The 44917-nt window shown below is 70.1% G+C and carries 30 protein-coding genes and 1 pseudogene; 14 read left to right on the top strand and 17 right to left on the bottom strand.

The window, feature by feature from the left end:
• Window positions 1-75: 75 nt before the first annotated feature.
• Both AVW11_RS25035 and AVW11_RS25030 read right to left on the bottom strand, forming a co-directional pair.
• Entirely contained in the window at window positions 76-663 is a 588-nt protein-coding gene (locus tag AVW11_RS25035; protein WP_030852052.1) for a 3'-5' exonuclease, read from the bottom strand.
• Between the two features lie 50 nt (window positions 664-713).
• Window positions 714-1904, bottom strand: coding sequence for a GDSL-type esterase/lipase family protein (locus AVW11_RS25030; RefSeq protein WP_234362189.1), 1191 nt, complete (start codon window positions 1902-1904; stop codon window positions 714-716).
• A 316-nt stretch (window positions 1905-2220) separates the two neighbouring features.
• Between AVW11_RS25030 and AVW11_RS25025 the strand changes: the two genes are divergently transcribed.
• From AVW11_RS25025 to AVW11_RS25015, 3 genes are read left to right on the top strand one after another with little or no spacing between them, the layout of a single operon-like run.
• Window positions 2221-3963, top strand: coding sequence for an Hsp70 family protein (locus tag AVW11_RS25025; RefSeq protein ID WP_158076164.1), 1743 nt, complete (start codon window positions 2221-2223; stop codon window positions 3961-3963).
• A 31-nt stretch (window positions 3964-3994) separates the two neighbouring features.
• Complete coding sequence (locus AVW11_RS25020) at window positions 3995-4732, top strand: hypothetical protein (protein WP_030852063.1); 738 nt, start codon at window positions 3995-3997, stop codon at window positions 4730-4732.
• Complete coding sequence (locus AVW11_RS25015) at window positions 4729-6321, top strand: serine/threonine-protein kinase (protein WP_206281922.1); 1593 nt, start codon at window positions 4729-4731, stop codon at window positions 6319-6321. Before AVW11_RS25020 ends, AVW11_RS25015 begins: the two co-directional genes overlap by 4 nt.
• A gap of 116 nt (window positions 6322-6437) precedes the next feature.
• Here AVW11_RS25015 and aceB read toward each other — a convergent pair whose 3' ends face one another.
• Window positions 6438-8057, bottom strand: a complete 1620-nt coding sequence (gene aceB / locus AVW11_RS25010; RefSeq protein ID WP_076046041.1) for a malate synthase A — start codon at window positions 8055-8057, stop codon at window positions 6438-6440.
• A gap of 212 nt (window positions 8058-8269) precedes the next feature.
• Window positions 8270-8920 (bottom strand): nucleotidyltransferase family protein, encoded by a 651-nt coding sequence (locus tag AVW11_RS25005; RefSeq protein ID WP_051700594.1) that lies wholly within the window; start codon window positions 8918-8920, stop codon window positions 8270-8272.
• A gap of 237 nt (window positions 8921-9157) precedes the next feature.
• Here AVW11_RS25005 and yczR point away from each other — a divergent pair, with 237 nt between their 5' ends.
• Window positions 9158-10645 (top strand): MocR-like transcription factor YczR, encoded by a 1488-nt coding sequence (yczR, locus tag AVW11_RS25000; protein ID WP_076046039.1) that lies wholly within the window; start codon window positions 9158-9160, stop codon window positions 10643-10645.
• Window positions 10646-10840: 195 nt separating this feature from the next.
• Window positions 10841-14356 carry an nSTAND1 domain-containing NTPase gene (locus AVW11_RS24995; RefSeq protein WP_240528257.1) on the top strand — a complete coding sequence of 1172 codons (3516 nt, stop codon included), beginning with the start codon at window positions 10841-10843 and terminating at the stop codon, window positions 14354-14356.
• Here the strand turns inward: AVW11_RS24995 and AVW11_RS24990 are convergent, their stop codons facing one another.
• The 3 genes from AVW11_RS24990 to AVW11_RS24980 form a co-directional block, all read right to left on the bottom strand.
• Entirely contained in the window at window positions 14357-14656 is a 300-nt protein-coding gene (locus AVW11_RS24990; protein ID WP_076046035.1) for an NIPSNAP family protein, read from the bottom strand. It lies immediately after the preceding gene.
• A gap of 89 nt (window positions 14657-14745) precedes the next feature.
• Complete coding sequence (locus AVW11_RS24985; RefSeq protein ID WP_037915682.1) at window positions 14746-15375, bottom strand: response regulator; 630 nt, start codon at window positions 15373-15375, stop codon at window positions 14746-14748.
• Window positions 15372-16655 carry a sensor histidine kinase gene (locus AVW11_RS24980; RefSeq protein WP_079070484.1) on the bottom strand — a complete coding sequence of 428 codons (1284 nt, stop codon included), beginning with the start codon at window positions 16653-16655 and terminating at the stop codon, window positions 15372-15374. Before AVW11_RS24980 ends, AVW11_RS24985 begins: the two co-directional genes overlap by 4 nt.
• A gap of 134 nt (window positions 16656-16789) precedes the next feature.
• Here AVW11_RS24980 and AVW11_RS24975 point away from each other — a divergent pair, with 134 nt between their 5' ends.
• Window positions 16790-17875 carry an ABC transporter permease gene (locus tag AVW11_RS24975; RefSeq protein WP_030852085.1) on the top strand — a complete coding sequence of 362 codons (1086 nt, stop codon included), beginning with the start codon at window positions 16790-16792 and terminating at the stop codon, window positions 17873-17875.
• Window positions 17872-18567: an ABC transporter ATP-binding protein gene (locus tag AVW11_RS24970; RefSeq protein ID WP_060177681.1), complete on the top strand. Its 696-nt coding sequence runs from the start codon at window positions 17872-17874 to the stop codon at window positions 18565-18567. Before AVW11_RS24975 ends, AVW11_RS24970 begins: the two co-directional genes overlap by 4 nt.
• A 139-nt stretch (window positions 18568-18706) precedes the next feature.
• Here the strand turns inward: AVW11_RS24970 and AVW11_RS24965 are convergent, their stop codons facing one another.
• The gene (locus AVW11_RS24965; protein WP_060177682.1) at window positions 18707-19510 is read right to left on the bottom strand and encodes an IclR family transcriptional regulator; all 804 of its coding nucleotides are present in this window, start codon (window positions 19508-19510) and stop codon (window positions 18707-18709) included.
• A 336-nt stretch (window positions 19511-19846) separates the two neighbouring features.
• Here AVW11_RS24965 and allB point away from each other — a divergent pair, with 336 nt between their 5' ends.
• Entirely contained in the window at window positions 19847-21181 is a 1335-nt protein-coding gene (allB, locus tag AVW11_RS24960; RefSeq protein ID WP_381788511.1) for an allantoinase AllB, read from the top strand.
• Window positions 21182-21183: 2 nt separating this feature from the next.
• A complete protein-coding gene (gene alc, locus AVW11_RS24955; RefSeq protein WP_030852094.1) occupies window positions 21184-22317 on the top strand; it encodes an allantoicase in 1134 nt (377 codons plus the stop codon).
• Between the two features lie 92 nt (window positions 22318-22409).
• Here alc and AVW11_RS24950 read toward each other — a convergent pair whose 3' ends face one another.
• From AVW11_RS24950 to AVW11_RS24940, 3 genes are all read right to left on the bottom strand, one after another.
• A complete protein-coding gene (locus tag AVW11_RS24950; protein WP_240528256.1) occupies window positions 22410-22874 on the bottom strand; it encodes a GNAT family N-acetyltransferase in 465 nt (154 codons plus the stop codon).
• Window positions 22875-23288: 414 nt separating this feature from the next.
• Window positions 23289-24023, bottom strand: coding sequence for an SDR family oxidoreductase (locus AVW11_RS24945; protein ID WP_079250776.1), 735 nt, complete (start codon window positions 24021-24023; stop codon window positions 23289-23291).
• Window positions 24024-24188: 165 nt separating this feature from the next.
• Window positions 24189-27158, bottom strand: a complete 2970-nt coding sequence (locus tag AVW11_RS24940; protein ID WP_143568897.1) for a DNRLRE domain-containing protein — start codon at window positions 27156-27158, stop codon at window positions 24189-24191.
• Between the two features lie 718 nt (window positions 27159-27876).
• Between AVW11_RS24940 and AVW11_RS24935 the strand changes: the two genes are divergently transcribed.
• Entirely contained in the window at window positions 27877-35175 is a 7299-nt protein-coding gene (locus AVW11_RS24935; RefSeq protein WP_143568896.1) for a polymorphic toxin type 43 domain-containing protein, read from the top strand.
• A gap of 626 nt (window positions 35176-35801) precedes the next feature.
• Here AVW11_RS24935 and AVW11_RS24930 read toward each other — a convergent pair.
• The 5 genes and pseudogenes from AVW11_RS24930 to AVW11_RS24910 form a co-directional block, all read right to left on the bottom strand.
• A pseudogene (locus tag AVW11_RS24930) lies at window positions 35802-37069 on the bottom strand (tyrosine-type recombinase/integrase).
• Window positions 37066-37251 carry a helix-turn-helix domain-containing protein gene (locus AVW11_RS24925; RefSeq protein ID WP_076046027.1) on the bottom strand — a complete coding sequence of 62 codons (186 nt, stop codon included), beginning with the start codon at window positions 37249-37251 and terminating at the stop codon, window positions 37066-37068. The pseudogene AVW11_RS24930 and the gene AVW11_RS24925 overlap by 4 nt, the downstream one beginning before the upstream one ends.
• Entirely contained in the window at window positions 37244-38590 is a 1347-nt protein-coding gene (locus tag AVW11_RS24920) for a replication initiator (RefSeq protein WP_079250774.1), read from the bottom strand. The genes AVW11_RS24925 and AVW11_RS24920 overlap by 8 nt, the downstream gene beginning before the upstream one ends.
• 170 nt (window positions 38591-38760) lie before the next feature.
• A complete protein-coding gene (locus tag AVW11_RS24915) occupies window positions 38761-40089 on the bottom strand; it encodes an FtsK/SpoIIIE domain-containing protein (RefSeq protein ID WP_076046026.1) in 1329 nt (442 codons plus the stop codon).
• The gene (locus AVW11_RS24910) at window positions 40089-40415 is read right to left on the bottom strand and encodes an SCO3933 family regulatory protein (RefSeq protein ID WP_240528258.1); all 327 of its coding nucleotides are present in this window, start codon (window positions 40413-40415) and stop codon (window positions 40089-40091) included. The genes AVW11_RS24915 and AVW11_RS24910 overlap by 1 nt, the downstream gene beginning before the upstream one ends.
• 235 nt (window positions 40416-40650) lie before the next feature.
• Here AVW11_RS24910 and AVW11_RS24905 point away from each other — a divergent pair, with 235 nt between their 5' ends.
• The gene (locus AVW11_RS24905; RefSeq protein ID WP_079250775.1) at window positions 40651-41523 is read left to right on the top strand and encodes a GntR family transcriptional regulator; all 873 of its coding nucleotides are present in this window, start codon (window positions 40651-40653) and stop codon (window positions 41521-41523) included.
• A gap of 70 nt (window positions 41524-41593) precedes the next feature.
• Here the strand turns inward: AVW11_RS24905 and AVW11_RS24900 are convergent, their stop codons facing one another.
• On the bottom strand, window positions 41594-42316 hold the full coding sequence (locus AVW11_RS24900) for a GntR family transcriptional regulator (RefSeq protein WP_076046023.1): 723 nt from the start codon (window positions 42314-42316) through the stop codon (window positions 41594-41596).
• A gap of 156 nt (window positions 42317-42472) precedes the next feature.
• On the opposite strand from AVW11_RS24900, the gene AVW11_RS24895 reads away from it, so the two are divergent.
• From AVW11_RS24895 to AVW11_RS37200, 3 genes are all read left to right on the top strand, one after another.
• Entirely contained in the window at window positions 42473-42670 is a 198-nt protein-coding gene (locus AVW11_RS24895; RefSeq protein WP_076046022.1) for a hypothetical protein, read from the top strand.
• Window positions 42667-42897: a DUF7848 domain-containing protein gene (locus AVW11_RS24890; RefSeq protein ID WP_076046021.1), complete on the top strand. Its 231-nt coding sequence runs from the start codon at window positions 42667-42669 to the stop codon at window positions 42895-42897. The genes AVW11_RS24895 and AVW11_RS24890 overlap by 4 nt, the downstream gene beginning before the upstream one ends.
• Before the next feature lie 1112 nt (window positions 42898-44009).
• Window positions 44010-44498, top strand: coding sequence for a hypothetical protein (locus tag AVW11_RS37200; RefSeq protein ID WP_143568895.1), 489 nt, complete (start codon window positions 44010-44012; stop codon window positions 44496-44498).
• The last annotated feature ends 419 nt before the right edge of the window (window positions 44499-44917 follow it).

Genomic DNA, 44917 nt, shown 5'->3' with positions numbered 1-44917 from the left:
GGTGTGGCGGGCGCACCGCCGCGTCCGGTACGGGCGAACCGCCGTGCGCCCGTACGTGCGGTGACGGTGCGTCGGTCAGGGCCGCCAGAGCATCAGGTTGCTCATCAGCTCGGCCTGCTCGATCGCGTCGTCGAGTGCGTGGTGGGTGTGGCGCCGCCGGGACAGCAGTTCGCGGGGCATCCGCCCCTTGACCGCGGCCCGCAGCGGCACCCGCGCCTTCGTCGCGTAGAGGGTCTTCATGTCGAGGCACCCGGAGTGGCCGAAGGGGCTGTCCCCGCCGAACCGCATCAGGTACCAGTACAGGAACGTCCAGTCGAAGGACGCCGGGTAGCCGCACATCACCGGCTGGGCGTCCACGGACACCTTGCGCACCCAGGCGCGGAACTCGGCCATCGCCGCCCGCGGGTCGGCGCCCTCGCGGACCAGCCGGTCGCGGTCCAGCCCGCTGACGGCCAGCGCCTCCGGCACGTACGCGTCACTGATCGGCCGCAGCTCCCGGTAGAAGGTGCGCCGTTCGGGATCTGCGGCCGTATACACCTCCCCCTCCTGCCGGCCGGCGACCGCGGCCCCGAAGCTGATCATCGAATACGGTCCTGGAATGGGTCCGTCGGCCTCGATGTCGACGGAGATGTAGAGACTGGGACGTGCGGTGCGGACTGCCATGCGCGAGAGCATGCCAGCCTGCACCGCCGCCGATCATCCGGTTTTCGCCGCTATGGCGCCGGCGTCAGGAACATCCCGGTGTGGTCGCTCCCCGCCGTGTTCTTGCAGCCGGAGGCGGAGCCGGCGGGCTGCGCCACCGCCAGGGCCAGGCACCGGCCGGCGGCGAGCTGGCCGTAGTGGTTGGGGTGCATGGACTCCTGGATCAGGCCCTGGGACTCGTTGTTGTCGATCCAGCGCGCCCACTCGCTCGTCTTCGCCGAGGCCGGGACGGTGGAGCTCACCTGCTTGCTCGCCTTCGCGCACACCTCACGCCCCTGGAGCATGTCCCGCAGGTCCAGGAACTGCACGCCCTTGGCCGCGGCGACGCCCTTGATGCGGTTCGCGATCTGCGGCACGAGCGAGTCGCGCGCCCAGTCGGAGTCCCGGTTCCAGAAGGGGCAGCCGCCCGTGTTGAGCCGGCTCCAGTCGCTCTGGGTGTACCGGTTCTCCGCTCCGCGCGGGATCGGCGACGGGTAGGACTGCAGCACGATCCGGTAGGAGGAGTCGGCGTACCCGGCCGTGCGCATGACGGCCCGGATCTCGTCGACGGACTTGCCGACCTTGCCCATGACCGCGTCGATCTTCTGGTCGACCGCGTACTGCTGGTCGTCGTGGCAGTACGAGTTCCAGATGATGAAGTCGTACGCGCAGCTCTTGATGATGTCGGCGAAGCCCAGGTCGTTGCCGCCGATGGACAGGGCGATCACCTTGACGTCGTGGCTCGCGGCCACCGCGGCCAGCTGGTCGGCCTGGGGGGCCTCGCCCCTGTAGGAGACGCCGCCGTTGGAGGCGCGGAAGACGTTCTGCGAGACGGCACCGGAACAGGCGAGGTTCACGGCGACGTCGGCGATCGCCCCGGCGCTGTGCACCTCGGCCGAGTCGGAGCGGTGGCAGCCGCCGGCCGTGGCCCCGTACACCTTGGCCGGGTCGTAGGTGCTGCCGCTGATCCAGCCCCGGTCGGTGCCGTTGCGGCTGCCGGTGTTGGTCAGGCTGTTGCCCTTCCAGCGCCCCGCCTCGCCCGAGATGTAGCTGTCGCCCATGGACACCACGGCCGTGGGCCCGGTCCCGGGGGCGGCCCCGGCGGTCCCGGCACCACCGGCCAGCAGCGCGCCGGCGGCGAGCGGCACGGTCACGGCGGCACAGGCCAGTCGTCGCACCCGACTGGGGTCCCGGTCCTTGCTGACGTTGCGGAATCCGATCACTGCGGAACTCCTGCGCTCGGCCACGCCGAAGCAGGGCAACGAAGGCGTTGCCCGTGACGTGGCTGGGAAGTGGGGGTCACCGCCGGCCGGTGGCATCGGAAAGGTGACACGGCCCCGCTTGTTACCGCTAGGTACAGTCACGTTACGAACCAGTAACAACCGATCGGTCGTTCGGGCCGGGATCTTTCGGGGAGCGCCAACACCCCTTCTGTGGCGAACAACTGACGGGCAGTCCGCAGATCGTGCACCCTGTGTAACAATGACCACCCTTCCGGGCGAGGCGCAGGCACCGGGGAGGACGAGGGGGACGGCACGCATGAAGTACAGGGTTGTGGCGGCCATCGACTTCGGGACGCACGGCTCGGGGTTCGCCTGGGCGGTGCTCCCGGCCGGCGCGGAAGGCCCCGACCAGCGCCAGATCGACTATCCCGACCAGTGGGACGACGCGCCCCTCACCTATCCCAAGAACCTCTCCGCCCTCTTCCTGGACCCCGACGGCAACGACCGGGACTGGGGGTACGCCGCCCGCCGCGCCGGCGCCGCCGGCGAGCCCGGCCGGCTGGAGCACGGCTTCAAGATGTGGCTGAGCCCCGAGGGCCGGGACGGCGGCCCGGGTCCCGGAGCCGGGCTCGTCGGCACACCGGAACAGGCCGTCCCGCTGATCGCGGCCTATCTGCGCCGCCTGCGCGGCGCGGCCCTCGACCGCATCGTCGGCGGCGGATTCATGGAGTCGGACATCCGCTGGTGCCTGACCGTCCCCGCCATCTGGGAGCCCGAGCAGCGCAACCTCATGCGTGATGCCGCCCGCCTGGCCGGATTTCCCGCCGACGACCGCGACCGGCTGATCCTCGTGACGGAACCGGAGGCCGCGACCGTCTACTGCGCCCAGGACAGCGCCGCCGGAATCGGCGGCCTCGGCTCCACGGCCACGCTCGTCGTCGACTGCGGGGGCGGCACGGTCGACATCGCCGCCTACCGGTGCACGGCCGACGGGTCCCTGGAACAGCTGCGCCGGCCCTCCGGCGGAAAACTCGGGTCGAACTACATCAACCGCCGCTTCCAGGTCCAGGTGCTGGCCCCGCGCCTGGGGCAGGCCGCGTTCAAGGCCCTGGAGGCGGCCCCGGCCCAGCTCCTGGAGCTGATGGACGACTTCGAACGGATGAAGACCCACTTCCGCGCGGACAGCGAAAGCCCGGTCAGCATCCCGATCTCGCTGAAGGCCAGCCGGATCATCGACCCCCACGGCGGCACCGACCGCCTCGCGGCGGAGCAGCAGGGCGTCGACGACCACATCGTCATCGAACCCGACGTGATGCGGGGCCTCTTCCACGGCACGACCGAACCCCTGGTGAAGCTGGTGGACACCCAGATCCGCGAGCTGCTCGCCGACCCCGCCGTCGCCGCCGACGGCCTGCGCGTGATCCTCGTCGGCGGATTCGCCCAGTCCCACTACGTGCAGACCCGGCTCGGTCTTCACCTCGACCGGGAGTTCCCGGCCGGGGTCCGGCTGATGATCCCGCCCAACCCCTCCCGCGCGGTGCTCGGCGGCGCCGTGCACTACGCCTGCCGCCCCGAGGTCGTGCACTCCCGGCGCGCGGCCAACACGTACGCGGTCGAGATCTCCGAGCGGCGCAGGTTCGGCGCCGTGTTCCGGGAGTCGGAAGCCGTACGCGCGCTCACCATCACCAAGGTCAAGGGGCGGGGCGCCTTCCGCGACGGCGTCCTCGACCCGCTCGTCTTCATGGGGGAGCCCGTACAGGTCGGCAGCGAACGGACCTACACCCTCGTCCCGCTCACCACCGACCAGCCGGAGGTGGAGGTCTCGCTGTACGCGGTACCCGAGGTGAAGGACCTCACGGTCAACACGCCCGGCGCCCGGCGCCTCGGCACGGTCCTGGTCGACATCTCCGAGTCGGTCGGCGAGGAGAAGGTCGACGACCGCCGCGTGGACCTGTACTTCACCTTCGGCGGGACCGAGATCGGTGTGGCCGCGGTCAACCCCCGCACCGGAGCGCGCCGCGAGACGGTCGTCGAGTTCGCCGGAATCCCCGAGCAGTAGGCAGCAGGAAGCAGGAGAAGAGGTACGCGAGATGGAGAGCTCAGGACCGGACCGGGGTCTGCCCGCGTCACCGGGCCCGTGGCCCGGCGGAACGCCGCCCCTGCCGTCCGCCGCGCCCGCACCGGCCGCCCCCGCGTCCGACGGCGCGCGCATGCCGTGGCGGGTGTTCCAGGAGGTCAGGGCCCTGCGGGCGGAAGTAGGCTCCCTGCGCGCCGAACGGGAGGAGGCGAAGGGCCGGCTCGACAAGCTCTACGAGGTGGTGCACGGCCTGCGCGCCGACCGGACCACGGAACTGGAGAGCGCCCACCACGAGACCTCGCAGGCCTACAGCGCCCTGCGCGACCGGATCATCGGCCACTGCCGGTCCGCCGCGGAAGCCGCCGCGGAGCAGCCCCACCACCGGGCGGACGCCCACGTACGGCTCTGCGCGGCCCTGTTCCGCACCGTACTGGGCGAGCATCCGGCCGCCGAGGAGGACTGGCACCGGGCGGCGGCCGGGGTACTGGGCCCACAGGTGCCCCTGGGCCCGGTGACGGAGCTGCACCGGCACACCGCCGAACTGCGCGCACGCATCGCGGAACTGGGCGGCGTCCACCGCTGGAACTTCGAGCTGCGTCTGGGCCAGGCCCCCGACCCGCGCCTTCACGAGGTGTGGCCGCGGTCGGACGAACACCGGCCGCTCAGCCTCTGCGTCGCCCCCGCCTACCAGGTGGTCGGCCGCCCCCCGCACGTCCGGCCCCTCGTCCACACCGTGATCGGCCGGGTGTGACGGTGCCGCGCCGCCCCTTGGACGGGAAGGTGCTCGACGGCCGCTACCGGCTGGACCGGCCGCTCGGGCGCGGCGGCATGGGCGAGGTCTGGCAGGCCACCGACCTCAGGGACGGCAGCGGCCTCGCCGTGAAGACGATCCTCGCGCAGTCCCTGGACTCGCCCGAGGCGCGGGCCCGCTTCCGGCACGAGGCGCAGGCCCTGGAGCGCGTCGTGAGCCCCTACACCGTGCGGCTACTCGGATCCGGCTCGGACGGCGACGTCGACTACCTGGCGATGGAGTACGTCGCGGGCCACGGCCTGGACCGTGAGCTCGCCGCCCGTTTCATCGCCGACCGCACCTGGCGCTGGGCGGCGCCCGTTCTGCGCGGGATCGTCCAGGGCATCGCCGACGTGCACGGTGCCGAGATCGTGCACCGGGACATCAAACCGTCCAACGTCCTGCTCACCGGGGACGGTTCCGTCAAGGTCTGCGACTTCGGCATCGCCAAGCTCCTGGGATCCGAGCCCTTCACCCAGCTCACGGCCCCCGGCCAGGCCATCGGCAGCGCCCCCTACATGCCCCCGGAGCAGTGGAACGGCGGACCGGTCACCTACCTGGGGGACCTGTACTCCTTCGGCTGCCTGGCGTATGAACTGCTCACCGGAGTGCGCCCGTTCGGCCCGTGCGTCGACCGGGAGGACTACCGCAGGGCCCACCTGGAGCAGCGGCCCGAACGGCTCTGCGCCCTGCGCCCCGACCTGCCGGCGACGCTGGACCTGCTGGTGTCCGCACTGCTGGAGAAGCGGCCGGGGGACCGGCCGGCCTCCGCCGAGCTGGCCGCCGTGGTCCTGGACGTGTTCCCGCTGGAGGCCCGCGGGACCCGCTGGGCCAGGCAGCGGCTCGCCACCCACGACGCCGAGACCGACCGGATGCTGCGGGACGCCGAGAGCAACTGGCTGTCGAACCGGCCCGAGGCGGGCCTCGCCTCCAGCCGGGAGGTCGTACGCCGCAGGGTGCTGGTCAACGGCCCGAACGCCGATGCGACCCTGCGGGCCCGCCGGGTGGAGGCGGACTGCCTGTGGGCGCTGGGCGATGTGGGCGAGGCGCTGCAGCTGAGCGAGGAACTCGCCGAGCAGCGGGTCGCGGTGCTCGGCCCGTACAACGACGAGGCGATCATGTCGCTGCGGGCGTGGGCCAGCCGGCTGTGGCACCTGGGACGCCTCACCGAGGCGCTGGTGCCGCTGCGGCGGATAGCGGAGGCGCGCGCGGACACCCACGGGGACTACTCCCCGGAGTACCACCGGGCCAGTTACGACCTCGCGCTCTGCCTCTTCTCCTGCGGCCGCGGCGAGGAGGCGGCCCCGCTGCTGCGCGGAGTGGTGGCCGGACGCACGGACCTGCTCGGCGCGGAGGCGCCGGAGACGCTGGAGGCGTGCCTTCTGCTGGGAGCCGTACTGCTGGAGCACGACGGGGCGGGGGAGGCCCTGGAGCAGCTGGAGCCCCTCGAAGCCGCCCTCGACCGGGGCTGGATCCCGAACCAGCGGCCGCCGGACCACGCCCGGGCGCTCATCGAGAGCGCCCGGCTGCGCGCGAAGCGCAAGCGCTGACCGGGGGCGGCAAGGCGGCGAGGGCGGCGGGCACGGCTCTGCCCCCGCGGCCGTGGGCTGCGGGGGCAAAGCCGGCCGGCTCGGGCGGCCGGTGCGTTTCGGTCGGAGCCGGGGTCTCAGCCGACCAGCTGGTCGTACGCGGGGAGCGTGAGGAAGTCCGCGTAGTCCGCGTCCAGGGAGACCGTGAGGAAGAGGTCGTGGGCCTGCTGCCACTTCCCGGCCGCGAAGGCCTCCTCGCCGATCTCGGCGCGCAGGGCGGCCAGTTCCTCGGCCGCCAGCTTGCGGGTCAGCTCGGCGGTGGCCCTCTCGCCGTTCTCGAAGACGACGCCGGCGTTGATCCACTGCCAGATCTGCGAGCGGGAGATCTCGGCGGTGGCCGCGTCCTCCATCAGGCCGAAGATGCCGACGGCGCCGAGGCCGCGCAGCCAGGCCTCGATGTAGCGGATGCCGACCTGGACCGCGTTGCGCAGGCCCTCGTACGTCGGCTTCGCGTCGAGCGAGTCGATGGCGATGAGCTCGCCCGGGGCCACCGAGACGTCCTCGCGCAGCCGGTCCTTCTGGTTGGGCTTGTCACCCAGGACGGCGTCGAAGGAGGCCATCGCGATCGGCACCAGGTCGGGGTGGGCGACCCAGGAGCCGTCGAAGCCGTCGCCCGCCTCGCGGTCCTTGTCGGCCTTGACCTTCGCGAAGGCGATCTTGTTGGCCTCGGCGTCCTTGCGGGACGGGATGAAGGCGGCCATGCCGCCGATGGCGTGCGCGCCGCGCTTGTGGCAGGTGCGGACGAGCAGTTCGGTGTAGGCCCGCATGAACGGGGCGGTCATCGTCACCGCGTTGCGGTCCGGCAGGACGAACTTCTCGCCGCCGTCGCGGAAGTTCTTCACGATGGAGAAGAGGTAGTCCCAGCGGCCCGCGTTCAGCCCGGCGGCGTGGTCGCGCAGCTCGTAGAGGATCTCGTCCATCTCGTACGCGGCGGTGATCGTCTCGATCAGGACGGTCGCGCGGACGGTGCCCTGCGGGATGCCGACGTAGTCCTGGGAGAAGACGAAGATGTCGTTCCAGAGGCGCGCCTCCAGGTGCGACTCCGTCTTCGGCAGGTAGAAGTACGGGCCCTTGCCGAGGTCGATCAGGCGCTTGGCGTTGTGGAAGAAGTACAGGCCGAAGTCGACGAGCGAGCCGGAGGCCGGGCCGCCCTCGAACTGCAGGTGGCGCTCCTGAAGGTGCCAGCCGCGGGGCCGCATGACGACGGTCGCCAGCTCCTCGGCGGGCCTCAGGGCATAGGCCTTGCCCGTGCGGGCGTCGGTGAAGTCGATGCGGCGCTCGTAGGCGTCGATCAGGTTGAGCTGGCCGAGGACGACGTTCTCCCAGGTGGGGGCCGAGGCGTCCTCGAAGTCGGCGAGCCAGACCTTGGCGCCCGAGTTCAGGGCGTTGATGGTCATCTTGCGGTCGGTGGGACCGGTGATCTCCACACGGCGGTCGTTCAGCGCGGCCGGGGCCGGCGCCACCTTCCAGTCGCCCTCGCGGACCTGTGCGGTGTCCGGGAGGAAGTCGAGGGTGGAGGTCCGGGCGATCTCGGCGCGGCGCTCGCCGCGGCGGGCGAGGAGCTCGGCGCGGCGCGGGGCGAACCGCCGGTGGAGCTCGGCCACGAACGCGAGAGCCGCTTCGGTGAGGACTTCGTCCTGCCGCGGCAGGGGCTCGGCGTCGACGATGGCCAGCGGGGACGGCGCTGGTGCGGACATAACTGTCACTCCTTCAGCGGCGGTGCCTGGCGGCCGCGGGGAATGCTCGCGCGAGACGGCACGCAGTGCCGTCGGGTGTGGAGAGCTCCGAAATACGGTCGCGGGCGCCGTCTGTGGGTTCAGGGCGCTTCTGACCAGTGGATAGTAATTTCCTTATGGTGGAAGTTCAATGGTTTGTTGATGTCGAGATTCTCTGAGTCGACAGATTCCGCTCACCGGTGGCCCTCAGTGCCACTGTCGTCACACGGTGCTCGGAGGAGTCGGGCCAGGTCGGGCGGCGTGTCGATGTCGAAGGCCTCCGCGACGTCGGAACACTCCACCAGCAGCAGCTCCCCGGCGTGGCGCGCCAGATGCCCCCGGGCGCCCTGGTCGCCCGTCGCCGTCGCCGCGATGTCCGCCCAGCGGTCCGCTCCGAACAGCACCGGGTGCCCGCGCTCCCCGCCGTACGCCGCCGCCGCCAGGCTGGCGGGGGAGCGGTAGGCCTCCCGCACCCGCGCCACGGCCGCCGGGCCGATGCCCGGCTGGTCGACCAGCGAGACCAGGGCCGCGCGGGCACCCGTACCGGCCAGGGAGGCCAGGCCCACCCGCAGCGAGGAGCCCATCCCCTCCGTCCACCGCGGGTTGTCCACGACCACGCAGCCGGACAGGTCGGCGCGCTCGCGGACCTCGGCCGCCGAGGCGCCGAGGACCACGTGCACCGGGCCGCAGCCCGCCTCCCGCAGCACCCGTACGGCGTTCTCCACCAGCGGGCGGCCGCGGTACGGCAACAGGGCCTTGGGGCGGCCGCCGAGCCGGCGCCCGCCGCCGGCGGCCAGCAGGAGTCCGGCGATCACGGGTGGATCGGAGTGCGTGTGGGATGACATGCCACCGATTCTCGCTCCTGCGGGCGATCCCGCGGCCGCCGTGCGAAGGCGCGCCGGACCGGGCCGGCGCGACCCCGATCCGCGGCGGACGCGAGCCCCGGTTCTCGGCGGCGGACAGCGGGGCACTTGCGTCACGGTCGGTCGGCATCTCGGCGCCTCCTTGCCAATCAGGGGCCAATACGGCGAGTCTGGACCCTCGATTGGCCTGGCCGTCAGCGCCGATCGGGGGAGGTTGGCATGGCGAACGGGCGAGTGGTCCGGACAGCGGACAGGACCATCGGCAGCCGCCAGCTCGCGGCCCTGCTCCCCGCAGACGTACGCGCCCGCCCCGGCTACCGGTCGCTCGCCGAAGCCGTCCGCACCCTGATCCTCGACGGCCGCATCGCCCTGCACGTGCGCCTGCCCGCCGAACGCGAGCTCGCCGAAGCCGTCGGCGCCAGCCGGGCCACCGTCACCGGCGCCTACGACCTGCTGCGCGAGAGCGGCTACCTGCGCAGCCGGCGCGGCTCCGGCACCTGGACCGAGCTCCCCGACGGCCACCGCCCCGTCGGGGCCCACGCCCTCGTCGGCGCCGGCGCCCGCAGCGCCGACGGCGAGCCCGGCATCGACCTGGCCATCGCCGCCATGGGCGCTCCCGAGGACGCCCTCGCCGATGCCCTCGCCCGGGCCGCGCTCCGACTGCCCGACGCCGCGCGGACCCCCGGCTACCACCCCTTCGGCCTGCCCGAGCTGCGCACGGCCGTCGCCGATCGCTTCACCCGCCGCGGCCTGCCCACCCGCCCCGAGCAGATCCTCGTCACCTCCGGCGCCCAGCAGGCCTTCACCCTGGTCGTCAGCCTGCTCTGCCGCGCCGGGGACCGGGTCGTCACCGAGAACCCCACCTACGCCAACGCCCTGGACGCCCTGCGCCACGCCCGGCTGCGCACCGCGTCCATCGCCGTCTCCGGCACCGGCTGGGACATGGAGATCGCCGAGTCCACCCTGCGCCAGACCGTGCCGAGGCTGGCGTACGCGATCCCCGACTTCCACAACCCGACGGGCGCGCTCATGCCCGAGGAGCAGCGGCTGCGGCTGCTCGCGGCGACCCGGCGCACCGGCACCTGGCTGGTGGTCGACGAGACCATCGCCGACATCGCCCTCGACGTGCCGGCCCCCGCGCCCCTGGCCTCGCTGGCCCCGCGCGGCGGCGCGGACCACGTGGTGACCATCGGCTCGCTCAGCAAGACCCACTGGGGCGGACTGCGCGTCGGCTGGGTCCGGGCCGGCGCGAAGATGATCACCGAGCTGACGGCCCTGCGGGTCTGCGCCGACATGGCCGGCTCGGTCCTCGACCAGCTCGTCGCGCTCCCGCTGCTGGACGGCATGGACCGCACCCTGCCCGCACGGCTCGCCGAGCTGCGCAGCCGGCGCGCGGCCCTGGTGGACTCGCTCCGGCGGCACACCCCGCAATGGTCCTGGCACATACCGCCGGGCGGCCTCTCGCTCTGGGTCGACCTCGGCGAGCCGGTCAGCTCGGCCCTGGCCGAACGGGCCGCGGCCGCCGGCGTGCACATCGCCCGCGGCGCCCGCTTCGGCGTCGACCCGGGCACCTTCGAACACCGCCTGCGCATTCCGTACACCCTCCCCGCCGACCGCCTGGACGAGGGGGTACGCCGCCTCGCGGCCGCCTTCCACGACGGCGTCCCCCTCCCCCCGTCCGTGGACCGCCCGCACTGGGTGGCGTAGCGCAGGCCCGGACGGAGTCCTCGCCCCGATCCGGCTTCACCTGGGGGTGGCCGCGCGGCGCGGTTGTGATCGATTGCCCACCGCTCCATGATGGTTCTGCCACAAGGGAGTTGGGGGGGCGGGCGTGACACATGCCGAGGTCGTCGTGGTGATGGCCGCTTCATGAGGCAGCGGTTGCAGATCGTCCTGCAGAGCATGCTGGTGCTCGTCGCCAGCCTGCTCGGCATCGTCACCAACTACGCGACCAACGTCGATGACGCTCCCTGGCTGCTGCAGCTCATCCAGCGGGCCTCCGTACCGGCCATCGGGCTCCTTGTCGTCGCAATGGTCATCGGCCAGGTCATCGTGTACCGCCTGGAGAATCCGGGCCCGCCCCGAGTGGCGTGGCCCCGCGACCGCGTGCCATACCCCGGACTGGATGCGTTCGCCGAGGACGAGGCAGCGGTGTTCTTCGGCAGAGAGGCGCAGGCGGCCGAACTCACCCGGCGGCTACATGCGACCTCGACGCGACCGAGCGACCGCTTCCTCGTCCTGGTCGGTGCCTCCGGCAGCGGCAAGTCCTCGCTCGTGCGAGCCGGAGTGATGCCGCGTCTGCGTGAGCGCCGATGGACGGTGCTGCCGGCCCTCGTCCCCGGTGCCAACCCGCTCGGAGCGCTTGCGGCCGTCCTCTCGTCCATCGGCACGGGACAGGACCCCGGGACGCTCCTGAGAAGACTGCAGGAGGACCCCATGGCGCTGCGGTCGGAACTCGAACGGATACGCGGAGGGCGCTTCCGGCGGGTCCTGCTGGTGATCGACCAGTTCGAGGAGGCTGTGACCCTGGCGGGCGACGAGGAACGGCGGCAGTTCCTCGATGCGCTCCTGTCCTGTGTGCACCAGGACCTTGGCATCCGCTTGCTGGCCACCCTCAGGGTCGACTTCCTGGGCCGGATCCTGGAGGGAGGCCATGCGGAGATCGTGCAACACCCCACGGTGATCGGGGCCCTCGGCCGAGGCCAACTGGGTCAGGTCATCGAGCGTCCCGGCGCACTCGTCGACCTTGCTTTCGATCCCGGTGTGGTCGAAATGATCGTGGACGACGCGGGCACGAACGACGCGCTGCCCCTCCTCGCTTATCTCCTCCAGGAGCTGTACTTCGCCTCGGGCCCCGGCAGGAGTGTCACTCAGGACCTGTACCGCCGCCTCGGCGGCGTCGCCGGTGCGCTGTCCCGCCAGGCCGATCTCACGGTGGCCGCACTGGGCCCTGTGTACGAGATCGGCTTTGTGCTCCGCGTGCTCCTGCGGTTCGTCACCGTCCAGGGACAGGAAGTGGCCCGCAGGCACGTCCCCCTGTCGGAACTCGGCGATCAGGAGCGCCACGTCGTAGACGCCTTCGTGGACGCCCGGCTGCTGGTGTCGGACGTCGCGGGTGGCGGAGCGCCCTTCGGATCCGAGCCGCACGCGCACGTGGCGCACGAGGCGTTGTTCCGGCAGTGGGCTCCCTTGCGGCAGGAAGTGGAAGCGCAAGTGGAGCAGCTGCGCGAGCGGGCCGAGCTGGAACGTTGGGCGGCGGACTGGGACCATTCGGGCCGCAGCGACGACTACCTGCTCACCGGCGAGCGTCTTCGTCTCGCGCAGCGCTGGCTCTCGTCTCTCGATGAGACCGGCCAGGCTCCGGAAGCGGCCCGCGCGCTGGTCACCTCCTCACAGCGCCGGGACCTCACCTTCCTGCGGCGGCTCTCCGACAGCATCGGTCAGTACGTGCTCGGGAGTGTGGAGAGCCATCCGGAGCGGGCGATCCTTCTGTCGCTGGCGGCGCTCGACGAGTGTGCTCCGACTCCAGCGGCCCGGCGTGGCCTGTTCACGGCACTGGCTTCGAGCCATCTCGGTCTGCGGCTCGACGGGCATACGGACACGGTCCGCCACGTCGCGTGGTCGCCGGACGGCCGCATGCTCGCCACCGCGGCGCGGGACGGCACCGCCCGGGTCTACGACGCGGCATCCGGCCGATGCCTTCACGTGCTCAGGTCAGAGGCGACCATGATCGAATCAGTGTCGTGGGCGCCGGATTCGACCCGTCTTGCCACAGCCGGGCGCGAACAGGTGGTACGGCTGTGGGACTCCCGTACGGGAACCTTGGTGGACGAACTGACCGCTGCGGGGTTCGTCGGGCGTCAGGTTGCCTGGTCGCCTCTCGGAACACACGTGGCCGCAAGTTCACGGGACAAGGCGGTGCGCGTCTGGAACGTCGGCACCGGAGCCGTCGACCACGAGCTGCGAGGCCATCTGGATGATGTCTGGGGTCTGTCCTGGTCCCCGGACGGTACTCGACTGGCAAGCGCCTCGCACGACCTCACGGCGATCGTGTGGGACGTCGCGGCGGGCAGGCCCACAGCCGTTCTCAGGGGCCACACCGACTTCGTCGAGGGCATTGCCTGGTGCCCGGACGGCACCCGCCTCGCCACCGGTTCCGGTGACCACACCACTCGCATCTGGAACGCGGACACCGGCGAGCAGAGGATGCTCCTGCGGGGACAGGACGACTACGTCTGGAACGTCGCATGGTCGCCTGACGGGCGCATGCTCGCCTCGGCGTCCTCGGACCGGACGGTCCGGATCGTCGACGCCGAGGATGCGAAGGTCCTGGCCGTCCTACGGGGACACTCCGACACTGTGTGGGGCGTGGCCTGGTCGCCTACGGGTGACCGCATAGCCACGAGTTCGACGGACGGCACGGCCAAGGTCTGGAACCTCCGGCCGCGCGGAGCCGAGCGATTGCTGCTCGACGGGCACACGGGCCCGGTCAACCAGGCGAACTGGTCGCGAGACGAGAGCCACATCGCCACGGCCTCCGACGACGGCACCGTACGCCTCTGGGACGCGGTCTCCGGCGCCCCGGTGGGCGCCCCGGTGAGCCTTGACGACAGGGCGTGGAGCGTCGCCTGGTCACCGGGGGCGGACCGATTCGCACTCGGCACGAACAGTGGTCTGTTCCGGATCCAGGATCTCTCGGGGCAGGTGGTGTTCGAGGACCGTGCGGACGTTCTCGAAGGGTGTGCCTGGTCACCGGACGGCGCTCTGCTGGCCACGGGCGGACATGACGCCCTGGTACGGATCCGTGCTGCGACCGGCGTCGAGGTGACGGTCCTCACGGGTCATCAGGACTGGGTCGGACGCGTCGCGTGGTCCCCGGGCGGAGGGATGCTGGCCAGCGTGTCCGACGACCGTACGTGCAGGCTGTGGGACATCGCCGAGGCACGTCAGCGAACGGTCCTGCGCGGGCACGAAAACTATGTCGACGACGTCGCCTGGGCACCCGACGAGGAGCGTGTCGTGACGGGATCGGGGGACTGGACGGCCGCGGTGTGGGACGTTGCCACAGGCCGGCGGCTCCGCGTACTGGCCGGACACGAGGGTCGGGTGCGCGCGGTTGCCTGGTCCCCGGACGGTGCGCTGATCGCCACGGGATCCGACGACGGAACCCTGAGGGTCTGGTCGGCGGAATCGTACGAGGAAACGGGCATCGTCGGAGTACACCAGGACAAGGTGACGTCGGTGGCTTGGTCGCGGGACGGGACGCGGATCCTCACCGGCTCCGTCGACGGCACAGCCCGGGTCTGGCCTGCGGTCCCGGACTACGACCGCATCGAAGCACACGCGCGCAGCCGGGTGTTCCGGACGCTCACCGATCAGGAGCGCCGCCGGCATCTGCTGCCGCTCGCATCCGGCTGATCAGTACTTCTCCTCGACCGTCCGTTCCTCCGTACACAGGAGGTAGTCGTCAGGGTCGAGGTTCATCGCCTCACGAACGGGGGATGCCCAGTACACCGCGTTGCGGTCGGCGAAGCTCCCGGGCCCTTCGTAGGAGATGAACCACAGGAACTGGTTTCTGTCCCGATCGACCCACGCTCCACCGATTTCGAACCCCATCGCGAGTCGCAGAGGCACGATCTCCCGTGTCCAACGGTCGACCCACTCGTCGAGTAGCCCGTCGCGGACGGTGTACGTGCGGAACTGAGTGGTCTTTCCCATGGCCCCTCTCCCCGATACGCGGAACGCCTTTCCGTCTGCTGCAGCCTAGGCGCCCCCAGGTGGGCACCGCCCGGCCATCCGGTTCCGGGCTACGGGGTGCGGATCAGGCGGCGGGTGGCGGCCGCCGCGACGGCCGCCGTGCGGGATTCGACGCCCAGCTTCGCGTAGACGTGCACCAGGTGGGACTTGACCGTGGCCTGGCTGAGGAAGAGCTGCTTGGAGATCTGCTGGTTCGACAAACCGTCCGCCACCAGCTGGAGCACCTCCAGCTCCCGCTTCGTCAGCGCCTCCGCCGGCGTCCGCATCCGGTCCATGAGGCGCAGCGCCACCGCCGGGGCCAGCGCCGACTGGCCCGCCGCGGCGGTGCGCACGGCCGCCGCCAGCTCTTCCGGCGGGGCGTCCTTGAGCAGGTAGCCCGAGGCGCCCGCCTCCACCGCCGCCAGGATGTCCGCGTCCGTGTCGTACGTGGTGAGCACCAGCACCCGGGGGGCGCCCGGGCGGGCGGTGATCAGGGCCGTCGCCTCGGAGCCGTGCATGCCCGGCCCGAACTGCAGGTCCATGAGGACGACGTCGACCGGTTCGCGGGCGGCCAGCTCCACCGCCCGCTCGGCGGTCGCCGCCTCGGCCACCACCGCGAAGTCCGCCTCGGTGTCCAGCACCGCGCGCAGGCCCGCCCGGACCACGGGGTGGTCGTCGGCGAGCAGGAGACGGATGGTCACAGGGCCTCCACGGGATCCGTGCGTTCCAGATGTTCCAGGGGCAGCGGCAGGGTGACGGCCACGGCGGTGCCCTGCCCGGGGGCGGACTCCACCGTGAACAGCCCGCCCAGGCTCTCGGCCCGCGAGCGCATGGCGGGCAGTCCGAAGCCGCCGTCGCCCGAGCCGGAGCCCTGGCCCGTCGCCGCCGAGGACGGGTCGAAGCCGTGCCCGTCGTCGACGATGTCCAACGTCACCGAGGCGTCCATGAAGGTCAGGGTGATCTCCGCGCGCCCGGCCCGGGCGTGCCGCACCACGTTCGCCAGCGCCGACTGGGCGATCCGCAGCAGCGCCACCTCGTACGGGGTCGGCAGCACCCGCGGCCGGCCGCTCAGCGAGAACCGCACCCGCGGCCCCGGCACCCCCGCGCACAGCCGCTCCAGCGCCGCGGCGAGCGAGCCGTGTTCGAGGTCCGGCGGCGTGAGGGCGCGTACGAAGCGGCGCGCCTCGGCCAGGTTGTCCTGGGCGGCCTCCCGGGCCTGCGCGATGTGCGGCAGGGCCGGCGCCCCCTCCGGCAGCGCCCGCTCGGCCGCCCGCAGAAGCAGCTGGATGGAGGACAGGCCCTGTGCGAGGGTGTCGTGGATCTCCCGGGCCAGACGCTCCCGCTCGGCGAGGATCCCGGCGCTGCGTTCGGCCGCCGCCAGCTCGGCCCGGGTCGTGATGAGCTCCTCGATCAGCTCCCGGCGCCGTTCGCTCTCGCGGTACAGCGCCTGGTAGCCCAGTACGGTCGCCACCGCGACGGCGCCGCCCAGCAGCGGCCCCAGGAACGCCCCGGGCGTCGCCGCGCTGCTGTGCGCGAGGAAGCCGCCGATGGCGGCGCACGCGGTCACCGCGACCGCCGCGACCCCCCAGCGCAGCCGCAGCAGGTGCAGCTCCAGGAAGTACAGCGGGAAGGCGATCCACAGCCCGTCGGGGGAGACCAGCAGCAGGGCCGCCCAGGCCGCCCCGAGCCCGGCCAGCCACACCGCGCCCGCCCGCGGCGAGCTGTGCACGGCGGGTGCCCGCACGCCGGCCGCGTACACGGCGGCGAGCAGCGCACAGACGGCGACCACCCAGCCGGCCCGGGGTGCGGAGTCGGCGACGGCCCGCCCGGCGGCCAGTGCGAGCAGCCCGAGGAACAGGGCGTGCAGGCACAGCTTCAGCACCTTCGAGACGGGGGTCAGGGTGCGGGCGGCGGGTGCGGTCGCGGGCTCGGGCGGGGGCGCACAGGCGGCGGGCGCGGCGGGGGGAGCGGCAGCAGTCATGTCCGAACCAGCGTAAGTCGGTCGCGGCCGGCCGCGGTCAACCGAAAGTTCGATGTCCGGGTGCGCCCTTCGATACGAGGATCCCTACTGTGGCGCGATGCCTTGTGTCCACACGGAAGACCAAGGTGGGGGACATGTTCGTCGCATGGAGAGATCTAAGGTTCGCCAAGGGCCGCTTCGCCCTCATGGGCTCGGTCGTGCTGCTGATCACGCTGCTGGTCGGCCTGCTGTCCGGGCTCACCGCCGGCCTGGCCCGGGAGAACATCTCGGCCATCACCGGCCTGCCCGCCTCGCACCTGGCCTTCGCGAAGCCCGCCGGGGACCAGAAGGTGTCCTTCACCAACTCCCAGGTGCCCGAGTCGGCCTGGCTGGCCTGGCGGAAGCAGCCGGGCGTGAAGGCCGCCGAGCCCCTCGGCATCCGCACCGCCAACGCCGTCTCGGGTGAGCGCACCGCCGCGGTCTCGGTCTTCGGTGTGGACCCCGCGGGCGGGCTCGCGCCGCGGGACGCGGGCCTCACGCAGGGCAGGGTGGTGCTGGCCGAGAAGGCGGCCGGCGAACTCGGCGGCCTCACCGCCGGGGCCAAGCTCAAGATCGGCCCGCTCGAACTGACCGTGGCCGCCGTCGCCGGCACCGCCGCCTACAGCCACACCCCGGTCGTCTGGATGGACCTGGGCGACTGGCAGCGCATCGGCAACCCCGGCACCTCCGTCGACACCCTCGCCACCGTCGTCGCCGTCTCCGGCGGCGGCCTGGACCTCGCCGCCGCCGACCGGGCGGCGGACACCCGGGCGCAGACCGTGGACGAGGCCCTGGGCGCCATAGGCTCCTACCAGGCGGAGAACGGCTCGCTCCAGCTGATGCGCGGCTTCCTGTTCGCCATCTCGGCCCTGGTCATAGGCGCCTTCTTCACGGTGTGGACCATCCAGCGCAGCGGCGACATCGCCGTCCTGAAGGCCCTGGGCGCCTCCACCCCCTACCTCCTGCGGGACGCCCTCGGCCAGGCCGTGGTGATGCTCGCCCTCGGCACCGGGCTGGGCACGGCGCTCGCCGCCGGATTCGGCGCGCTGATCAGCGGCGGCGACGTGCCCTTCGTCCTCGACGCCGCCACGGTGCTTCTCCCCGCCGCCATCATGATCGCGCTCGGGGCGCTGGGCGCGGCCCTGTCCATCCGGCGGATCACCTCCGTCGACCCGCTGACCGCCCTCGGGAGCGCCCGATGACCCTCCTCGTCCACGACGTCACGCTCACCTACCCGGACGGCGAGAGCCGGCTCACCGCCCTCGACGGGGTCGGCCTGGAGGTGCCCGCCGGCACCCTCACGGCGGTGATCGGACCCTCCGGATCCGGCAAGTCCTCCCTCCTCGCCGTCGCCGCCACCCTCGTCACCCCGGACCGCGGCCGCGTCGTCGTGGCCGGCGAGGACACCACGCGCCTGGGCCCCGCCGAGAAGTCGGCCCTGCGCCGGGAGAAGATCGGCATCGTCTTCCAGCAGCCGAACCTGCTGGCCTCGCTGACCGCCGCCGAGCAGCTCCAGGTCATGGCGCACGTGGCGGGACGGCCCGCGAAGGCCCTGCGCCGGCGGGCGCTGGACCTGCTGGACGCGGTGGGCCTCGCCGACAAGGCCGACAAGCGCCCCCACCAGCTCTCCGGCGGCCAGCGCCAGCGGATCAACATCGCCCGCGCGCTGATGAACGAGCCCGCCGTGCTGCTGGTCGACGAGCCGACCAGCGCCCTGGACCACGAGCGCGGCGCCGCCGTGCTGGACCTGCTGGTCACCCTGACGCGCGAGCGCTCCACCGCGACCGTGCTGGTCACCCACGACCACGCCCACCTGGAGCGGATGGACCGTACGGCGACCATGGCCGACGGCCGGCTGACGGCCGGGCACCAGGACCCTGTCGCCGCGCCCTGAACCGCCGTACGGGGCCCGGGCCCGCGCCCGGGACCCCGTACCGGAAACCGGGCCCGCGCCCGGGAACCGTACGGAAAGGCCCCGGCCGCCCTCTTCGAAGAGGGCGGCCGGGGCCTTTCCGTACGGCCGGGCGGCGGGCTTACGCCGGGCTCTGGTTGGCCAGCGCCACCGACAGCTCGGCGGCGACGTTCTGGAGGATCGGGACGAAGGACTCGGTCACCGCCTCGGTGACGCGGCCGGCCGGGCCGGAGATGGAGATCGCGGCGGCGGTCGGGGAGTTCGGCACCGACACGGCCAGGCAGCGGACTCCTATCTCCTGCTCGTTGTCGTCGACCGCGTAGCCGGCCCGGCGGACCTGCTCCAGCGCCTCCAGGAAGCCCTCGGGGGTGGTGATGGTCCTCTCGGTCGCCGCGGGCATCCCGGTGCGGGCCAGCAGGGCCCGTACCTCGTCGGCGGGGGTGTGGGCGAGCAGCGCCTTGCCCACGCCGGTGGAGTGCGGCAGCACGCGGCGGCCGACCTCGGTGAACATGCGCATCGAGTGCTTGGACGGCACCTGGGCGACGTAGACGATCTCGTCGCCGTCGAGCAGGGCCATGTTCGCGGTCTCGCCGGTCTCCTCGACCAGGCGGGCGAGGTAGGGGCGGGCCCAGGTCCCCAGCAGGCGCGACGCGGACTCGCCGAGGCGGATCAGGCGGGGGCCGAGGGAGTACCGTCGGTTGGGCTGCTGGCGTACGTACCCGCAGGCCACCAGCGTGCGCATCAGGCGGTGGATCGTGGGCAGGGGCAGACCGCTGGCGGCCGAGAGCTCGCTGAGGCCGACCTCACCCCCGGCGTCGGCCATGCGTTCGAGCAGATCGAAGGCGCGCTCAAGGGACTGGACGCCACCGCTTGCGGCAGGGGTCTTTGAGGAAGCGTCGGTGGTGCTGGCGCTGGACGTCGGCACGGCGCGGTCCTTTCGGTGCTGGCAGGCAAGGGAGCAGCCTACCCGGCGGCCGGCGTCGGCCCCAGCGCTGGGGTGGGGGCGTAGCCGCCGGTCAGAGGTGTTTTGTCCTGGTGGCGGACATCCTCGGGAAGTTGTCCGCCCGACTCCCGGTGGCGGTAGCTACATTCTGTATCGCGAAATCTTAATTCCATCTTGTGGAAACCTCCAATTGCGGTCCCGGTGTGTCAGTGGTCCGTCCGGGCGCTCTTGACTGCTCCCGGATCGCCGGGAAGACTCCGTCAACAGAACGTTGAATTTCGCTCTGTGGAAGTAGATGGGGAGGTTCCGGTGGCCGACGTGGCTGTGGAACTGGTACTGCGCTCGACGCGCGTCATCACCCCCGAGGGGACGCGCGCCGCCTCGGTCGCCGTCGCCGGCGGGAAGATCACGGCCGTGCTGGCACACGACGCCGAGGTACCGGCCGGAGCCCGGCTGGAGGACTTCGGCGACGACGTCCTGCTCCCCGGCCTGGTCGACACCCACGTCCACGTGAACGACCCCGGCCGCACCGAGTGGGAGGGCTTCTGGACGGCCACCCGCGCCGCCGCGGCCGGCGGCATCACCACGATCCTCGACATGCCGCTCAACTCCCTCCCGCCCACCACCACGGTCGACAACCTGCGTGTCAAGCAGGAGGTCGCCCGCGCCAAGGCGCACGTGGACGTCGGCTTCTGGGGCGGCGCCCTCCCGGACAACGTCAAGGACCTGGCCCCGCTGCACGACGCCGGCGTCTACGGCTTCAAGTGCTTCCTGTCGCCGTCCGGCGTGGAGGAGTTCCCCCAGCTCGACCAGGAGCAGCTCGCCACCTCCCTCGCCGAGATCACCGGCTTCGGCGGCCTGCTCATCGTGCACGCCGAGGACCCCCACCACCTCGACGCCGCCCCCGTCGTCCCCGGCCCCAAGTACGCCGACTTCCTCGCCTCCCGGCCGCGCGACGCCGAGAACACCGCCATCGGCAACCTGATCGCCCAGGCCAAGCGGCTGAACGCGCGCGTCCACGTCCTGCACCTGTCGTCCTCGGACGCGCTGCCGCTGATCGCCGCCGCCAAGGCCGAGGGCGTCCGGATCACCGTCGAGTCCTGCCCGCACTACCTCACCCTGACCGCCGAGGAAGTGCCGGACGGAGCCAGCGAGTTCAAGTGCTGCCCGCCCATCCGCGAGGCCGCCAACCAGGACCTCCTGTGGGACGCGCTCGCCGACGGCACCATCGACTGCATCGTCTCCGACCACTCGCCCTCCACCGCGGACCTGAAGACCAGCGACTTCTCCACCGCGTGGGGCGGCATCTCCTCCCTCCAGCTCGGCCTGCCCGCCATCTGGACCGAGGCGCGCCGCCGCGGCCGGACCCTGGAGGACGTCGCCCGCTGGATGTCCGAGGCCCCGGCGCGGCTCGCAGGCCTCTCCGCGAAGGGCGCGATCGAGGCCGGCCGCGACGCCGACTTCGCCGTCCTCGCCCCCGAAGAAACGTTCACCGTGGACCCGGCCGCACTCCACCACCGCAACCAGGTCACGGCGTACGCGGGCAAGACCCTGCACGGAGTCGTGAAGTCCACCTGGCTGCGCGGCACGCAGATCGCCGACCACGGCACCCCGACCGAGCCCACGGGCCTCCTCCTCGAAAGGCAGAACTGACAGTGGCACAGCGTTCGACTGGCCTGGCCTCCTTCACCGGCAACGCGAACCCGTACGGAGGCGGCGACCCGTACGCGGACTACCGCACCGCGGACTTCCCCTTCACCCAGTACGCGAACCTCGCAGCCCGTGAGCTGGGCGCCGGTGTCATCGCCGCCAACGACGAGTTCTTCGCCCAGCGCGAGAACCTCCTCATCTCCGAGGCCGCGCACTTCGACCCCGAGGACTTCGGCCACAAGGGCAAGGTCATGGACGGCTGGGAGACCCGCCGCCGCCGCGGCGTCAGCGCCACCCAGCCCTGGCCTACCCCCGAGGACCACGACTGGGCGCTGGTGCGCCTGGGCGCCCCCGGCGTCATCCGCGGCATCGTCGTCGACACCGCCCACTTCCGCGGCAACATGCCGCAGGCCGTCTCCATCGAGGCCACCCACTGGCGGGGCGCCCTCGCGCCGACCCCGGAGGAACTCCAGGGCGACGACGTGAAGTGGACGACCATCGTGCCCCGCACGGCGGTCGGCGGCCACGCCGCCAACGGCTTCGAGGTCGACGCCGAGCAGCGCTTCACGCACCTGCGCGTCAACCAGCATCCCGACGGCGGCATCGCCCGCCTGCGCGTCTACGGCGAGGTCCTGCCCGACCCGGAGTGGCTCGCGGCGCTCGGCTCCTTCGACGTGGTGGCGCTGGAGAACGGCGGCTCCGTGCAGGACGCCTCCAACCGCTTCTACTCCCCGCCGACCAACACCATCAACCCGGGCCGCTCCCGCAAGATGGACGACGGCTGGGAGACCGCCCGCCGCCGCGACAACGGCAACGACTGGATCCGCTACCAGCTCGTCACCGAGTCCGAAATCCGCGCCGTCGAGATCGACACCGCCTACCTCAAGGGCAACTCGGCCGGCTGGGCCTCCCTGTCGGTCAAGACCGGCGAGGAGGGCGAATGGACGGAGTTCCTGCCGCGCACCCGCCTGCAGCCCGACACCAACCACCGCTTCGTGCTGGACACCCCGGCGGTGGGCACCCACGTACGGATCGACATCTACCCGGACGGCGGCTTCTCCCGCCTGCGCCTCTTCGGCTCCCTGACGGAGGCCGGCGCGGCGGCGCTGACCGCCCGCCACCAGGAACTGGGCGGCTGACCCCGCACCCGTGAACCGTCCCGGGGGCCGACACCCCCGGGGCCTGCCCACCCGTGGGGGCGCACCGGATCCTGGTGCGCCCCCGCGGCGGTTCACACCGCCAGCGCGGCCACGGCCTCGTCGCCCTCGAACTCGCCGGTGGGCACGAAGCCGAGCTCGGCGTAGAGGCGCGCGGCGGGCGCGTTGTCCGGGTGGTACGAGAGCCGGATCTCCCGGCAGGCCGGGAGCGCCGCCAGACGCCGGATCAGGACCCGCATCGCGGCGCGGCCCACGCCCCGGCCCTGCTCGGCCGCGTCGACGATCATGCCGCCGATCCAGTGGGCGCCGCCCTCCTCGTCGTACGCCCACATCACATGGCCCACGACGGCGTCGCCGGCGCGGATGGCCAGGGAGTTCCACACCCCGCCGCGCAGGGAGAGCAGCAGGTACCGGGCGCCGAGCGCGGCGACGAACCGGCGCTGGTCGTCCGCCGGCGCCACGTCGGCGACGGCGCGCCAGTTCTCGTCGGTGACCTCGTCGAGCACCACGCAGCGGTGCTGCCGATCCCTGAAGTCCACGCTTCCCCCTGCCCGTTCGAACGTCCTGATCAAGCCGAGCATAGGCCCGCCCCACCACGGGGCCGCCGGCCCCACCCGCTGCGGGCGGGCCCGCACCCGGGACGCTGCGACGGCGACACCACGGGGCCCGCCCCGGGCCGGGCGCAGCGACCGGAACGCCCGGACGGCCGCCGGCCCGAGGCCGGCCGCCGGCCGGGCGGGCCGAACCGGCCCGGTCGGAGTCGGCCGGGCCGAACCACCCGGTCCCCGGTCGGCCGGAGCCCGGCGTCCGGGACCGTTCCGCAGAGCCCGGGCCCGGGGCCTGCGGAACGGTCCCGGGCCCGCACCAGGGCCAAGGACAGGGCCAGGCCCATGGGCCGGGGGTCAGGGTCCGGGGGCGGCCCGGTGTGAGTCCGCCCGCACGCCCGGCGAGGGCTACGCGGCGTGGCCGCCGTCCACAGCGAGTTCCGCGCCCGTGACCCAGCCGGCCCCCGGGCCGGCGAGGAAAGCCACCACGTCCGCGACCTCCGCCGGAGTGCCGAAGCGACCGAGGGCGGTCATCACCGCCTGCGGCCCCGCGTACGGTCCGTCAGCCGGATTCATGTCGGTGTCGACGGGCCGGGGATGCACCACGTTCGCGGTGATCCCGCGCCCGCCGAGCTCCCGCGCCAGGGCCTTCGTCAGCCCGATCGTCGCCGCCTTGCTCATCGCGTACAGGACCCCGCCGGGCCCGGGTACCCGCTGGGCCATGCAGCTGCCGATGGTGATGATCCGCCCGCCCTCCCGCATGCGCGCGGCGGCGGCCTGCGCCGCGAGGAAGGCGCCCCGCACGTTGACGGCGAGCACCCGGTCCACCTCGGCCGACTCCACCGCCTCCAGCGGACCGACCGCCCCCACCCCGGCGTTGTTGACGAGCACGTCGAGCCTGCCGAACCGCCGCACGGTCTCCCCGACGGCGTTCTCGACCTCCGCGGCGTCCCCGGCGTCGGCCCGCAGGGCCACGGCCCGCCGCCCGCGCGCCTCCACCGCCGCGACCACCCGGGCCGCGGCCCCGGCGTCGCTGACGTAGGTGATCGCGACGTCCATCCCGTCCTCGGCGAGCCGCCCGGCGACGGCCGCCCCGATCCCCCGGCTGCCACCGGTCACCAGTGCCGCGGCGTTGCTGTTCATGTCGTCTTCCTCCCGCATCATGTGGTTGCGGGTTCAATCAAATGTCCCCAGCCCTTTCTGCGCTGGCAGGAATCCGACCTGGCGTTCCGTCACGGGCTTCACGCAGAAGCGCCCTGTCGGGAGTGACCTCCCGACAGGGCGCTCGTGCCATCGTTGCCCTCGTGACTATCCGATCGTCAGGAAGGTGTTCCAGCCGTCTTCGTCGCGTCCGACGGCGCCGCCCACGGCGGTGGTTCCGCCTTGGAAGAGCCACTGGTTCTCGTTGGTGCCCACGGCCCAGATGTCGGGGATGCCGTCACCGTTGGCATCGGGGGTGCCGAGGACCTTGGGGTAGGCGCTCCGGCCCCAGCCGGTGGTGGCGTAGGTGTAGTCCTCGGCGCCCTCGGAGTTCGCCTTGGACTCCAGGGACGTGAGGTCGGCACCGCCGTTGACGCCGGGCTTGCCCTTGCGCAGGGCCAGGCCGCGGTTGGCGTTCGTGTTGTCGCGGAAGATCAGGTCCGGGACCTTGTCCCCGGAGACGTCCCGAACGCCGACGATGTCGCGGCCGGCCCAGCCGGTGGCCATCTTCTTGTACGACGCGAAGCTGGAGCCGGTGTAACCGGAGAACGCCCAGAAGCCGTCGGCATCCAGGGCGAACAGGTCGCCCAGACCGTCGCCGTCGACGTCCTCCGTGGCAACGAGCTGCCGGAAGACGGACGGGTCGGGTGCGCTGAGCGGCATCTGCATCTGCATGCGGCGGCCGACGTCGAACTGGCCTGTACCGGTGCCGGGGTAGATGTAGAGCTTGCCGTCGGGCATCCGTGCGATCAGGTCCGTGAGACCGTCACCGGGGTACCAGTCGGTGGCGTGCGCGATGAGCGCGGACTCGCCGGTGGCCGCGTCTTTCCAGTATCCATGTGCCACTGGCTGCCCGTTCTCCACCGCACCGGGGATGTAGGCGTCGGTGTCCCCGTTGGTGTCCCCGGCATAGGTGCGCAGGTTTCCGTCCTTGTCGATGGCCAGGAGGTCGGGATTGCCGTCTCCGGTGACATCACCCGGCTTGTCCTGGCCTGCCCTCGGCCGTACCAGGAATTGGTAGACGCTCTGGTTGGAGACGTTGCCGGCCTTGCTGACGGTGCGGAGGTAGAGGACGTTCGGGCCGGAGACGTCCACCCTGAGGGGGACGACGGCTTCGTCGCTTCCCGAGGCGGGTATCGCCTTCTGGTCGAACAGGGGCTTGTTCAGGCTCCACTGGAACTCGCGGATGTCCTCCGCCTTGGCACCGTTGCCCTTGATGGTGAAGGTCTGGCCGGGAGTGCTGGCGGGCTCGGTGCTCCACTCGGTGAACGCGTCACCCTGCGGCGGGAAGGCGGCGGAGGAGACGGCCGGGTTGGGCGGGACGACATGGCTGACGGTGAAGGTGCACCATCCGCTGCCACCGGACTCGTGCGGCCCGCTGCCGGACCACCACCCGTCCTTATCCTTGGTACGGGAGAGCCAGTAGTAGGTCTGGCCGTCCACGAAGGTGCTCTGAGGCACTTCGGCGGTGACGACGCCGTCGCTGTTGGCCGAGAACCACTGGTTGAAGACGGGCGGTCCGCCGGCGCCGCTCCACACCTCGATCTGGACCTGGTCGAGGTTCTGCTGATCGGGCCGGTCGTCGCGGTCGGAGCCCTTGACCTGGAAGGTGATGCTGGTCTTGCCGATCCCGGTTCCGGGCCAGCTGGTCACGCACGGGCCGCCCGGGAAGGTCTGCATGTTCGCCGCGATCGGAGTGTCCGGCGGTGAGTTGTAGACGACCTCGAGGTACGGGGCCGTCTCGCCGTTGGCGATGAACTTCTTCCAGTAGTAGGGATCCGACTCGTTCGGGGCGGCGAACCCGAGGGACAGCGCTCCCCAACGGCCATTGGCCGCCTCCGTGACGAGCCCCTTGATGTCGGGGGCGATCCAGTTGTCAGGGCACGAGCTGTTGTATCCGTAGCCGGCGCGCTCGGTCGCGACCTTCTTGCTCCAGGCGCCGCTCATGTTGTTCCACGTGCTCGACGACGTGATGTACGGCGTCGAGTAGATGTCCGTGGGCTTCTGATCGCAGGACCACGAGTACGTCTGCAAAGCCCGCACGCTGGCGGAGAGGATGCCCGCGCCGTGGAGCTGGGTGCCGAAGTCGAAGTTGAAAACGGAGCGGGAGGTGCCTCCGGAGGAGGACTCGTAACCGACCCGGGCTTCGTTCGTTCCGCTCGCGTTGTAATTCTGCCCGTTGTAGAAGCTCGAATTACCTGCCGTCTTGTACAGCAGGGTCCAGGAGTGCTTGTGTCCCTTGAAGGAAGGGTCGACAAAGACCGGGTACACGGTCTCCGGAGCATTGAGCAGCGCACTGTCCGGGGTCAGGGACAGCGTGTTCTCGGCGAGCGCCGCGGCGACGGGCTTCAGCCGCGCCCCCTCGGCGCCGGCGAGGCCGGACAAGGCCAGCGTCGGGTGCCGCTCGGCCACGCCGGTCGGCGTCCAGGCGGGCTTGTCGTCGGTGGTGGCGACCTTGCCGCTGGAGTCCCACGTCATCGGGGTCGGTGAGCCCGCGATCTCTTCACCATCGGCCCCGCGGGCACTGAGTGCGTCCGACTCGTCGTCCAGGTGGAAGGTCATGTCGGGGCTGGCCAAACGGTACTTCAGCTGTCTCAGCAGCGGATCTGCCGCGGCCTGCCTGTCCTTGACGACCAGCAGGTGGGAGTAGCCGCCGTCCTGGGCGGTCATCACCAGGTCGATGCCGGGCCGGACGTTCTCGTACAGGGCGCGCGGGCCGTCGACGACAGGAGCGGGAAGTGCTCCGGGCCAGCTGACGGTCATGTCGTGGCCTCCGGTACGCAACCGGACCAGTTCGGTCCAGGTTTCGCCCGGCGCGTCCTGCCGCAGCGACACCCGGCTCACGGCACGTGAAGCGCGATCGCCACCGGCAGCCTGCGCCGCGGACCCGCCACTGAAGAAGACCCGGCCGTTGACGGCCTTGGCGGCGTACCCGCCCTCGACCCTCTCCAGGCCGGTGTCGATGGGCTTCCAGGTGCCGTTCACGTCGGCGCGGACGGCCGAACTGAAGATCTGTTTGCGGAAGGTCCCGTCGGGCTTCGCCCACGTCGTGGCGTTGGCACTGCGAGCGGCGGTCACCTCGACCTCTTTGCCGCTGCTCTGTGCCAGTCGCCGCGCCTGCGGTTCATCGACCGGAGCATCCTGACCGGACCGGTTCTGCGACCCCCCGTCGCCGATCACGTGCACGCCGACCGGCACTGCGAGAGCCGCCGCCAGCAACGCGGCCAGACTCCCCAGAGTTCTTCGGCGCCCATACCACCGGCGCGCGGGTACGGGAGCTTCCGCAGCCCCATTCCCTGTCGGCGGACTTCCGCCCGTGGAATCACTGACAGACACGACGTACTTCTCCCCCCTCGGGCGCCCCACTTCGCAGCCCTCGGTACTGATCGGTGACTTCTGCTCTTGACCTGAGGAACCTCAACGGTCGGCTCCGCCCGGCCGTTCGGGCGCGTGGCGTGCGAGCTGAGCATGACCCATCCGGCCGACATCTTCACCCCTGACATCAGCTCAGAGGTGCATCGTTAGCAGCCCATTTGCACCGATCGCCCCGAGCTATACGCCCAGTCAAGTGACAATGCACACAACGGATATCGGAACCATGGTGTTTCGGGCCCGCCGGCCACAGAATCGGTAACCAATTGTCAGTTTCCTGCCGGCCTTGTGCCATCGCCGAGGCGGCAGATCGTGGGGGGTCCGCATGTCGCCGTTCTCGGCGAATTTCCGCCTGCCCGGAAACAGAAGAGCGCGCGCAGCACGTGCGCGCTCTGCCGGGCGCGCCGGCATCACACTCTCGGTGGTGCTGGTCGCAAGTCTTCTGCCCGCTCAGGCCTGGGCGGCACCACCGGGCGACCGCACCGGCGTGGAGCTGCCGGGCCTGCAGAAGGACGCCAAGGTCAGGCCCGACCAGGCCGCCATGGACGATCTCAGCAAGTGGGCCGGTGCTCCGCCGTCGACGCTCCAGGAGTACACGCCTAGCGCGGTGGCACCACCGGCGGAGGCTTCGGCCACCGTGCCGCTGTCACCGGATCCCAACACCGGCCTCGCCCCGATCGGTTCGCTCCCGGTCAGCATCGGGAAGCTTCCGGGAACCGGAGCCGTGCCCACGGGTACCTGGTCTGCGGCCGTCGAAGGCCGCGCGAAGACCGAGGCCGCCGGAGTCGACGGCGTCATCGTCAAGATCACGCCTCCGGCCGATGCGGTGAACCCCGTCGACGTGGCCCTGGACTACTCGAAGTTCCAGGACCTGTACGGCACCGAGTGGGCCTCGCGCCTGAAGCTGCGGCAGTATCCCGCGTGCTTCCTCGACCAGCCCGAACTGCCGGAGTGCTCGGTATCCGTCGACATTCCCAGTTCCAACGACGGCAAGAGCGTCATCGCGACCCTCGACCCGGCTGCGGTACCCGCTCAGGGCATGCGGACGATGACCGGAGGCGGCGCGGCGCCCATGGCGGTCGTGGCCTCCGACGGTGCCGACGGGGCGGGCGGCTCGTACAAGGCCACTTCTCTCTCGCCGCCGGGCTCATGGACCGCGGGCGGCAGCGGAGGCGGCTTCTCGTGGAGCTACCCCTTGGCGGTGCCCCCCGCCCCCGCGGGACCCACCCCGTCCGTCGCCTTCACGTACTCCTCGCAGGCGGTGGACGGCAGGACGTCCGTGACGAACGGTCAGGCGTCCTGGATCGGTGACGGCTGGGACTACAACCCCGGGTTTATCGAACGCCGCTACCGCTCCTGCTCCGACGACCTGAAGGCATCGTCGAGCGGCAGGGCGAACAACGACAACGCGACGGACAAGAAGAAGGGCGACCTGTGCTGGGCCGCCGACAACGTCGTTCTCTCGCTCAACGGCGCGAGCACCGAACTCGTCCGTGACGCCGCCACCGGCAACTGGGTCCCCGCCGCCGACGACGGCTCCAGGGTCGAGCTCAAGACCGGCAGCGGCAACGGCGCGAAGGACGGCGAATACTGGGTCGTCACCACGCGTGACGGCATGCGCTACCACTACGGGCGCCACTCCGTCGGTACCCACGGGGACGGATCCTCACCGAGGACCGTCACCGACTCCGTCTTCACCGTCCCGGTCTTCGGCAACCACCCCGGCGAGCCCTGCTACCAGTCGGCCTACGCGGACTCCTCCTGCACCCAGGCGTGGCGCTGGAACCTCGACTACGTCGAGGACGTCCACGGAAACGCCATGATCATCGACTGGGCGAAGGAAGAGAACCGCTACGCCAAGAACGAGAAGGTCAACGAGAAGGACCGTGCCAAGGTCGGTTACATCCGCGGTGGATACCCGACGCGCATCCTCTACGGCCTCCGCGCCGACAACCTGGCCGGCGTCCCTGCGGGCCGGGTCGAATTCGGCGTCGAACAGCGGTGCTTCGAGGAGAAGAACGTCTCCTGCGCGGACTCCCTGTTCGGCTCCAAGAACGGCATCGGCTGGTACGACACCCCCGCCTCCCTGAACTGCAAGATGGACGCGGCGGTCTGCGAGTCCTTCTCCCCGACGTTCTGGTCGCGCATGCGCCTCGACAGAGTGACGACCTACGGCCAGCGCACCGCGGGATCCACGGCACTCACCAAGGTCGACCAGTGGGCACTCAAGCAGTCGCTGCCCAAGCACCGCACCGACACCAGCCCGCCGCTGTGGCTGGAGTCCATCACCCGGACCGCCTACGGCACCAAGGACAGCAATCTCGGCGTCTCGCTGCCCCCGGTCTCCTTCAAGGCCAACGAAGTCGACATGCCCAACCGTGTCCTCAAAGCCGACGTCAACGGGAAGCCGGACGCCGCACCGGACTTCGACCGGCTCCGTGTGGAGACCATCCTCACCGAGACCGGCGGTGCGATCGAGGTCGACTACTCGGCCCCGTGCGCCAAGGGGACGATCATCCCCGACCTGTCGAAGAACACCACGCGCTGCTTCCCGGTGCGCTGGTCCGCGGACTCGGGGCTGGATCCCGACAAGGTCCCGCCGGTCGAACTCTTCAACAAGTACGTCGTGGACAGGGTGGTCGAGAGGGACCGGGTCGCGCAGCGCCCCGACGTCACGACCAGCTACACCTACGAGGACGCCGCCTGGGCCAAGGACGAGGACGAGTTCACCAAGCCCGACTGGCGCACCTACGGCCAGTGGCACGGCTACGCCAGCGTTGTCACCACCACGGGTGCGACCGAGAACACGGGCAATGCCACCGCGACCGAGCAGGCCCAGACGCGCACCCGCTACTTCCGCGGCCTGTCCACCAAGACGACGAAGGTCACGGTCAAGGACTCCACCGGCACGGTGGAACTGGGCGAGGACCTGCCCCAGTTCCAGGGCCAGGTCGCCGAGACCATCACCTACACCAAGGCCGGCGGCAGCGTCGAGAGCCGCAAGCTGGTGGCGCCCTGGCGCAGCCAGTTGATCGCCTCCCGGCCGCGAGTGGACACCCCTCCCCTGGAGGCGTACCGCGTGGGCACGGCCCGCACGGACGAGATCCAGTCCGTCAGCGGCGGCAAGTCCCGCATGGTGCGCAGCCTCAACACGTACCAGGAGGAGCCGGCTTCGTACGGTCTGCTGCTCACCACGCAGACCGAGGTGTCGGAGAACGCGGGCACGGGCTGGACGCCCGTCAAGCAGTCCTGCACCAAGCCCACGTACGTCCACAACCCCACGAACAACCTGATCGGTCTGCAGTCCGAAGTCGTCGAGACGACAGGTGACTGCGCGGGTGGTGGCAGCGAGCCCGGAACGCGCCTGAACGCCGTCCGGACCTCGTACGACGCGGTGAACGCCTTCGGCGCAGCACCGACCAAGGGCCTCCCGTACCAGGTCGACGGCACTGACGCCGCGGGCACCGGCTGGACGACGGCCGGCCGCACCGAGTACGACGCGCTCGGCCGCGCCGTGAAGACCTACGACGCCGCGGGCAACGCATCGAGCGTCGCGTACAGCCCCCCGACCGGCCCTGCGTTCTCCACGACGGCGACCAACGCCCTCGGGCACACGGTAACCACCAAGGTCGACCCGGCCCGCGGCAGTGTCCTGGAAGTGATCGACGCGAACGGCCGCAAGGTCCTCACGACCTACGACGAACTCGGCCGGAGCACAGAGGTCCGGACGCCTTCGCAGAAGCCCACCGACCCGGCGGCCTACACGTTCGAGTACCAGATCGCCGAGCTCAAGACGCCGGCGGTGATCTCCCGCACGCTCAAGGACAACGGCACCTACAGCACCTCCATCGCGATCTACGACGGACTTCTGCGTCCTCGCCAGAGTCAGACCGAGGGCCCGGGTGGTGCCCGCCTGATCACGGACACGCTGCACAGCGCCAACGGGACCGTCAGCCAGACCAACAACGGCTACCTCGCCGAAGGCAAGGTGAGCACGGAGCTCTACGTCCCCAAGTCGGTCACGGAGGTGCCCAGCTCCGCCCAGACCGCCTACGACGGCCTCGGCCGCGCCGTGCGCGTCACCACGGTGGAGAAGGGCGAAGCCCGGCAGTCCGCCGTCACGCAGTACGGCGGCGACTGGACCCTGACCCGCAGCGGCATGTCACCCACGGGGTCGTCCCCGCTGCCCGGCAGCCGTGCGGCCAAGACGTGGACCGACGCGCTGGGCCGCCCTTCCGCCATCGAGCACTACACCGCCACCGACCTCAGCACGTCGACCAGGACCGGCTACACCTACGACGTCCGGGGCAAGCTCGCCAAGGTCACCGACACGGCCAGCAACAACTGGACCTACACCCACGACGCCCGCGGACGGATGACCTCGTCCGAGGACCCCGACTCGGGGAAGTCGACCTTCACCTACAACAACCTCGACCAGCAGGTCTCGACGACCAACGTCTACAACGTCACCCAGTACACGGCGTACGACGTGCTCGGCCGCAAGACGGCGCTGCGCGACGACTCCGAAACCTCCGACCCCATCGCCACCTGGACCTACGACACCCTCCCGGGCGGCAAGGGACAGCCGGTCGCGTCCACCCGCAAGTGGGGGGCAGGCACGTACAAGAGCGAGGTCACCGGATACGACAGCGAGTACCGGCCGACCGGGTCGCGCATCACGGTCCCGGACGTCCCCGCGGCGAAGGGCCTGGCCGGCAGCTACGCCTACAGCACCACCTACACGCCCACGGGCAAGGTCCAGTCGACGACCCTCCCCGCGACCATCGGCGGTCTCGCCGCCGAGAAGCTGATCACCCGGTACAACGCCGACGGCATGGTGCAGACCATGTCCGGCCTGTCCTGGTACACCTCCGACACCGTGTACAGCCCGTACGGTGAGATCCTGCGTACCGCCTCGGGCAACGCGCCCCACCGCGTGTGGACGACGAACACCTACGACCCGCACACGGGACGCGTCGCCTCGGCGACCAGCCACAAGGAGACGCGCGACGCGGCGTCGGGCTCGAACCTCCTCTCCTCCCTCAGCTACACCTACGACGCGGTCGGCAACCCGACCTCCATCAAGGACAGCTATCCCGGCACCACCGCGCAGTCCCCGCCCCTCGTCGACCGGCAGTGCTACACCTACGACGCCATGGGCCAGCTCGTCCGCGCCTGGACGGGCAAGACGGACGGTTGCCCGACAAGCCCCACGGGTCCCGCACGCACGGAGGTGGGCTCGGGCACTCCGGGTGACGCCTACTGGCAGGACTACCAGTTCGACGCCATAGGCAATCGCACGAAGCTCGTCGACCGCGACCCCGCCAACAGCGCCCTCGACGACGAGACGAGGTACACGTACGGCGTGGACGTCTCCGGCGGTGGCCAGCCGCCGGTGAAGAAGCAGCCCCACGCCCTGACCAAGGTCGACAAGACCACCAGGACCCCTGGCTCCACGGTCGACTCCACGTCCACGTACACCTACAGTGCGGCGGGCAGCACCAAGACCCGCACCATCGGCGGTGACACCCAGACCCTGAACTGGGACCGACGCAGCAAGCTCCTGTCGGCCACCAGCCCCGGCATCGGTTCCGTCGCGGTCACCGGCCTCTCGGGCAAGTGCCTCGACGTCCAGGACGGCGGCACCGCCGACGGCACTCCCGTCCAGCTGCTGTCCTGCAACGAGACCAAGCCCCAGCAGTGGCGCATCACAGGCGACACCGTCCAGGCCCTCGGGAAGTGCCTCACCTCCGAGAACGGCAAGGCCCTCCTGAAGGCGTGCAAGCCCGGCGAGCCGAGCCAGACGTTCACCTACCGGGAAACGGACAAGGCCCTCGTCACCGGCACCAACCAGTGCCTCACCGTCCCCAACGACAATGCCGCCGAGGGGAACGACCTGGGGACGTTCACGTGCGCCAGCCCTGCCCCCACGCCGGCTCAGCAGTGGAGCTTCGGCAACGTCACGAGCTACCTCTACGACGCTTCGGGCAACCGGGTCGTCCAGGACACCGGTAGCGCCCGCACGCTCTACCTCGGCGAGACCGAGATCACCGTCGACAAGGCCGGCAAGGCCATGGACGCCGTCCGCTACTACAGCAGCCCCGGCGCCCCGACCACGGTCCGCCGCACCAAGGGCAAGACCACCGGCCACACCCTGTCGCACCTGCTGACCGACCACCACAACACCGCGACCATCAGCGTCGAGCAGAAGACCGGCCAGCCCGTCACCCGGCGCAAGTCCGACCCGTACGGCAACCCCCGTGGAAGCCAGCCGTCCAACTGGCCCGGCTCCCGCACGTTTCTCGGCGTCGGCACCGACGACAACACCACGGGCCTGACCCACATCGGCGCCCGCGAGTACGACGCCGGCACCGGCCGGTTCATCACGGTCGACCCGATCATCGACATCACGGACCCGCTCCAGATGAACGGGTACACGTACGCCAACGGCAACCCCATCACCAACCTGGACCCGGACGGCCTCAAGTACTTCGAGGGCGACAGCGACCCCGGCTTCCAGGCCGAGGCCAGCAAGGTGGTGCAGGTAGCCCAGAAGCGCATCGCGAAGCGTGAGGCACGGATCGCCTACTGGGCCACGAAGAGTGTCAGCAAGCCCAAGGCCAAGAAGAAGCCGTCAACCTGGACCAACATCTGGACGGGCGCCGTCCGCGGCTACGCAAGTGCCGACCAGATGTTCCCCACGGGCCAGCTGATGTCGCTGTTCGGCATCTCTGGGCGTGATCAGGCCAACTGGTTGTTCAAGAAGTTCGGCGTTGAGTCAGACGAGAACGCCATTGAGTCCGTACTCGCAGAGATTCTGGCTCCCATGCCGCCGGCGGCCAAGGCAGCAGCGGGGCCGGGTGCCGTGCGGCGACTCATGGCATTCATGTCCCGCTCCTTTAAAAAGCCCCCATCCTGCAACAGCTTCGTCGCCGGAACCATGGTCCTTCTGGCAAACGGCGGAAGTAAGCCGATCGAAAGATTGGCCGCGGGTGACGAAGTGCGCGCCACCGACCCTGAAACCGGTGAAACCGGATCCAAGGAAGTCACGGCGACGATCTACACCGAAGACGACAAGAAATACACGGATCTGAGCATCCAGACCGACGGCGGTGTCAAGACCATCACCACGACGGGTCACCACCGGTTCTGGTCTGAATCCGACCGGGTCTGGAAGGAGGCAGGAGACCTCAAGCCGGGCGAGCGCCTGCGTACCGACGACGGCACAACCGTTGACGTGGCGGCCGTCCGCACGTACACGGCGTTCAACGAGACGTTCGACCTGACTGTCGCGGACCTGCACACGTACTATGTGCTGGCTGGGGCCACCCCGGTCCTCGTCCACAACTGCAACGTTATTGATGGAAGTGGTCCGGCTAGGGGAGTGCTTGAGGTCAGCGACCGGGTGAAATCTGTCGGCGCGGTGAAGAACTTCAACCCGAAGGGTGAGAGGGACTTCGTCTTCGATCCGACCACGGGACGCTTTGCGACCGGTGCAGACCAAGGCGTTGGTGGGCACGATTTCCTTGGAAGCGCTATTGGCGCGGACAAGTCAACGATGGTGGGAGGTCGGCTCCGTCGAGGTCCCGATGGAGAACTTCAGACCAATCAATGGTCCGGACACTACGGAATGAACTGGGATGATTCGGCAAGGAAGGCATTCCAGGACTTCATGGGCCAACACGGTATAACCGTGAGCCACACTCCGAGCATGCATTGGTGAGCAGGATCACGTTCCTGATGCATCCCGTTCTTGAGGCAGGTGTCGTGACGGAAAATGATTTGATGGCAGAGCTCTCAGCCGTGCCTGAGACCTGCTGGATCTTCTCTGCCCACGCGAATGAAGCCAGCGCCGTCATGTGGCTGCCGCTGACGAAAATCAGCGAGACCGGCATTTGGCTGGGGCTCGACAGGAAGGGAGTGTGGACGCTAGGCCGACTCGATGGTGTAGTCGAATCCTCGGCGGAAGGTCTTCCCTCGTCTTGGGTGACGATTCTGGACGCAGATGAGTCGTCCCTGCGAGCAGGCTTGGCGTCTGCTGCTGAACGGTTCAAGCTGTCACCGGGCGGGCTTGAGAGCCTGGTCCCAGTCGATGACGTGCTGACAATGGCGATCAGAAGTCGGAGCAGTCACTGGGCAGAGCGTGCAGTCTGCTGGATGTCGGAGAGGACTATCCCAGGAGACCAATTGGCCCTCCTTCGGGGATTGTCTACGGCCGGTTGGGCTAATCAACGGACACGGCATACTGCCAGGCGTCTCGTGAAGGGGTTCGAGCAATAAACAACCAGATGCCCTCCCGGACCCTTCGGGAGGGCATCTGGCCGTTTGACGGCAACGCTGACGGCAACGTCAGCGGACAGTTGGTGCGGCGGGCGGCACGAAGGCAGTGCCAGGGGCTGCGTTGAGAGCACCCGTCAGGCTGCCGATGGCTTGGCGTTGGAGGCCGAGTCGGACGTGGGCGTAGACGCCGGCGGTGACACCTATGTGGGCGTGGCCGAGGAGTTCCTTGATCACGACGAGGTCGACGCCCTGTTCCAGGAGCAGGTGGCGGTCGAGTGGCGGAGGTCGTGGAAGCGGATGCGGCGGAGTCCAGCGCGGTCGAGGAAGCTGCGGAAGCGGCGCGTGAGGTTGGCCGGGTCGAGAGGCCGGCCGGCCGGGGTGGTGAAGACGAGGCCGCTGTCCTGCCAGGCTGACTCAGCGGTCTCTCGCTCTTTGTCCTGCCGTCCCTTGTGCTCCTTGAGGGAGTGGAGGCATTCGTTCGGGAGCGCGATACGGCGCTCAGATGCTCGGGTCTTGGTGGGCAGGTGGGTGAGGCCGCCGGTGCGGGTGCGCTGGAGTGAGCGGCGGATGCTGGCCGTTTTGGTTGTGAGGTCGAGGTCTTCCCAGTGGAGGCCGAGAAGTTCGCCCTTGCGGAGTCCGGTTCGCAGTGCGAGGTCGTACAGCGCATGCAGCCGGTCGGCGCGGGCCGCGTCGAGAAACCGGCGGGCCTCGGCTGCGGTGAGTGGCCGGAAGCGCCTGGGCCGGGGTGCGGTGGTCTTGACGTTCCGGGCGACGTTGCGAGGCAGTTCGTCTTCGCGGACGGCGTGTTCTAGAGCGGACTTGAGGACCGAGTGCACGTACGTCACCGTCGAAGGGGACAACTGCTTCTGGCAGCACTCGCCGACCGCGCAGCATGCCTTCCGTTCGGCGTCCAGGCCCTGGGTGCAGCACTGGCAGGTGGTACGGAGCCGGTCGAGGAAGGTGCGGACCTCCTTGGCGGTGAGGCGCGCGACCTTCTTGGTACCGAGGCCGGGGATGAGGTGGAGGCGGACGCAGGCGGCGTAGCGGGTGTGGGTGTTCTCCCGAAGCCCGTGGATGGCGACGCTGCCCAGCCAGTAGGTCATGTAGTCGCCGACGGTGCTGTCGGCGGTGGCGACGGGGAGGCCGCGGTTGCTGTCGGCGATCTTCTCGGCGAGTTTGTCGGCGGCTTCTCTCCGGGTGCTGCCGTAGACGCGGACGCGTTTGCGGGTGCCATCGGCGGCGAGGACGTAGCCGGCGGCTTCCCAGCGGCCGTCCTTGCGCTGGTAGATGGTGCCTTCGCCGTTGGCGCGGGCCTTCTCGCGCTTGGGGGCGGTCATCGGGCGGCCTCTTCCAGGTGGCGCTGAACGTAGTCAGCGAGGGCGTGAGCCGGGATACGGCGGGCACGGCCGATGGTCAGCGAGGCCAGGCGCCGGGTGCGTAGGAGGTCGTAGAGGACGGAGCGGCCAATCTTGAGGCGGGCCATGGCCTCGGGGACGGTGAGGAGTTCGTCGTCACGCACCGGCCGTCACCGCCTGTTCGCGTGTCGGGCCCCCGTTGATGAGGGCGGCGAGGCGTTCGAGGTCAGGGGTGAGGCCGGTGCCGTCGTACGCCCAGTGGGCGAGGACGAGCGTGGTCGGGGAGGGAGGAGGGGTGTGGCGGTGGTGCCAGGCGGCGCGGGCGGCCCGGAGAGCGCCGAGGGTGGTGGAGTAGGCGCGGGTCTTGGTGGAGAAGTGGCCGCGGAAGCCGAGCATGTGGGCCCACTTGCGCAGGTTCAGGTGCTTGAGGTCGTCGCGGGCGCCGAGGGTCCAGGCGGTGCGGATCATGCGGGCGGCGTGCTCGGGTACGGACTCGAACCAGAGGTCGGTGATCCTCTTCAGCCGGTGGTCGAGGGTGCCGGTGGCGGCTTCGGTGCCCTTGGTGGCGTACTTGGCGACGTACCCGGCGACCTTGCCCTCGGTGATCGTCGTCCCGCCCTGGAAGGCCGTGGACCGGATGACCCTGGTGTCGATCCGCTCGCCGAAGGCGAAGGAGTGGGTGTGGCTGCTGACCTTGGGACCGACGACGTGGGCGCGGGTGGCCGCGATGCGGATGGCGTCGGCGAGCAGTTCGGGGGTGGCCCAGGCGGGTGGTGCGGTGTAGGGGCCTGCGGGGCCATCGAGGCGGATCACGGCGTGGAAGTGGATCAGTCCGCGCTGCTGGTACTCGGCGACCTTGGCGTACGAGACGCGGGCGACCTTGTGCAGCAGTCGCTGCGGGACACCAGCTGCGGCGGCGAGGGTGCGGCGCACGTGGAGCATGAAGCGCGCCCACAAGGCGGGGGAATGGGCGTTCCAGAGCACGGCGCCGGTGTAGTCGTACCGCTCGGGGTCGAGCGGTGTGCCGAGGAGCGGGTCACCCTTGAGATGGGTGTGTCCGCAGCGGCAGCGGGCGGAGCTGTTGACGCGTCGGCCGTGGACCGGGCCGTACGAGGGTGCGGTGAGCGTGGCGAACACGCGGGGATGGGTGGCGACCTGGTCGGGGATGTTCTTGCCGCCGCGCAGGCCGGCGGCGATGAGCTGGTAGGTGTCCTGGCGGTAGAGCTCGGCGCAGGAGGGGCAGCGGGTGGTGCGGCGGTTGCCGCAGCGCACCAGCAGGTGCCCGGCTGGGAGGTCCTTGGACTTCAGGTCACGCAGGATTTCACCGGTGAAGGCGTCGCTCTCAGTGCGCTGGCCTTCGAGCCGGATCGGCTGGGAGCAGCCGCCGAGCGAGGACAGCTGGCGTATCAGGCCGAGCAGGTCGCGGTACCCGGTGAACGTGGGCAGCGCGGCCGTGGCCGGTTCGGGACGCGGGATTGTGGTGGTGGGGTCGTGCGGTGGCATGCTGGCGGGACCTCTCTGCACTGCGGCACACGCGTGTGCCGTGGACGGGTATGGGAGGGAGGCCCCGGCAGGGCGAGGGTTTGGCGACTACACGCCCTTGCCGGGGATCACTGCGGTACGGACTCGGTCCGGGGCGGGGCTGGCCCGCTCGGGCGGCTGGCCGACACGGGTCACGCAGCCTTGTCCAGGTCGATAGAGGCGGGCAGTTCGCGGACCTTCAGCCCTTCGGTGCACATGAGGTCGTTGATCTGCCAGCAGGCTTCGGTGGGCAGGTAAACCGAGCGCAGCCGTACCGGGGTGCGCATGTCGCCGACGGAGGCGATCGAGACGCCCTGGGGCATGGTGCGGTCGGCGGCGGTGATGTCCAGGTCCCGGCCGTCGGGGAAGACGTGCAGGAAGTCCTCGATGGTGTCGACGCGGTGGCAGATCCGGGCGGACAGGTTGGTGCGGATGGCGGTGGTGAGCACGTCGGCGGAGGGCTTCTGGGTTAGCAGCCATAGCCGGACGCCGAACTTGGCGCCCTGGCTGGCGATGGCCAGCAGCTCGGCCTCGAAGCGTTCGCGGGCCTTGCGGTCCGGGTGCCGGGTGTAGTTCGCCACCTCATCGATCACCACCAACAGCAGCGGCAGCTCGGGACTGAATTCGGTGATGCGGTCGGTGCGGCTGGACCAGAACAGCCGCTCGCGGCGTTGCATCTCCTCCCGCACCCAGCGCAGGATCTCGGTCGGCTCGTCGGGGTGGATGGCGTCGGAGACCTTGTACGCGGTACGCCACCAAGGGGCGACCGCGGCGAGGTTGGGGTCGATCACGATCAGGCGCACGTCCCGCATGAGTGAGGCGTAGGCGAGCAAGGTGTTGACGGTGATCGATTTGCCGGAGCGGGTGGCGCCGGCGATGAGGGCGTGGGCGGAGTAGGCGAGGTTGAGCACGATGGGGGTGCCGTCTTCGTCCCAGCCGAGCAGCACGTCATCGGTGGAGACGAACTGCCCCGGTCGGCAGACGGGGGAGCCGTCCGGGCCGAGGAGCGGTGAGCGGATCACTGCCTCCAGCGGCTCGCGCCTGAAGCCGCGCGCGACGATCACTCCGGGTTTGGGCTGGGCGATCCGGATGCGGCGCATGCCCCAGGCGTCGCACAGACCCTCGCTGGCGTCCTGCCAGGCACTGAGCCCGACCTGCGGCAGCGCGTCGACGGTGACGGTGACGCCGAAGGCGTCGGCGCGGGTGTGCAGGCGGGGCACCAGCACGCGCGGCTTGGTCGGTTGGTCCTGCGGGCCGTACTGCTGGAGCACGGTCGGGGTGGCGTCCTTGACTGCCAGGCCCAGCATCGGCGCGAGCCGCTTCCAGCCCCACCGCATCCGCCGCGCGTGCCGCAGACTGACCCGGGTCTCGGCATCTGCCCGGTACCAGCGTGCGAAGCAGTACCCGGCCCAGCCCAGCAGCCCGAGCGCGACCAGCACGGTGACGACCAGAAGCGCGAGCCCAAGGGAGTTGTTGGGCATCAGGCGCCTGCCTTGACGGTGATCGCGTCAGCGCGAACGGAGACTCCGTGCCGGTCCTTGCCGTTGATCTCGTTCTCCCAGGCCGAGGCGACAAGGCCGGTGAAAACGACCGACAGGCCGACCTTCAGGCCCTTGCCGAGGCCCGGCTCCGGAACCTTCACGGCGATCACTTCGGCGCGGCCGTTGAACGCGAACATCACGTCCACCAGGTGCACGTGGGCGCCGGTGCCCCGGTCGATCGCGGGCTGCCGGCCCTCGCGGTCCTTGAACTGTGGCCGGGGCTCGGAGGCCAGGATCATCAGGGCCTGGGACTGGTCGATGGGCATGGTCTTCACGGCAAACCTCCAGGGAGAGGGATGTGATTCACCCGGGTGGGTGATCACGTGTCGCACAACATAACATCCATCCCTAGTCCATCCGTAGTCATTTCTTATTGAGTCTATCCGTTGCTGCGGTGGTCCATCCGTAGGGCCGCTACCCTGACCCCATGGGCTGAGCTGGTGAAATACGGCGGCAGAGAGCAGCCCTGTGAGATGAATCGGACCCGGCCCAGGGATGGACATGCCTGCTGACGAAGCGCGTTTGACGTTCGAGCGCATCGCGGACGACCTGCGGCAGGAGATCCGGGACGGCAAGCTGCGTCCGGGCCAATTGCTCCCGACGCAGACCCAGCTCATGCAGACCTACAAGGCGTCGAGCCTGACCGTGCAGAAGGCCATCCGGCTCCTGCGCAACGAGGGGTGGGTCATCGCCCGTCAGGGGCGCGGCACGTTCGTCACGCGCTCGGCCGACTTCGAGGACGCCTTCGAGAAGGTCGCCAGTGACCTCCAGCAGCAGATCTACTCCGGCACCCTGGCACCCGGCGCCAGGCTTCCTGCCCGCGAGGTCCTGGCCGAGCACTACGCGGTGCCGCTCAACGTGGTCACCAACGCCATCGCCCTGCTGGCTGGCAACTTCCTGCTGCGATTCCCCGGCGAGCTGCCCGGCGACGAGGTCTACGTACGCGACTGGGAGGACCACGGCTTCGCCACGCAGCTCATCCACGGCCGCCTGGTCCGCAAGATCCGGGACGGCTCACTGTCCAGGGGTGCCACGCTGACCGTGGACGAAGTGGTCGACGCGATCGGAGGCGATGCCGAAGCCGCCGACCAGGCCCTGACCTTCCTCGCTCTAGAGGGCAGGGTCAGGAAGATCCATGAGACCAGGGGATCGCATCGGGAAGTCGCCTACGTCGTCATGGGCGGCGAGTTCGGCACCGAAGTACCGGTCACCGTGCAGCCGGTGGACGAGCCGGCCGAAGCACCCGACATCCCGGTGAAGGAGTTCCCGACTGCCGGGGTTGCAGATCTGGCCTACAAGCTGGAACGCGCCCTGGAGCGGATCGAGGAGTTGGAGGAGCGCGTCGAACGTCTCGAAGGCCGCGGCGGCGACTGAGACGGGCACGCGAACGACAGCGTCCCCGAAGGCCGCAGGTTGGCCTTCGGGGACGCTTCGCGTTGACCGGTCAGGGCTGGTACTCGTAGCCGATCGTGAACCGGGGCGGTAGACACCATTCCCCGTACTCGATGATTCCTTCCGCGTCCGACCATCGGTGAGCGCCGGCCAGGATCGGGGAGCCGACCGGCAGGCCGAGGGCGCTGGCCTCTCGGGCGTCGGCGGGGCGGGCGTGCATGTCGTCACGGGCGTGGGTGATCGTGCGCCCGGTGGCCTCCAAGACCCGGGCGGACAGTCCGTGGTTACGGCCCGGGGCAGTGTTCAGTAGGTCGGGCACCAGGGCGGCGAACGGGGCCGGGTACCAGTTCACCGCGAAGACGGTCCGGGTCTTGCCGCGGCCGGCCAGCCACTCGCGCCGCACCACCTGGTCCCCTGGCTCCAGGTCGAAGATCTCTGCCACGTACAGCGGTGGGGTGATCAGTTCGGCGGCTGTCACCCGACTCGTTTCGCCCTCCGCGAGGAACGATTTCACCCGCTGGACCCGGGCCAGCCGGTCCCGCGCCGACAGCGTCCAGCGCGGGTCATCGGCGACGTAGGTGCCCCGGGGGGTGGTGCGGATGAAGTTCTCCACCTGAAGGGCCTGCAAGGCCCGGGAGACGGTGGCGGCCGCGGCCTGCCACTGCCCGGCGATCTCCCGGTTCGTCGGCAGCTTGGCGCCAGGCTCAAGCTCTCCCGACAGGATGCGCTCCCGGAAGTGATCCGCGATCTTCGTGAACGTCTTGGGACTGGGCATAAGGCTTGCCCCTCCGTTGAGTTGACGTGATGTCAGTGAGGGCACACTAGTGCACTGTGAACCGTAGCGGGAGTGCTTCGGCCACTCGAATACTGAACTAGAGCACCGACCTGTCAAGAGGTCGACCATGTGAAGTTCGAGAGGTGGCGATGTGCAGTGACGGAGCCGACCAGGTACTCGACCCCGCCGGTGGAACTCCCCTTGCGTCTGGAACCGGAGCCGACGCCCGTCGAGGGCTGCGCGGGCTGTGCCGAACTGGCCAACGTACGTGACCGGGCCCGCGTGGTCGGCGACATGACCACCGTGACCGACTGCAACGTCTACATGCGACGCCACCCCGAGGGGCACCAGTGAGTCCCCGCGCCGTCTACCGGCACATCGCTCACACCATCCGCCACGCGCCCGAAGGCGGCATCACCTACGAGACGTTCTGCGTCACCGTCGGCTGCGACGCCGAATCCGGTCCTCGCGACGAACAGGAAGCCGTGCAGGACTGGGCGCTTCGCCATACCGGACGCACGAGCCACGACCTGTTCAGACGAGTCGTCACCGACCATGCCAAGGTCACGCGCGCAGAGTAGAGCCCCACCGGCAACCAGCACAGGCCTCACACCCCGCAGGCCATTGCACCAGGCCAGCAGCCCAGCCGAACGCTCAACCGACAGCCAGGGCGTACCGCCGAAGCGGGATGCGTCCAAACTTTCTCTACGTCTTCAAGGCGACCCGCTGGCGCGGGTCGCNNGCGCGGCACGGCCGCCCACCCGGCCCGCTCTCGGCTCCGCCACCGCGGGCCGGCCAGCGACCAGGCCGCGCAGAGACAGCGCAGCGTTGTGCCGGAAGCGCGGAGAAGCTGGGACGCGTCCGCACGACGAGCGCGAGGCCGACGGCGAGGCGGCGTCGGGGAGTCGGCTGGTGCGCAGCTCGTGGGCGGGGTCGGTCGGCTCCGTGGGCTTTACCCACCTGTTCGGGCCGGGGCCCGCGTCGGGCAAGGCCAGGGGGCCACTCGTTCAAATTCCGGGCAGGATCAAAGCCTGCCCGAGTTGCCGGCCAGCGTACGGCCCCCTGACCATGCCCGACCCCAACCCGAACAGGACACCGGCCAAAGCCCACTCCGACGCCCTCACGCGCGTAGCCGTCTGACGGCAACGCCGACGGCAACGGGGGCGCACAGCAGGGCACTTCCACGTACGCTCACGGACTGGCCGAATTGCGTTGACCTGCGAAAACACAGATGACGGCACCTCAGCACGCACACGTACTATGTGCTCGCAGGCGCCATCCCGGTCCTGGTCCATAATTGCTCTCCAGAGCTTGCAAAGTATGCCGACAGTCTCCCGCAGAAATCTCCGGATATTGATGTCGTTGCGCGTCTGACTACGAAGCAAAATCCCGAAGGATATTTCGCGCACAACATGGATCGAAGCGGAATCGGTGATGTTGACTACGAAGCCCGGCAGGCAATTGATGCGGCTGGAGGGCATCACATGGGGTGTGCTGAGATTGGTTGCATAAGCGACGCGTTTGAAGCGGAGGACCCAATGGTAAACGCGGTGATGGAAGCAGTGCACTTTTCTCCGGGCACTCCATATCATCTCACGCCAATTGCACCTTGCCCCGGGGCGTGCGAGCCTCTGCTTCCAAGGATGGAAATCCGGACAAATCTAGGTTAGTCGATCGACATGGAGGGTTTAGCGTGAGTGATACGGGAATGGATTGCGAGATCACTCCCGATGAGGCGATTCTCTTGAATGCACTGGATGGAGAGCTGCACGGTTTGCTGCGGCAGGTAAGCTCTTCCGATATTGATTCGGCCGCTGATGCGCTGTTTCATTTGAAGAGCAAAGTGTGTCCGCAAGGGGTGGCTATCAGTCGTTCCACCTCTGCCGCCCTGCCGATTCTCATTCGAATCTCAGCTCTTGGAAAATCGGCGGTCCGGCGTGAGGTTCTTCAGGTAGTGGCTAGAATCCATCGAGCATCCCACGCTTGGCGCAAATCGGCACAGAACGCTCGACCTGAGTATGCAGGAAACTATGATGAGAAGATCCAGTGGGAGATTGCAGTGGATCGTGCCCTGAGCGATGCCATGCCGGTTCTCAGGCGTTTCGAAGGAGACTCGGACGCAGTGATTGCTGCTGCGGCTCGTGATCTCGTAATGAGGATCTCGTCAAGCGTGTCGGAATAGTCACCCCGCCTGCTTAATCTGCCAGGGTGAAAACCTGAAGGAGCCTCACCGGATTTGGTTGCCGGAGGGGCTCCTTCAGTGTCTGACGGCAGTAGTTGACGGCAACGGCATCGGACGGGTGCTGCAGAAAGCGGTTCGCCGTCGTCGGGCCGGGTAGCGGCCTGGGCGGTGTTGCTGAGGGCGTCGCCGAGGAGGTCGATGGAGGCGTGCTGGAGGCGGAGCCGGACGTGGATTCAGACGTTGTTGGGCACGGCGAAGAGGGCTCATGGACCAGAGCAACACTGCGGAACCGATCTTCACCGGAGCCTATGAGTAGAGCTGTTCAGAGTTTCTTTACTTGATCAAGGCGGCCCGCTGACGCGGCCCGCGCGCTCCGGCCCCTCGGGGCCGCCGCCCGCTCCTGTCTCCGCCCCGCTTGC

The sequence above is a fragment of the Streptomyces amritsarensis genome (assembly GCF_001953875.1).
GTDB classification, from domain to species: Bacteria; Actinomycetota; Actinomycetes; order Streptomycetales; family Streptomycetaceae; genus Streptomyces; species Streptomyces amritsarensis.
Note: the sequence above shows the minus strand (reverse complement) of the source record. Positions and strands in the feature narration are given on the sequence as shown.

Coding starts and splice junctions, on each gene's coding strand:
- AVW11_RS24900 (WP_076046023.1), bottom strand. CDS start 42,316: ATGCCCAGTCCCAAGACGTTCACGAAGATCGCGGATCACTTCCGGGAG.
- AVW11_RS24990 (WP_076046035.1), bottom strand. CDS start 14,656: ATGGGAAAGACCACTCAGTTCCGCACGTACACCGTCCGCGACGGGCTA.
- aceB (WP_076046041.1), bottom strand. CDS start 8,057: ATGTCCGCACCAGCGCCGTCCCCGCTGGCCATCGTCGACGCCGAGCCC.
- AVW11_RS24915 (WP_076046026.1), bottom strand. CDS start 40,089: ATGCCCAACAACTCCCTTGGGCTCGCGCTTCTGGTCGTCACCGTGCTG.
- AVW11_RS24905 (WP_079250775.1), top strand. CDS start 40,651: ATGCCTGCTGACGAAGCGCGTTTGACGTTCGAGCGCATCGCGGACGAC.
- AVW11_RS24920 (WP_079250774.1), bottom strand. CDS start 38,590: ATGCCACCGCACGACCCCACCACCACAATCCCGCGTCCCGAACCGGCC.
- yczR (WP_076046039.1), top strand. CDS start 9,158: ATGGCGAACGGGCGAGTGGTCCGGACAGCGGACAGGACCATCGGCAGC.
- AVW11_RS25025 (WP_158076164.1), top strand. CDS start 2,221: ATGAAGTACAGGGTTGTGGCGGCCATCGACTTCGGGACGCACGGCTCG.
- AVW11_RS25035 (WP_030852052.1), bottom strand. CDS start 663: ATGGCAGTCCGCACCGCACGTCCCAGTCTCTACATCTCCGTCGACATC.
- AVW11_RS24995 (WP_240528257.1), top strand. CDS start 10,841: ATGCTGGTGCTCGTCGCCAGCCTGCTCGGCATCGTCACCAACTACGCG.
- AVW11_RS24975 (WP_030852085.1), top strand. CDS start 16,790: ATGTTCGTCGCATGGAGAGATCTAAGGTTCGCCAAGGGCCGCTTCGCC.
- AVW11_RS24970 (WP_060177681.1), top strand. CDS start 17,872: ATGACCCTCCTCGTCCACGACGTCACGCTCACCTACCCGGACGGCGAG.
- AVW11_RS25020 (WP_030852063.1), top strand. CDS start 3,995: ATGGAGAGCTCAGGACCGGACCGGGGTCTGCCCGCGTCACCGGGCCCG.
- AVW11_RS24910 (WP_240528258.1), bottom strand. CDS start 40,415: ATGCCCATCGACCAGTCCCAGGCCCTGATGATCCTGGCCTCCGAGCCC.
- AVW11_RS24980 (WP_079070484.1), bottom strand. CDS start 16,655: ATGACTGCTGCCGCTCCCCCCGCCGCGCCCGCCGCCTGTGCGCCCCCG.
- AVW11_RS25005 (WP_051700594.1), bottom strand. CDS start 8,920: ATGTCATCCCACACGCACTCCGATCCACCCGTGATCGCCGGACTCCTG.
- AVW11_RS24945 (WP_079250776.1), bottom strand. CDS start 24,023: ATGAACAGCAACGCCGCGGCACTGGTGACCGGTGGCAGCCGGGGGATC.